The sequence below is a fragment of the Pandoraea anhela genome, assembly GCF_902459655.1.
Classification (GTDB): Bacteria; Pseudomonadota; Gammaproteobacteria; order Burkholderiales; family Burkholderiaceae; genus Pandoraea; species Pandoraea anhela.
Window position 1 is genome coordinate 115,343 of sequence record NZ_CABPSB010000006.1, and the last position, 57,671, is coordinate 173,013.

At 60.2% G+C, this 57,671-nt stretch carries 51 protein-coding genes, 1 tRNA gene and 1 pseudogene (2 of these 53 running past the window's edge); 15 read left to right on the forward strand and 38 right to left on the reverse strand.

Going from position 1 to position 57,671, the window contains the following annotated elements; translation table 11 throughout:
- A protein-coding gene (locus tag PAN31108_RS10785) for an ATP-binding protein (protein WP_150668862.1) crosses the window boundary here: on the forward strand, positions 1–1,479 show its end. It extends 1,857 nt beyond the left edge of the window; 1,479 of the gene's 3,336 nt are visible here — the last part of the coding sequence; its start codon lies off the left edge, out of view; its stop codon occupies positions 1,477–1,479.
- Positions 1,472–2,314 carry a phosphoadenosine phosphosulfate reductase family protein gene (locus tag PAN31108_RS10790; RefSeq protein WP_150668863.1) on the forward strand — a complete coding sequence of 281 codons (843 nt, stop codon included), beginning with the start codon at positions 1,472–1,474 and terminating at the stop codon, positions 2,312–2,314. The genes PAN31108_RS10785 and PAN31108_RS10790 overlap by 8 nt, the downstream gene beginning before the upstream one ends.
- Positions 2,315–2,827: 513 nt before the next feature.
- Here the strand turns inward: PAN31108_RS10790 and PAN31108_RS10795 are convergent.
- The 7 genes from PAN31108_RS10795 to PAN31108_RS10820 form a co-directional block, all read right to left on the reverse strand.
- Positions 2,828–3,910, reverse strand: coding sequence for a hypothetical protein (locus tag PAN31108_RS10795; protein WP_150668864.1), 1,083 nt, complete (start codon positions 3,908–3,910; stop codon positions 2,828–2,830).
- Positions 3,911–3,912: 2 nt separating this feature from the next.
- Positions 3,913–5,676: an ATP-binding protein gene (locus PAN31108_RS10800; RefSeq protein ID WP_174994927.1), complete on the reverse strand. Its 1,764-nt coding sequence runs from the start codon at positions 5,674–5,676 to the stop codon at positions 3,913–3,915.
- A gap of 8 nt (positions 5,677–5,684) precedes the next feature.
- Positions 5,685–7,322 (reverse strand): DEAD/DEAH box helicase, encoded by a 1,638-nt coding sequence (locus tag PAN31108_RS26355; RefSeq protein WP_174994928.1) that lies wholly within the window; start codon positions 7,320–7,322, stop codon positions 5,685–5,687.
- The gene (locus PAN31108_RS10805; RefSeq protein WP_150668866.1) at positions 7,309–12,744 is read right to left on the reverse strand and encodes an FtsK/SpoIIIE domain-containing protein; all 5,436 of its coding nucleotides are present in this window, start codon (positions 12,742–12,744) and stop codon (positions 7,309–7,311) included. Before PAN31108_RS10805 ends, PAN31108_RS26355 begins: the two co-directional genes overlap by 14 nt.
- Positions 12,738–14,291: a hypothetical protein gene (locus PAN31108_RS10810; protein WP_150668867.1), complete on the reverse strand. Its 1,554-nt coding sequence runs from the start codon at positions 14,289–14,291 to the stop codon at positions 12,738–12,740. Before PAN31108_RS10810 ends, PAN31108_RS10805 begins: the two co-directional genes overlap by 7 nt.
- Complete coding sequence (locus PAN31108_RS10815) at positions 14,288–16,195, reverse strand: hypothetical protein (protein WP_150668868.1); 1,908 nt, start codon at positions 16,193–16,195, stop codon at positions 14,288–14,290. The genes PAN31108_RS10810 and PAN31108_RS10815 overlap by 4 nt, the downstream gene beginning before the upstream one ends.
- A gap of 416 nt (positions 16,196–16,611) precedes the next feature.
- Positions 16,612–19,215 carry a DNA phosphorothioation-associated putative methyltransferase gene (locus tag PAN31108_RS10820; protein ID WP_150668869.1) on the reverse strand — a complete coding sequence of 868 codons (2,604 nt, stop codon included), beginning with the start codon at positions 19,213–19,215 and terminating at the stop codon, positions 16,612–16,614.
- 706 nt (positions 19,216–19,921) lie between these two features.
- Between PAN31108_RS10820 and PAN31108_RS10830 the strand changes: the two genes are divergently transcribed.
- From PAN31108_RS10830 to PAN31108_RS10860, 7 genes and pseudogenes are all read left to right on the forward strand, one after another.
- On the forward strand, positions 19,922–20,890 hold the full coding sequence (locus PAN31108_RS10830; RefSeq protein ID WP_150668871.1) for a DUF932 domain-containing protein: 969 nt from the start codon (positions 19,922–19,924) through the stop codon (positions 20,888–20,890).
- Between the two features lie 67 nt (positions 20,891–20,957).
- A complete protein-coding gene (locus PAN31108_RS10835; RefSeq protein ID WP_150669007.1) occupies positions 20,958–21,953 on the forward strand; it encodes a YqaJ viral recombinase family nuclease in 996 nt (331 codons plus the stop codon).
- Between the two features lie 43 nt (positions 21,954–21,996).
- On the forward strand, positions 21,997–22,920 hold the full coding sequence (locus PAN31108_RS10840) for a recombination directionality factor (RefSeq protein ID WP_150668872.1): 924 nt from the start codon (positions 21,997–21,999) through the stop codon (positions 22,918–22,920).
- The gene (locus PAN31108_RS10845; protein WP_150668873.1) at positions 22,917–23,984 is read left to right on the forward strand and encodes a hypothetical protein; all 1,068 of its coding nucleotides are present in this window, start codon (positions 22,917–22,919) and stop codon (positions 23,982–23,984) included. Before PAN31108_RS10840 ends, PAN31108_RS10845 begins: the two co-directional genes overlap by 4 nt.
- A pseudogene (locus PAN31108_RS10850) lies at positions 23,985–24,134 on the forward strand (DUF4942 domain-containing protein); the annotation flags it as partial.
- Positions 24,135–24,245: 111 nt separating this feature from the next.
- Positions 24,246–24,629 carry a hypothetical protein gene (locus tag PAN31108_RS10855; protein ID WP_150668874.1) on the forward strand — a complete coding sequence of 128 codons (384 nt, stop codon included), beginning with the start codon at positions 24,246–24,248 and terminating at the stop codon, positions 24,627–24,629.
- Positions 24,626–24,916, forward strand: coding sequence for a hypothetical protein (locus PAN31108_RS10860; RefSeq protein ID WP_150668875.1), 291 nt, complete (start codon positions 24,626–24,628; stop codon positions 24,914–24,916). The genes PAN31108_RS10855 and PAN31108_RS10860 overlap by 4 nt, the downstream gene beginning before the upstream one ends.
- A 6-nt stretch (positions 24,917–24,922) precedes the next feature.
- Here PAN31108_RS10860 and PAN31108_RS10865 read toward each other — a convergent pair whose 3' ends face one another.
- Complete coding sequence (locus tag PAN31108_RS10865) at positions 24,923–25,270, reverse strand: helix-turn-helix domain-containing protein (protein ID WP_150668876.1); 348 nt, start codon at positions 25,268–25,270, stop codon at positions 24,923–24,925.
- Between the two features lie 142 nt (positions 25,271–25,412).
- Here PAN31108_RS10865 and PAN31108_RS10870 point away from each other — a divergent pair, with 142 nt between their 5' ends.
- Both PAN31108_RS10870 and PAN31108_RS10875 read left to right on the forward strand, forming a co-directional pair.
- Entirely contained in the window at positions 25,413–26,738 is a 1,326-nt protein-coding gene (locus tag PAN31108_RS10870; protein WP_150668877.1) for a hypothetical protein, read from the forward strand.
- Between the two features lie 123 nt (positions 26,739–26,861).
- Complete coding sequence (locus tag PAN31108_RS10875) at positions 26,862–27,731, forward strand: HlyD family secretion protein (protein WP_246183888.1); 870 nt, start codon at positions 26,862–26,864, stop codon at positions 27,729–27,731.
- 181 nt (positions 27,732–27,912) lie between these two features.
- Here PAN31108_RS10875 and PAN31108_RS10880 read toward each other — a convergent pair whose 3' ends face one another.
- A complete protein-coding gene (locus PAN31108_RS10880; protein WP_174994929.1) occupies positions 27,913–29,214 on the reverse strand; it encodes a hypothetical protein in 1,302 nt (433 codons plus the stop codon).
- 27 nt (positions 29,215–29,241) lie between these two features.
- Here PAN31108_RS10880 and PAN31108_RS10885 point away from each other — a divergent pair, with 27 nt between their 5' ends.
- Positions 29,242–29,397 (forward strand): transporter substrate-binding domain-containing protein, encoded by a 156-nt coding sequence (locus tag PAN31108_RS10885; protein ID WP_167626992.1) that lies wholly within the window; start codon positions 29,242–29,244, stop codon positions 29,395–29,397.
- A 256-nt stretch (positions 29,398–29,653) separates the two neighbouring features.
- Here PAN31108_RS10885 and PAN31108_RS10890 read toward each other — a convergent pair whose 3' ends face one another.
- The 24 genes from PAN31108_RS10890 to PAN31108_RS11005 form a co-directional block, all read right to left on the reverse strand.
- Entirely contained in the window at positions 29,654–30,283 is a 630-nt protein-coding gene (locus PAN31108_RS10890; RefSeq protein ID WP_150668879.1) for a hypothetical protein, read from the reverse strand.
- 737 nt (positions 30,284–31,020) lie between these two features.
- The gene (locus PAN31108_RS10895; RefSeq protein WP_150668880.1) at positions 31,021–32,757 is read right to left on the reverse strand and encodes a YfjI family protein; all 1,737 of its coding nucleotides are present in this window, start codon (positions 32,755–32,757) and stop codon (positions 31,021–31,023) included.
- A complete protein-coding gene (locus tag PAN31108_RS10900) occupies positions 32,754–33,128 on the reverse strand; it encodes a hypothetical protein (RefSeq protein ID WP_150668881.1) in 375 nt (124 codons plus the stop codon). Before PAN31108_RS10900 ends, PAN31108_RS10895 begins: the two co-directional genes overlap by 4 nt.
- A complete protein-coding gene (locus PAN31108_RS10905; RefSeq protein WP_150668882.1) occupies positions 33,125–33,499 on the reverse strand; it encodes a hypothetical protein in 375 nt (124 codons plus the stop codon). Before PAN31108_RS10905 ends, PAN31108_RS10900 begins: the two co-directional genes overlap by 4 nt.
- Positions 33,496–33,753: an AlpA family phage regulatory protein gene (locus tag PAN31108_RS27155; RefSeq protein WP_150668883.1), complete on the reverse strand. Its 258-nt coding sequence runs from the start codon at positions 33,751–33,753 to the stop codon at positions 33,496–33,498. The genes PAN31108_RS10905 and PAN31108_RS27155 overlap by 4 nt, the downstream gene beginning before the upstream one ends.
- Entirely contained in the window at positions 33,750–33,998 is a 249-nt protein-coding gene (locus tag PAN31108_RS10915; protein WP_150668884.1) for a hypothetical protein, read from the reverse strand. Before PAN31108_RS10915 ends, PAN31108_RS27155 begins: the two co-directional genes overlap by 4 nt.
- A 138-nt stretch (positions 33,999–34,136) precedes the next feature.
- Positions 34,137–35,093, reverse strand: coding sequence for a hypothetical protein (locus PAN31108_RS10920; RefSeq protein WP_150668885.1), 957 nt, complete (start codon positions 35,091–35,093; stop codon positions 34,137–34,139).
- Positions 35,094–35,255: 162 nt separating this feature from the next.
- Positions 35,256–35,331: transfer RNA gene (locus tag PAN31108_RS10925), tRNA-Ala, on the reverse strand.
- Positions 35,332–35,423: 92 nt separating this feature from the next.
- Positions 35,424–37,133 carry a thiosulfohydrolase SoxB gene (gene soxB / locus PAN31108_RS10930; RefSeq protein WP_150668886.1) on the reverse strand — a complete coding sequence of 570 codons (1,710 nt, stop codon included), beginning with the start codon at positions 37,131–37,133 and terminating at the stop codon, positions 35,424–35,426.
- 147 nt (positions 37,134–37,280) lie between these two features.
- Positions 37,281–37,808, reverse strand: a complete 528-nt coding sequence (locus PAN31108_RS10935) for a TlpA family protein disulfide reductase (RefSeq protein ID WP_370819622.1) — start codon at positions 37,806–37,808, stop codon at positions 37,281–37,283.
- Between the two features lie 79 nt (positions 37,809–37,887).
- On the reverse strand, positions 37,888–38,538 hold the full coding sequence (gene soxX, locus PAN31108_RS10940; protein ID WP_150668887.1) for a sulfur oxidation c-type cytochrome SoxX: 651 nt from the start codon (positions 38,536–38,538) through the stop codon (positions 37,888–37,890).
- A 19-nt stretch (positions 38,539–38,557) separates the two neighbouring features.
- Complete coding sequence (gene soxA / locus PAN31108_RS10945) at positions 38,558–39,364, reverse strand: sulfur oxidation c-type cytochrome SoxA (RefSeq protein ID WP_370819632.1); 807 nt, start codon at positions 39,362–39,364, stop codon at positions 38,558–38,560.
- A 142-nt stretch (positions 39,365–39,506) separates the two neighbouring features.
- A complete protein-coding gene (gene soxZ, locus PAN31108_RS10950) occupies positions 39,507–39,818 on the reverse strand; it encodes a thiosulfate oxidation carrier complex protein SoxZ (RefSeq protein ID WP_044457410.1) in 312 nt (103 codons plus the stop codon).
- 33 nt (positions 39,819–39,851) lie between these two features.
- A complete protein-coding gene (soxY, locus tag PAN31108_RS10955) occupies positions 39,852–40,319 on the reverse strand; it encodes a thiosulfate oxidation carrier protein SoxY (RefSeq protein ID WP_039393898.1) in 468 nt (155 codons plus the stop codon).
- Between the two features lie 117 nt (positions 40,320–40,436).
- Entirely contained in the window at positions 40,437–40,766 is a 330-nt protein-coding gene (locus PAN31108_RS10960) for a c-type cytochrome (RefSeq protein ID WP_150668889.1), read from the reverse strand.
- Positions 40,767–40,850: 84 nt separating this feature from the next.
- Positions 40,851–41,939: a c-type cytochrome gene (locus PAN31108_RS10965; RefSeq protein ID WP_246183898.1), complete on the reverse strand. Its 1,089-nt coding sequence runs from the start codon at positions 41,937–41,939 to the stop codon at positions 40,851–40,853.
- A gap of 118 nt (positions 41,940–42,057) precedes the next feature.
- Positions 42,058–43,416: a sulfite dehydrogenase gene (gene soxC / locus PAN31108_RS10970; protein WP_174994938.1), complete on the reverse strand. Its 1,359-nt coding sequence runs from the start codon at positions 43,414–43,416 to the stop codon at positions 42,058–42,060.
- Positions 43,417–43,605: 189 nt separating this feature from the next.
- The gene (locus PAN31108_RS10975) at positions 43,606–43,953 is read right to left on the reverse strand and encodes an ArsR/SmtB family transcription factor (protein WP_150668891.1); all 348 of its coding nucleotides are present in this window, start codon (positions 43,951–43,953) and stop codon (positions 43,606–43,608) included.
- 455 nt (positions 43,954–44,408) lie between these two features.
- A complete protein-coding gene (locus tag PAN31108_RS10980; protein ID WP_246183889.1) occupies positions 44,409–45,992 on the reverse strand; it encodes a ShlB/FhaC/HecB family hemolysin secretion/activation protein in 1,584 nt (527 codons plus the stop codon).
- 407 nt (positions 45,993–46,399) lie between these two features.
- Entirely contained in the window at positions 46,400–47,704 is a 1,305-nt protein-coding gene (locus PAN31108_RS10985; RefSeq protein WP_150668893.1) for an NAD(P)/FAD-dependent oxidoreductase, read from the reverse strand.
- Between the two features lie 10 nt (positions 47,705–47,714).
- On the reverse strand, positions 47,715–48,191 hold the full coding sequence (locus tag PAN31108_RS10990; protein ID WP_150668894.1) for a c-type cytochrome: 477 nt from the start codon (positions 48,189–48,191) through the stop codon (positions 47,715–47,717).
- 23 nt (positions 48,192–48,214) lie between these two features.
- Entirely contained in the window at positions 48,215–48,997 is a 783-nt protein-coding gene (locus PAN31108_RS10995; RefSeq protein ID WP_150668895.1) for a BON domain-containing protein, read from the reverse strand.
- 120 nt (positions 48,998–49,117) lie between these two features.
- The gene (locus tag PAN31108_RS11000) at positions 49,118–49,705 is read right to left on the reverse strand and encodes a phosphoheptose isomerase (RefSeq protein ID WP_150668896.1); all 588 of its coding nucleotides are present in this window, start codon (positions 49,703–49,705) and stop codon (positions 49,118–49,120) included.
- A 142-nt stretch (positions 49,706–49,847) separates the two neighbouring features.
- A complete protein-coding gene (locus PAN31108_RS11005) occupies positions 49,848–50,240 on the reverse strand; it encodes a YraN family protein (protein ID WP_246183890.1) in 393 nt (130 codons plus the stop codon).
- A gap of 65 nt (positions 50,241–50,305) precedes the next feature.
- On the opposite strand from PAN31108_RS11005, the gene rsmI reads away from it, so the two are divergent.
- Complete coding sequence (rsmI, locus tag PAN31108_RS11010) at positions 50,306–51,190, forward strand: 16S rRNA (cytidine(1402)-2'-O)-methyltransferase (RefSeq protein WP_150668897.1); 885 nt, start codon at positions 50,306–50,308, stop codon at positions 51,188–51,190.
- 470 nt (positions 51,191–51,660) lie between these two features.
- Here rsmI and PAN31108_RS11015 read toward each other — a convergent pair whose 3' ends face one another.
- The 4 genes from PAN31108_RS11015 to PAN31108_RS11030 form a co-directional block, all read right to left on the reverse strand.
- Positions 51,661–52,455 (reverse strand): ABC transporter ATP-binding protein, encoded by a 795-nt coding sequence (locus PAN31108_RS11015; RefSeq protein WP_150668898.1) that lies wholly within the window; start codon positions 52,453–52,455, stop codon positions 51,661–51,663.
- Between the two features lie 2 nt (positions 52,456–52,457).
- Positions 52,458–53,366, reverse strand: a complete 909-nt coding sequence (locus tag PAN31108_RS11020) for an ABC transporter permease (RefSeq protein ID WP_150668899.1) — start codon at positions 53,364–53,366, stop codon at positions 52,458–52,460.
- Positions 53,367–53,628: 262 nt separating this feature from the next.
- Complete coding sequence (locus PAN31108_RS11025; protein ID WP_150668900.1) at positions 53,629–54,615, reverse strand: ABC transporter substrate-binding protein; 987 nt, start codon at positions 54,613–54,615, stop codon at positions 53,629–53,631.
- A gap of 470 nt (positions 54,616–55,085) precedes the next feature.
- A complete protein-coding gene (locus PAN31108_RS11030; RefSeq protein WP_150668901.1) occupies positions 55,086–55,688 on the reverse strand; it encodes a septal ring lytic transglycosylase RlpA family protein in 603 nt (200 codons plus the stop codon).
- A 272-nt stretch (positions 55,689–55,960) separates the two neighbouring features.
- Between PAN31108_RS11030 and PAN31108_RS11035 the strand changes: the two genes are divergently transcribed.
- Together PAN31108_RS11035 and PAN31108_RS11040 are read left to right on the forward strand one after the other, a co-directional pair.
- Complete coding sequence (locus PAN31108_RS11035) at positions 55,961–56,617, forward strand: MBL fold metallo-hydrolase (protein ID WP_150668902.1); 657 nt, start codon at positions 55,961–55,963, stop codon at positions 56,615–56,617.
- Positions 56,614–57,408 (forward strand): 3'-5' exonuclease family protein, encoded by a 795-nt coding sequence (locus PAN31108_RS11040; protein WP_150668903.1) that lies wholly within the window; start codon positions 56,614–56,616, stop codon positions 57,406–57,408. The genes PAN31108_RS11035 and PAN31108_RS11040 overlap by 4 nt, the downstream gene beginning before the upstream one ends.
- A 97-nt stretch (positions 57,409–57,505) precedes the next feature.
- Here the strand turns inward: PAN31108_RS11040 and arsC are convergent, their stop codons facing one another.
- On the reverse strand, positions 57,506–57,671 hold the 3' end of the coding sequence (gene arsC, locus PAN31108_RS11045; RefSeq protein WP_150668904.1) for an arsenate reductase (glutaredoxin). 185 nt of this gene lie beyond the right edge of the window; the window shows 166 of its 351 coding nt (coding positions 186–351); its start codon lies off the right edge, out of view; it ends in the stop codon at positions 57,506–57,508.

A 57,671-nucleotide genomic window follows, 5' to 3' on the forward strand; every position in this document is an offset into this window, starting at 1 on the left:
GACCAGCTCCAAGCCGCCGTGTCGTTGGCGAAGTGGCACGACGGGACGGGCGCCATCGTCGAACCTAGGTCGAAGCTATCGCCGGTGGCGTCTGGGCTCGCCGACGAGCTTTTCAGTGCGCCACCGGAGGTATGGAGCGAACTGGTTAACCGCGATAGCATTTCTAGCAACAGCGTGAAAGCCCGTCGTGATCTGCTGCATGCGATGATCGACTCCGAGGACCGAGAGGCACTCGGCTTCGAGGGCTTCCCCGCCGAACGGGGGCTCTACGAGACACTGCTCAAGAGCACCGGGCTGCATCGCCAAGATACCTCCGGCGCGTGGCGTCTAGTTGCGCCGGGCAATGGATCGGCAAGCAGCTTCGAGCCCCTTTGGGAGGAAACTCGTGCACTCTTCTCGGACGGCGAAACCCGAGTGGGTGCCCACGAGATCTACGCACTGTGGAATGCACCCCCCTTCGGAATGAAGCAGGGAATCCAGCCGGTGATCCTCACGGCATACATGCTTGCGCATAAGGCCAATATCGCCGTCTACAAGGACGGGATGTTTGTGCCTCGACTCACAGATTTCGATATCGACGAATTGTTGCAAGACCCCGACCGCTTCTCATTGCGTTGGGTAGCTATCGACGAGGACAAGAATCGAATCCTTAATGGCATCGCGAAGCTACTGGCAGAGATTGGCGAGAGTGCGGACGCAGCCGATCCGCTTGAAGCTGCTCGCGGCTTGGTAGCCATGGTCTTCAACCTGCCAGAATGGGCTCGAAGGACGCAGCGCCTGGGCGAAACAGCTAAGGCCATGCGCGACATGCTCGTGAAGGCCAGCGATCCGCACAAGGTACTGTTCGTCGACCTGGCATCGTTGCTGAACGCCGCTGACGGCAAGTCCTATGTAAAAGCTCTTCGCACACCACTGCAGGAGCTGGCAAGCGCCTATGGAAAAATGCTCGCTGAAGTTGAGGGGAAGATGCTGGAGGCACTCGACGCGCGCAGGGATGATCTTGAAGCGTTGCGCCAACGTGCTCGTTCCGTCTCTGGCATTTCTGGCGACTTGAGATTGGATGCGTTTGCGACGCGCTTGGCCAACTTCGACGGAGAAAGAGCCTCGCTTGAGGGCATCCTAAGCCTTGCTGCCGAGAAGCCTCCCCGCGATTGGGTGGATCGGCACATCGACGCGGCCATCTTGGAGCTAACAAAGTTCGCCCGACGTTTCCGCGAAGCTGAGGCTTTTGTGGCAGTGCAAGGTCGCGAGGCACACAGCGAAGCCATCGCTGTCGTCATCGGCGCAGGGTCAAATACTGAGACAATTTCGCGCTCGTTTGCAATCTCGGACCGTCATCGTCAGATCGTGGAGTCCAAGGCTGACGAAGTCGCCTCAATGCTTGAACGCCAAGGTTTAGGAACCGATATATTGCTGGCAATACTGGCCAAGGCTGGGATGAAGATAGCGTCTATCGACAAGGAGACTGCAAATGGCTGAGCGTCATGTTCTGGGGATTTCCGGTGGCAAGGATAGTGCCGCGCTGGCGGTCTACATGCGTGACCATCACCCCGAGCTCGATATTGATTACTTCTTTACCGATACCGGCGAGGAACTACCTGAAGTTCACGAATTTCTCGGCAAGCTTGAGGGGTACCTAGGAAAACCTATCGCGCGACTCAATCCGGGTCGTGACTTCCGATTCTGGTTGCGCCAGTACAACCATTTCTTGCCGAACCCTCAAAGCCGTTGGTGCACACGAAAGTTGAAGCTTGCGCCATTCGAAGACTGGGTGAAGCCTTGGCTGGCGTCGGGCGACGTAGTCACTTCGTACGTGGCGATACGGGCGGACGAAGACTATCGTGAAGGCTACGCGGCTAAAGCTGACAATCTGTTTGTGAAGCTGCCCTTCCGCGAAGCCGGCATCGACAAAGCAGCTGTGATCGACATTCTGGAGAATTCTGGTGTCGGTTACCCCAAGTACTATGAATGGCGCTCGCGCAGCGGCTGCACGTTTTGCTTCTTTCAGCAGAAAATCGAGTGGGTCCGCCTAAGGGATAAACACCCGCGAGCGTATGAAGAAGCGAAAGCCCTCGAGAAGGACGCTTTGGAACACGGGGCACCCTTCACTTGGTCAAAGGGCGAATCGCTCGTTGACATGGAGCAGCCGGAACGCGTAGCGGAAATCGAGGCGGAATACGAGATCCGACGCGTTCGCATGCGCAAGAGTATCCCCATTAATCCTTTGCGGCCTGTGAAGGCCTGCCCCGAGGACATCGATGATGTCTACGGCGTGGATGAAGGCAACGGCTCCTGCAACGTCTGTCACAAGTAAATCAAGGGCCGACGGGAAGGATAAGCACCGACAACGACCCGTCCCTCCCCTGCGGCCCCACACCTTTCTGCTCGGAGACTCGTAGTTTCGCTGAACACTTGCTGGAAGTTGATGCGGCTGGGGACTACCTTGAGAAACACAACGCCCTACGTGAGAGAGCATGGTACAGCGACGATTGGGGCCGAGACGATCGGTGATTGGCTCAGCTTAGCCGCTCAATGTGCCGCCGGCTGAGCTTTGTAATCGCGACCGCATCGAGCCATGCTCCGCCGCTTTCAACCTTAAGGCGTGATGCGATGTAGGGGGGGAATGGCGTGCCCGTCGTCCCCTGGTTGGACCTAGGCTCCCTTAGGTACGCACCAACGGTCAGTCGATCTCCGCTACGGTGAATACCGCCGCGCAGTCCCCTTTCGCTTTTTGTGCGTACCACACATAGACACGAGATTACTGAGACTCTTCTGACCGGACGGCCCTTACGAAGCAACGGCCTCTGTGCGATGTCCCCTATGCAGGTCATAACAGGCTCAGATACTTGTCCAGATTGGAGACGGAGATGGACTGAGTCTGACCGGACGTCAAGACGGAAAACTCGTCCAAGCCAATCGTGATCGTCGCCCTCTTGACAGAACACAGAGCTGCCTGGGCTGCGTACTTGACGAACAATTCGACTTGGTAGTCGCCGTGAGGCCACTCATTCGCCTCGTACCCCGGCCTTTGAACTGGGACGAAGAGAACGGACTGTTGTACCGAAGACTGCGGGGTGATCGCGAAATCTCCAAATGGACGCCCAAGCCGTCGTCGCGTAGCGTATTGCTCCTCTGGTTTCTCGGGAACGACGCGCTCGGGGCGGTACCGCATCTCCCGCGTGGCCGACCACACGCGCAGCAGAAACATCTCCACGACGGCTGTGGAGGCTCCGCCGTTGACGACGGTAAGCGGGAGTATCAGCTCAAAAGCCCGGTCTGAAACCACCACTGGCCCTGCAATTTCCAGCACGCTCCACAATACATTGCAGTTCGTAGTCAGGCGTTGGCTGACCGCGTGCGGATAGGAGGCCGTGATTCCGCTCAACAGCCATCCGTCGAACTCCTCACGCGGCATCCGCTTTCCGCGTATCGCCGCCTGTAACAAGCGAGCGACGAGCTCATAGATCAACGACTCGCGCAGGGGCAGTGGAAGCGGCTCGATGGACTTCGCGGTAAGGTAGCGATCTACCTTCGTGATGGCCTGGTCGAGCAGCGCCAGCGTGTCCATCGACGTTGGAGTGGGCACCTCGACGTCATCGAAGGGCGCGTCATCCAAGACGGCAGCTGCGATCGGTCCAGCCAACATCAGCTGGTACTTGTCTGCAGCGTCGGAGTCTTTGAGCTCTTTGCACCATGCGACCACATCGCCTTTGCCGATCTGATTTTTGGAGGACTTGACCTGCTGAGCAAGAGTCGAGCCGTCTGCGTACTCCCAGTAGATGTCCACCTTGTCGTTATCAGAGTCCGGCTCTAGCGTAACAGCCGTCCATTGTCCGATCGCCCAAAGTGAGTCGAGCAAACAGATAAGGGTTTGGACCGCAAACCCGCGGATCGCTTCGCGCCCGCCCACGGCTAGTTCTCGATCTCGAAGAAGTCCATAGCCATTCGCCCCCACTGAACGCGAGTATCCTCAATCGATATTCGCATCTTTTCGCTCGGCGCTTCATCTTCCATACGAGCCCAAGCGGCGATAAGCGACAGAACCTCCCTAGCGTACTGAGCCTCCGGCCCGTCTTCTCCTTGTAGTGCCTCGAAAAGCCGGGAGTGCACCGGATGACGACTGTTCAGGGTAACCAGGATCACACCCCCGGAAGTGGAGACGTCGAAGATGTGCGAACCAGACATATCGGCGTGCTTGAAGCGAAATTTAATTTTCTTGCTGACATAGTCCACTGCGAGTTCTAGAGCCTTCGCCTCCTCCACGCCATCTTGAACGAAGTCGGCGGTCAGCGCGGATGCGCGTTCGTCGGGGGAGGCGTGTTCATCCTTGTCACTCCGACCGGTGTCCCCAACCCGCTCTCTGCGTCTCATCACAGAATCGGTGGCCGCTTTCTCGGCCTTCTTCTCGGCGCGCTCTTTGGTGGACTGCATTCGCTCACCTTCGCGCATCTTGGCCACCTGTGCGCGCATCGAGTTCAACAGCTTCTCGATCTCCCGGCTGATACGGTACATGGCAAGCCGTGGGTCACGATCCTGCTCGAGCGTCTCCTGATAATCTTTCACGCTGAGTGCCTCTTCCAGCGCATCTTCCTCGATGCTCAAGCGTGTGAAACCTGTCGCTGCCTGCTTGTTGTTCGTAACGCCAAAGACGTCATCCAAGCCCGGGTCGAACTGCACCTCGATCCCCCACCATCTCTCGCGCGTGTCATATGAGTTCGTGAAGCTGTGGTTGAGCTCCAGCTCCCGCCCCGATCTCACGACCGAAATGCCCTGATTTTTTTGCGCGTGCTGCCCAATGGGTTTAGTCCCTCCTTCACGCCGCGCCTCCGGCTTACAAATCGACGCCATGATGGTCACAGGGTGATCTGTGCCGCCATGCCCGATATGAAGAACCAGCGGTTGCCCAAACGGCACGAAGGCCGGCTTCTGATCGAAGGGCGCGGGGGCATTGGTGCCGGACATCAAGTAAAGCGGATCGTTTGGCCGCACAAAGCTCTGATAGACCGTCGCCCTGGTCTTGCTCTCATAGGCGGCAAGGCGAATTCGAACCGACTTGTCGTTAATGAAGTGCCGATACACGCGTCCGCTGATGAACTCCGTGTGACGCAACAGTGTCGTACTTTGCTTCCAAGAGATGCGGTCTAACTTGCTCCAGACAACCAAGGTGCCGTGCTCTTCGAGATTGCCTGCAATCAATGACCGCCATTCAGAAGGGATCTCAGAGGGCTTAGGCTCAGGAACCTCTGTCATTTGCCCGTCCTGAATTTCCTGCACGTCCAAGTAAGCATGATGAACCGATCCACCTTGCCACGTCCAGACATCCACCCTCTTGCATTGAGAGATTGAAGAGTTTGGCAATCCCATCCCGAACTTGCCGATACCCGTTTGCTGAGCCTTGTCAAGGCGCGAACCGTTGCCAAATTGTAGGGCTTTCCTGAGCAGGATCGGGCTCATGCCGCTGGCGTTGTCGTAGACTGCTAGGCGGGAAATCTGACGTCGACCTCCGGTCGGGACCTCATCGATACAGATCACCTCGACTTCGGTGCGGGATTGGGTGCCTTCTCCTGCTTGGATCGCGTTGTCAATGAGCTCGGCCAACGCGTGCGCGGTGTCGCGATAGCCCGAGCTTCGCATGGCAGAGATCGACAGGTTTTGGGGAATGATGGGAAAGGACATGTGGCCTCCTAGGTATGCAGCGTGGACCAAGTGCTCAACGACTTCACCCAACCGGCATCGGCTTGTGAGTCGGCAGCCACAATGAGTCTGAGGGGCGGCAGATCGGCCTCTCGGGCCTGAACAAGCCGCCCAATCGTGGATAGGAACGCTGCCCGGGACTTGCTTGGCGACGCCATCACACATACGTAAATTTCAGGAACAGAGTTCCCGGGAAGTAGGAACCCGTGGGCGCACAAGACCTTCTCCTCTCTGGCAACGAATTTTTGCAAGGCAAGGTCACGTGCTGCTGGAGATTCATCCGCGGTTACGGCTCTTGCCTTCACGCCCTCGACCCGCAAAAGGCCGGCGAACAGCCTCGCGTTCTCAGCTGTTGTTGCATAGAATACAACCCGTCCCCGACCCTTGGACTCGTCCTTCAGAATGTCCAAGAGTTGCTCGTTGCGTTCAACGTTGTTGCCCAGCTCGCTCACGTAGGTGTGGTCGAAGTCAAGTGTGTCGTCGGACGGGGCACCTGCGGAGGCACTTGTGGACGACGTGCTCGTGAGATTTACCACGGTACCGTCGATTTCCGTGAAATCTCCAACCTGACGAAGCGACTGCAATCCGTTGTTCGCCGCGATTGTGATGCAAGCGTCTGGAAAGGCTTCCATCAGGGCACTCCGAGCAGGTCCCGGAGGAATGGCGGTGCCGGATGCGGCTAGTATTCCCACCGCGCTGAATCCCCCACCCGCGGACATCTTTCGGACGATCTCGGCTCCGACAGGGTGAACGCGACTTTCCGCATCTGCGAAGACTGCAACCGATGTGACGGATCCGAGCTTTTCAAGAGCCGAGTCCTCCTTGTTGAGTTGGAGAATGTCGATGACCGCTATCGCCCCTCCGAGTTGATCGAGGTCGCGCGCCGGATGGTCACCGTAGAGCTGAAAAATGGTGGTGTCGCGCGAACCCAGCTGACGCCATACCTCTTGCAATTCGATGAAAGCCTCGTCACACATGGCTGCACCTGGCGCTAGCCAGATGACCGACCTATCGTCGGGTTCCGAACGGTAAAGATCGAGCGCTGCCGTCGCGACGAGCCGAAGCTTTCCTGCTCCGAACGGCATATGGACCAAAACGGATACGGGCGGGCGGGCAATGGCTCGACGAAGCTCACGAAAGGCGTTTAGTTGATGCGCATGGAGCTTGTGCGAGGCAACGGTTTTCTGAGATCCCTCGGATGGTTCAAGCGGCTCCTCAAGCTCGTCAGTCTCCACGCCGTACCATCTGTCAAGAAGCTCCAAGTTGCTTGGCGCCGCGTCGAATTCGATGGCGCTCAATGTTCGGAGAGGCGAGATTGCCGGCATCTGAAGCAGATCGCACAATTCGGAGGCCTCCGAATTGTGCAGTTTGGACAGCAAGAGGCTTCGAATTTCCCGCCTTCGCAATGCGCCTCGTTCGCCATGCAAGCTAACGATGAAATAGGCCAGCCCCGTTCGACTGGTCACATCTGTACCCATCTTGCCGAGCAACGCCATGATCGAGGGGCCCAACAAGTTAGTGAGCGCGGTCGCGTCGTTTCTGGCGAGGTGTTCGACGAGTCGCGTCGTCGTGGTTACACGAGACGATCCCGAGGTTGATGAGGCGTCTGGAATGTCAAGCGGTGCCATGCGCTGATTTGGGAGAGTTGTCGTGGGAAATCGCCGTCACTGCTGCTGCGATGTCATCGTCGGACAGAAAGGGGGCTTGCGCGAACACCAGCCCCTGCTCCCCGTTGAGCTTGGCAGCAAGGTGCCCACGACCAAGCAGGAGCTCAGCGCCCGGTCGGTCGAGCGCGATCTTAGAGGTGGCCTCACTGGAAACTTTGAGGATGAGGCGGTTGCCAAGGTTTTCGCGCAATTGCATCGGCATGACGTCCTTGTCGGGGCGCTGTGCTGCGAAGATGAGATGGATGCCCGCAGCGCGGGCCTTGACGCCCAATCGCTGCACTGCAGCGCTCACGGCAGACTTGTACGCGTCGTCGAGCATCCAGTCCGCGAATTCGTCATGCACGAGGAAGACCATGGGCAAACGTTCGTCGGCCGAGACCTTCGCGTTGTAGGTTGGCAGGTCGCGCGCGCGCGCCTTAGCGAAGGCGCGATAACGCTCCTCCATCTCCTGCACCAGCGCCTCGAGGACTTCAGCTGCCTTTTCCTTTGTCGTCACAATCTCACTGCGCATGTGCGGAAGGTCGGCCAGCGGCGCGTAGTCCACGCCCATCTTCGGATCGATCAGGATAATCTGCGCAAGATCCTTCGAGTTGGTCGCGGCGATGTCCAAGAGCAGCGCCTGGATCAGTACCGACTTGCCGCTGCCGGTGGCACCTGCCACCAAGGAATGCGGCTCGTGAGACGAGAGGCCACCGAACTCTGCGCCGAGGTTCAGATACAGCAACGCGCCGTTGATCTCCTGGAGCCCCAAAAGAAATGACGTGTTGATGCCGGCGACGTTGCGATTGAACTCACGACGCGACCACAGCTCCCAAAGCGATACCGCTTGACGCTTGGAGCCCGCGACCGTCACCACAATCTCGCCAGGCTTGGGCTGAACCGTCACTAAATTGATAGCGTGAGTGGTCAGCAATTGGGTGCGCTTGTTCTCGATATCCTCGACGCGCAGCCTGTCTGAGCCTGCCAATCGCACCAGGCAGCCATTCGGCGTCAAACGCACGCCTAGAATTGCAGCCTGCAGACCGTAGCTATTCAGCGCGGACTTAAGCTTCTTTTTCACCTCCTCCGCCCACGCCTCTCGCTCGGCGTCCGCTTGCGCTCCGCCCGCAAATTTGGCGGCTACCAAAGCTGAAAGCGAAGAGCCAAGATCGGTGGGCAATGCTGGGGCTGAGGCCGGCACCGACGCAGCAGCGTTGGTTGAGGCTTCGATTCGTTCTTGCACAGGTACCTCGTGCTCAGCAGCAGCGGGGCCGCTCGATTGAGGCAAGGTGCCTGCATCCGCCACATTGGCTGGCGCTTCGTCGTCGGGGGACTCTGAGGGACCATTGACGAGCTGACCTATGGCCGCAAGCCACGGCACCCGCGCAGCCGGCTTCTTGAAACCGTGTCCAGCCCATGGTTGGTGGGGGCCAAGTCCCGCCCGGGCTTCGGAACCGCCATTCCCATTCGCATAAGCCTCGCCAAGCTTTCGTAGATCATGCCTGTCAAAAACTTCCTGCCAAGCTTGAACGCCTTCAGCGTCGTCGAGCAGCTCTTGGTCGGAAGCAGACGCGGAGCCTGCATCCGAGGTATGAACATAGACCTGCGAGTAGCCGCGGAGCGAAATCTCCACGTCGCCTTCGCGCAGCTTCGCCCTCGCCCGCTCCATGAGACCCGTCATGCCAGGCGGGATCTCGGCGTCGATAAGCATATCCGCCAAGCGAGCGAGCCACACGTCGCGATCGAGGCGACCCGGGTCGCCAAAGAGAGCCTCCCGGAACATGCCCAACGTTGACAGGAGTTGGTCCTTAGAATCACGGCGGGCCTTAGCCAGTCCATCTGCCCCAACATACTTCGACTCTACGATCGAAATAACGATACGGATACCCTCGTCTCGCTCTTCGACATTAAGTGCAAGGATGTCGGCGATGCGGCTTTCAGGTTGTGACAGCCAGCTCGCGTAGTCGTCGAGCAGAAAGTATGCAGTCAGTACTTGACAACCAGCGGCGGAAGCCTTGAACTCCTCTGACAGCAAGTAGCGGCTGAGGACCAAGCCGATCATCTCGCCTGCAGAGACACCGCGCTTAGCCGCGCGAAGCACAATGTCACCGGAAATAGAAAGCGCGTCGCGCTTCGCCTTGGCGGCCGCAGCCTCAAGTTGTTCGGGATCGAGCTGAAGATTCAGCTCTTCCAAACGACGGCGCACAAGCACGCCGAGTAGCCGTAGCTCAGAGGTCGAGCTGACGATCATGTTGCGGCCGTTGGTCGAGCCACGACGGTAGCGTACCACCGTGATGTCGTTGTGTTGGAGCTGACGTTTATCGAGCAGCTCATCGTAGGTCGCCACCCATTCTGCTAGATCGTGCGCGTCCTTGATCATGCCAGCCAAGGCGGCGCTTTGAAGCGAGATACGACGCGCGGGCAGGTATCTCTCGTCGGGCGAAGCATCGGTTTCGCGGTCGACAGCCGCAACGGCGGAGACATAAGCCCAGCCCGACGCGGTCTGCCAAGGGCATGTCAAAAATGTCGTCGATTTGAGTTCGTTCTCGCCCGAGACACTACGATAGGACCATCGCGATGGGGCATGGTCCAAGTTGGGACGGTCGTTGGTCCACGGAACCGGGAGCCATTCCGACTGTGCCGCACGGGCGACCACGTCATGCAAGAAAGCCACGTCGAAGGCTTTAAATCCCTGCTCACTTTCGCCGGGTGTAGCCGAGATCGGAGTCACGGAAATGCGCAACTTCGAGATGAAATTGTCGCTCGTCTCGCTAACCACTGGCAGGTCAGGATCATCGCCAGCCTTGTTCACCAGCTCGCCATAAACGCTTCGAAGCTTGGCCGGATCCGAGTGGCGCACCGACACGCTGCATTGGAGCTTTCCATCGGCTTGAATCGACGAGAGCTCCCGTACAGTCGCAAGGGGCAACTCTGCGGCATCGGCGTTGTAGAGCACTACGCTCAGATTGGAGGCCTCATGCGGCTGCAATCCGACGTAGCGCTCCAAAAGTTCGCGTGCTTGCTTTGCGGCGGCGGCTGGTTCGACATCGGTCATCGCCTCTTCGGTGCCGCGTGTGGGCGACTCCAAAAGACTATAGCCGTTGACCGTGCTGCTTTCCGAGACGAGCGCTGAGGTACTCGTGCGCTTGAGGATAGCGATCTCAGGATAAAACGGGTGTGCAATCTCGTCGGAGAGCTCCCGCATAAAGATTTCTCGGTCGCCATAGAGAATGCTGTCGCTTGACAGCAAGTGAGTGGCGAAACTTGCCACGCGCCGGGACTTCACCGCTAGCGCCTTCATGCGCTCAGGATGCCACGGAGGGATGATCAACGCTGGATTGTCGCCAGCCACGCGCACTGTACCAACCGAGAGGACCTCGGAGACCAAGCGCGAACGGCAAACATCACCGCGTGCATGAGCCATCAAGGACGTCAGCAATGCGCCAAAGGACTCCGCCTGGCGCATAACAGCCTCGCCATGCACGCCCGTGGACACGAAGTCCTCCAACGCCTTGATGTACTGCTCTTCAAACTCGTCCCACGCGCCTCGAATCTCGTCGCGTTGCTGTGGTGTGATTCGGCCATCCTCCGAAAGCTCCTTGATTCGCCCTTTTATATCCTGGCGAAGGCTGCGCAGCTTGTTAGCCGCGGGGACTAGCGAACCGGCATCTGTGGAATAAGTAGCCTCTAGGGTCCCGGTGTCGAGTAGCGAGACGTTTTGGACGCCGCCTTTCTTGCTCACGAGCCTGCGGGAAACCTCAGTGCAACCGACGCCGCCCTTCTCAAGGAGGCGGCGCATGTCGGCAACCATCGACAAGCCTATCGATGTTGACTTGTAGCTCCACAAGAGTTGGGTCTTGGCCAACATCGTTTCTTTGCCGTTCGCGATCTGCACCAACGCGACATCGAACTTGATCTGCAACGCTGCCCGTGAAAGCGAGGCGTTCGGTCGAATCTTGCTCTTCTTGTCGTTGCGCAGTTCCTTTTCCTTGGCGAAAAAGGCTTCGTAGTCAAAGAGCGGGTCGGGCAAATTCGCGTTGCCAAGCCGCTCGACCTTCCAATCCGCCCTTGAACCCATCAGCTCCTTCAAGCCGCGGTACATCGCTGAGAAGTAGGTCCCAGCGTCGTAGTTGAAGCGCTCGCGCCACTCCTTACGCCCTTTGGTGACCGTAAAGCGCAAGATGCGCTCACCCTCTGGATCACGAAGGCCCGCATGTAGGCTATTGACTACACGTGCAAAGCCGTCAAAGAAATCGTTGCACTCGATGGGTTTGCCATACAAGGCCTTTTCCCAACGGGCACAGAGCTTCGCGTCTTGCTCGAGCAATCGGCGATGCTTGACGAAGAACGCCTCGTCTTCCTCATTAAAGTCAGAACGGCGTTCGCGCGATTTCAGGTCATCCAGGAGGGTGCGACTCTCCGCATCGAGGGAGTTCTCCTGATCGCAGTCGTGGTCGAAGAACCGGATTGTAGAGTCTGCCAAACCAAACTGCTTTTCCTTGGGCTTGTCGAAGGCCAAGTAAACGCCGTCACTTTCCCATTCGAATTGCGCCAGTGTCGTGGCCGCCTCTTGATCGCCGGCGGGAGCGGCAGTGAATTCCTCCAAGGCCTGCCGCGCACCATCGGTAATATCCGACTCGTTAGCTTTGATGCGCTCTAAAAGCTCTTCAGCGTCGAGCAACTGGCCGTTCTGCCTTAGCTTCTTGAGCAGTGGCCCGCGCTGTGTGAAAAGTTTGATGAAGGCCTTCTGCCACGGCTTGCGTGTCATCCCGAACGTCTTGGCGTTCGAGAAAAAAGAGCTATCCCTAGGAAGCCCCACTCGAGGCAGGGCGAAACCGACGGCGTCGCGGATCGCCAAGCCGCGGGTAGACATGGCTTCGACAAGGTCGGAACAAAACTCGCCAAGCTGGACAAGCGAAAGTTCGGAGGAGGAAAGCAGTCCGCCAATCGCAGCATGAAATACTGCGCGGTCGTCCGGGACTGGCGAAAGGCCGCCCGCATACAACGCAGCCTCCACCCACGGCTCGGGGTCGGCGCGCATCTCTTTGGCGCCAATTGCCATTACATGGCCCAATGTGTCTGCGAGGTTGTGTTCGTTCCCGTTGGCGGTAAGAATCGCCGCCTTGGAAGTCACTGCGTTGTTGCGCACATACCCCGCGTTGTGAGAGATCAGGATCTCTGCAGGGAGGCCTTGGCTTTCGACCAACGCCTCTGGAATCATAAGCTCCACACGCGCGAACAGTTCGGGATTGGCCAAGACTGCCCGCGCCACTGCGGCAATTTGGCCAGCAGAGAGCTTGTCAAGCCGAAAGAGCGCCGCAGAATCACCGGGCTGGTCAGGATTCGAAATGCGCTTGGCGAGAATATCTGCGCCGACGCGCCCAATGATGCGATCGGTCAGCATTCCGCCTCTCCCTTGAACGCGAACGGATTTTCAACAAACGAGCAGGAATCAGAAAGCCTCCGGACCAAACCCAATCCAACAAGTCTGGCTTCGAGGTTGTCTCGGTTCTCGCTGAGCTCCTCCTGGTCAACCAGCTTGGCATCGACCAAGCGCACACCTTCTGCGTCACCCAACACTAGACCATAGCGCCGCTTGGCTTCAGCAAGAAACTCATCGAATTGCATGCGATCTTCCACGATCGCGACCACAATCGACTTGAGCAACCTGTCATTGGGCGCGTACCGTGTTCGGCGAGATAGCCGTCGTGAACTGAGTCCGATCGCACGCGACCAAGACGCGTGAATCTTCCCGACGTGCTGTTCGTGGCGTGCGAGTGCGAGCTCAACGAGATCTCCAACGAGGACGTCTGGACTCTTTCCGGTGTAGTCCTCGTCGTCGCCGCCATCTAGTGACGGCCACTGGAAGCGTTCGCGCATAAGCTTTACTCGCTCAGCCTCCGGGAATTCACTCGAGGCAGCGTCGTTCCAGAGAGGATCCTGCCGAACTGACTCGACATATGCGCGCACTGCCTTAGCAGGCAACCCTTGGTTGAACTGGTAGCTATCGCCCGAGAGTGCTCTAACCTTCGTGCGCTCCTTGGAAACGATTTCGCAGACGATCTCAACGGGATCGTCGTCACCCGCGATCCGCTTGGCCCGCTCGAGAAAGTAAAGGAGCATATTCAGGCCAGATATGGCAATTAGGTGCTCCAAGGCATCGTAGATCGGCATGTCCCTGCCGAGAATGGATAGCCAGTCTTCACAAATCCGGTCAAACCGAGCGTTGGCAACCTCGGGCAAATAGCCGGAAGACCGCGGGTCGTCGGCTAGCTGAGGTGCACCTTGCAGTGCACGCGCCAGTCGATTCATCGGAGCCTCGCGGTCGAATAGGCGCCTCGCCAAGGTGTCGCCGAGCTCCGCTCCCCGTTTCGCTCGCGCCAGCATTAGATATAGCAGCTCGCCAGTGCGCGCGAAAAAGCGGCGGTCGTTACTCATCTTGCCGCGCGAGTCAATTTCCAAGTCCTCGTAGAGGGCATCGGGACCGAAAGGGAAGACGAATTTCGAACTCCAACGCTTATTGCTACGGGACTCGAATGAGGAGGAGCGCAACAGCTCGATAGCCTTCGCAAAATCGTCGAAGTTTGAGAACGAGTGACGCAGGTAGACCATGTCGTCGTCGCCGTTACCCGTCTTGCCCTGGTCAAACTTCTCAAACCACTGCTTCCATTTCTCTGCGTCTGGCAGGGCGCTTTCGGCAATGGATTCGACGTAAGGGTTGTTGAAGAGTAGGCCGCGCAGCCGGATTTGACGTTGCGGTTGAAATTTGACCGCGCCACCCAAGCCTTCTTGAGGGCGTAGAGGCTTGCCCAGGTTCGAACCGAGCACGCCGAAAAACTCGAGCACAGTCAAATGCGGAAGCTGCTCGTCGTAGAGGCGGTGGCCCCAGATGTTCTCGTCGACGCAAAAGTCGACGTTCTTGATCTCTGGGCGCTTGATGATCTCGCTCATACTGGGGATCTCACAGTTACGGGACGAGCAAAGCCACGGCCTCCCGGTTCGATGTCAATGAAATTCAGCGTGAGCGCGGACGCTTCTCCACCGAGCTCGTCGTCGTCGCCAGCGAGCCTTGCGTTGCGAACAATCTCCGCCTTTCGAAGCAATTTCGCCTTAAAGGCCAACAGATCTTCGAGGCACTCATTGGAGAAGCTCGCTGGCAACGCGCCGGCTGCTACAAGCGACAGGAACTCGTGACGGATAGGAGTGAGATCAAATGCAACGGAATTCCCGGGACCGGGCGAGAGCGAAACATCGAGCTGCGGGCGGCCAGTTCCTTCGTCGAGCTTGATTGCCATGCCAACCCCGCCCTGCCGACGGGATGGCGTCTCATGGTCGCAGAGCACGCTAACGCGGCTTTGCGTGAAGCCTCCGGAGCTGGCAATGAAGATACGATCGACATTTTCCAACAGCAAGCCGGTCATGACGCGATTAAGCCCCTTGGCGATGCGCCCACGGACCGTTTCGCTGACTGGTTTCTTAGACTTCAACGATTCGATCATGTCCAAGTAGTCGCCAGCGAAGTGGAAAGCGGTCATGGACCAGCGGGGGTAGCCGGCCTCAGTGTCCGGCACGGTGAAATAGAGCCGGCGGCGCTGGGCCTCAAGCATTTCCAAGAACTCGGATGAGCCGCCTTCAAGACGAGCACCCTCGTACCCCTCCAAATATGCGTTTTGGGCAGCACGAAAGGTTGGAGTTGCTCCGTAAACTTGGTCGCCACCAACTAGCCGATTAAAGTCGGCCTGAAGCCGAGAATCGTCCTTTCCGTAGACTAAGAGGCCGTCAGCTGCGTTGGTGGTTTCCTCGCCTACGCCGAAGCTGGCCATTGCCTTGAAGACGGGACGATCAGAAGCTCTCCGCTTCGGCAGATTTGCACCGAATGCATTGGCATAGATACTCGCTTTGCCGATGTTGCCGCCATCTACGATCTTGGCCACGTCCGCGCAAGTCATCAGGTTCTCCTTGGCATCTTTAGCATCGGAGTAGCCCAAGACCATGTTCGAGCACAGAGCAAGCAGGTCGCGAACGGGAAGATGAAGTCCGTTGAGCCGCGCGATCTCAATCAAGTCACCTAAACGGCGTGCAAGCTGCCCATCATCGGATTCACCGAGGAGCCTGCGACGGTTTTCATCAATGGGGCAGACCTTACCTGCTGACTTGAGCGAGCAACGCTTGCAATTATCCCACTCGGGGTGACCCGCTACCGCTTTGGCGACTTCTTCCAGCGTCTTTCGACTAGTTGTGCGGCTAAGGTCGAATACAGCGAGCCGATGGGGTGACGGACCCGCTTGCAAAAATCGCTCTTGCAGGGGCTTGCGAAGCGGGTGTATCCGGTCTTGCCGCTTTCCCAAATCACGCAAGCGGTCGAGCAATTGGCCGTGGTTTGCAGCCAGGATAACCACCTCGGAGTCGTCGCTTCCCAATACAGACTTCTCAAGCCGCTGCAACGGCAGATCGCTCTCCTCGCCGTTAAACTCGGAGAGGTCCTTTATAAAAACAGCTAAACGACCGTCTGTAAGTCTGAGCTCCTTGATGTTGCCCTTGCTCGACCACTCTTTCGGATCGCCTCTCAATCTCGTCCACAACGCGCGACAGTGATAGGTTTTGCCGTCGCCTGCAGTACCAGCGATCAAGATGGAACCCGGAATCTTGGAAGCGACATGCTCCTCCATCGCATCCAGCAACGGTGTCGATAAGCCAATGGGCTGTACTTTGGCCCTTGCGAGCGCACCTGCCACGTACTCGTCGAACATCGTTAAGTTGTTTGGTGTCGGGCCATAGCTTCGAAGAAATCGAACCCAAGCTGCTGAAGGCAGTGCGTACGAGCTCGCATCCCCCTGCTGTTCAGAATCAATCATATTGGTCTCCCTCGGGGTTACCCGACGCAACGCCTGATATAGACGCGCCTGTGCGGCCGCGGAGGCATGAGCGCGACGGGGTATAAGTTGTAAATATCGACCGGTGGATGCAAAAGGGCTGCCAATTGGACGTTCACTAACAGAATTTCAGGGGCCCGGAGCTTCTTGCCGCCGCCGAAAAGACGGCGGCGGCAACAAGATCTCCTTATGCATTTTGAATCCCCGCACCAGTAACTTATTATCGGCCGTAAACGGCAATTCTTTCATAGGTTGCCATCCTTGCACAGCGTCGAACGCGCAAATGCTACTCGCTCAGAGCTTTTTCCGGCGACGAGGCTTGATGTTCTAGGGGCACGCAACGGCACAACACCGTCATCAATCGGATTCAGTCCTGCTCCGCCTCGACGGTGGCCCCGTCAAATGCTGAAGCGGCGGCGCTTCGGGACCAACCTGCCCTCCGAAGTCTCGATCATATCGATCACCTGCCGAGCTGGCGTCGGACTATAGCTAATGTGGATGGGCCGCTCGCTACCGTAAAAATACAGACGGTCGAACTTCACGTTTCCGATGATCCATTCGACAACGTCAGCCATATCCTCGTCTTCGACAAGAAAATCACACGCCGCACCGAGACGGTCGCAAATATGTCCGCCACGACGATTTCTTTCGTGAGCGGCGTGTTGATCCAGCTTTGGCGCGATCCGCCCGTTTATCTTAGATGCCAAGGCCGGAGAACAAAAGCCGTACGTCAGTTTAACCATGCCGAAGTACTCGATGACTGGGTCAATTACATGGGAAGCCAGATCGAAGATCGCATTAAAGCTTTCCGGCTCAAGTGGCATATTTTCGATATCTAACGCCTCCTGCGTTTCACCGCACTCAATTAATTCTCGAAACGTTAAATAACGCCCACATTTTTGATCCAATGATGGAATCGATTTAGATCGAATCAGTCTGTAGCCATCTAAAACCAATCGTATTTCATCGATTTTTTTGTTAAACGCCTCAGCACTTGGCCCGTATCCATCAAAGTCGAAGACCCCTAAATCATCCAACGCGGACTCAAACAACACTTGCTCGGCAAAAAAGGGCGACTCCTCGTTAAGGAAGCGAGATTTTCTATATAGATACGGTTCAGGATAGACATTCCCGTAATCGAAAATGGTCAATTCTTGCTTACGCAAATTTATTTTTACTCGTTGAATCATTCGAGGCAACGGTGATCCAAAAAAATCGTCAAATTTCATCATTGTCAACTTTCCAGACGAAATATGGATCTTCAACAGATCTGCGCTCGTGACATCGCCATAGAGAACCGTACCGCAACCAATATAGGCACGCAGGATTGGAGGCAGTCGCTCAACAAGGCTCGTATGGAGCTGAAGAGAAACACCGTCCTCCAGCCATCCTAGACCTTGCTCTGCCGCCTGAGCGCACGCACTAGATATCTGCGCCATATCCGCCAAGCTGAACAGTAGCTCTTTGCCGGCGAAAAGTGCACTCGGATAGCTGCCGAAGAATGCTTTCACGTCAGCCTGGAGTTGAGGCTCGAGCCTGCTGTATGGAGAACGCTTGTCGAATTGCAGTAACGCGAAGTAGACGCGGAGATCATCCGTGCGCGAGGACGCCGCTCGCTCAAGGAGGAGCGTTGCATCATCCTTTGTCTCTTTGAGAAACCTGATGGCGGCAGCTATCGATCCGAACGTGCCAACCTCTTGCCGCAGCTCCTGCAATTCGTTTCTGACCGGATCACGGCCGAGCGTCAGGCAAAGTCGCCAGAGTTCATCGAGAGACTCACGATGGCTTTCATACAGCAGCTCAAGGCGATTTGTCTTGCGCTTAGCAACAGGATTTTCGGCAGGGCGTCGGGCCGCCGGACGGGCCAAAGACGTGGGCGGGACGATTCGCCGCTTACTTTTGACTCGAGCAAAGCGAAAGCGCTGCTCCTGATCCTTATCCTTGAAGACAAAAAATACACCCGGCCCAACCGCTATGGCATCGTTCTCCGTGACGCGATCGATGAAGGCTTTCAATTCCGCTTGCGAGTAGTACTTTTGGAAAGTATTTCTCGAAGTTAGGACGCCGTCACCGTAGGGAACACCGCGGACAGAATCCTGATTGGAAAGCATGGCGGATACGACAAGGATCTCGTTTGACAGAGAGTACGATGTCTTAATAGCGAGTTCACGTTCAGCCGCGTTCTCGATCACATTTATGACAAATCCAAGATTAACGATGGAAGCAGATTTGATCGGCTGCTCATTCGCGTAATGAGGATCCCAGCCTGCTGCGTCAATTCCAAGCCCCTTGAGTCCTCTTATGTCGTCCCCTCGGCCGCAACCGTAATCGAATAGCGTGCGCGTCCCGTCGAGAAATCCAAAGCGCGAAAGCATCTGTATCGGCGCCGAGAAGGTGTAGCGAGACAACGCCGTGCGATGACGTTCGATTAGACCGTTACTGCTTGCGCTCTGCGAGTCCTCTGGTTCGTGGTTCGCAATCGGCACGAGCTCGTGATCCGACAACAGATAGCCCCGCTGCTTGATGAGAGCTTCGAAGTTCTGGCGGAAGCCAATACGAGCTGGATCGTCGAATAGCCCTATCTGTTCAGCCACATCGGTCAACTGCCTGAAGACTTCCCAACGCGGATGATCACGGGCTATGAGCAATTCCTTACGATGCAAGATCGGTGGGTTGATCGACGATTCGTAGCTCCGAAACCGGCACCTCTTCTGATCAAGATCAACAGACCAACTGCGCTGTAGGACGGGGAACGCCTCGTCAAAGAACCCCGGGTAGTCGAGCAAAGACATATTCGACATGGAGAGTCCTACCCGGATAACGTTGAAATCGTTCCCGGCAGTCAGGCTCGCCAGCAAAATACCCTCGTCTATGCTGCGCCGCAACGTGTCTGGAAGACGCTCCAGAAGAGACACATGAAAATATGCGTCGCTCGCAACGACCTTCCCGATCCCAGCATCTAAATGCGTCAAAAAATCTTCCCTGGCGGTTGTCAAACTCATCTCGTAACTCTCGATACTGGAATCGCCGTTCTCGCGCGCCTGCCGCCTCCGTAGGGGACCGGCTAGTTCGACCTCACAACAGGATAACGCGCCTCAAGACGACATAAGTGCTCTACCGACCCGAATTGCAACACTAGAACCGGTAGGCGGAATCAAGCACACGTTAGGCTCCCGGCGCGCACGCAATCCAAACAAATTTCAAACATATATCACCTACCTGAGCACGGCCAACCATGGCCTCTCCGCCTGCGCAATTTCGCGCCGGTGCAACTTCGTTCAGGATCGTTGATGACTACCCCATGCCCACGCTGCCGGTCCCCCCGGATTGAGTCACTCAACCGCGCAACCAAGATCGGCGGTACAGTCGGAGCGATCGCAGGCACTGCCGGCGGCGTTGCCATGACAGTGACCGGCGCGGAAACCGGCGCCGCGGTTGGAATGATCGCTGGTCCCATTGGGGCCGTACTCGGAGGTATCGCAGGCGCGATCCTCGGCGGATTGGTGTGCGGCACAACTGGATGCGCCGCCGGCGCTGCTCTTGGCGAAGCCGTTGATACAAACGTGCTAGACAACCTCCGCTGCCTAGATTGCGGGCATACGTTCGGCAATCCCCGCGCCTGAATCACCCGTCCGTTTCCTTTTCTTGTCTCGTGATAGAGCCCGGCCTACGCCGGGCTCTATCCGTTTACGTCCAAGGAGTTTCATCATGCATCTCGTCCAATCCATGGCTTACGTCGGCGAATCCCCGTGGCATGGTATCGGTAATCAACTTGCACCCAAGCAGCCACTCGAAATGTGGGCGCGGCAGGCCGGTATGAACTGGCGTATTGAGGAAGCCGAGGTGCGCTTCATCTCGGCAACCGCCGGGTCTGGCCTTGGCGCGATTCAAGCTTTCCCGGAGCAGAAAGTGCTCTATCGCTCGGATACGAAAGCGCCGCTGGCCGTCGTCTCCTCGAAATATCAAGTAGTGCAACCGGAAGCCATTCTCGAGTTTTATCGAGACCTTGTAGATGTCGGTGGCTTCGAGCTGGAAACGGCCGGCGTGCTCAAGGAAGGGCGCAAACTATGGGCGCTTGCGAAGACGGGCCAGAGTACCACGCTCAAGGGTCGTGATCGCGTGGATGGCTATCTTCTTCTTGCGACCGCTTGCGACGGTTCGCTCGCAACAACCGCGCAGTTCACGTCGGTTCGTGTCGTGTGCAACAACACGCTCGCAATTGCACTCGGTGACAATACCGGTGCCGTCAAAGTGTCGCATCGCAGCCATTTCGACGGGCAGGCTGTCAAGCGCCAGCTTGGGATCGCGATCTCTTCGTGGGACGGCTTCATGGCACGTGTGAAAGCCCTATCGGAGTGCAAGGTCAACGATGCAGCAGCCGAGACATTCTTCGGTCGCGTGTTGACTTATCCCGCCAGTGGCGCCAGCTCCCCAGTCACGGCGACCAACGACAGTGCGATCAAAGCAGTTCAGGAACTGTTCTCGGGTCGCGGCAAGGGCGCAGACCTGGCGTCGGCGGCAGGTACAGCGTGGGGACTGCTCAACAGCGTAACTGAATTCGTCGACCACCAGCGCCGTGCGCGCAGCGACGATCACCGGCGCGATGCCGCGTGGTTCGGCACCGGCGCAGCCCTCAAGCAGAAAGCATTCGAGGAAGCGATGAAGCTCGTCGCTTGAAACCATGCCTTTTACATCCATGCCCGGCCGGAACTCCCCGCCGGGCATTTCATTTGTGGAGGTTGAAATGGCTTCGCTTGAGCCCGTGGGACATCATCGCAGCCGTTCACCATTGCGGCTTGTGGAGACGAAGAACATGTCGCGCGAAGATTGGCTGGAGGCGAGAAAATCCGGGATCGGTGGATCGGATGCGGCGGCAGCCGTGGGTCTCTCCCCCTACCAAAGTGCTCTCGAATTGTGGCTTGTAAAGACTGGGCGCGACGCAAACCTGCCGAAACCCGATCCGGACGACACGACCGAGCCGGTCTACTGGGGAACATTACTGGAGCCGATTGTCGCGGCGTCTTATACGAAGCAAACCGGCAACCGTGTGCGGCGCGTCAACGCCGTTCTACAGCATCCGTCATTACCCTGGATGCTCGCCAATGTAGATCGTGAAGTCGTCGGAAATCGCGACGTGCAACTGCTCGAATGCAAGACCGCTGGAGAATTCGGCGCACGCTTGTGGCGCGATGGCGTTCCCGAATACGTGCAAATTCAGACTCAGCACCAGCTCATGGTCACAGGCAAGCAGGCGGCCGATGTTGCGGTATTGCTGTGCGGCCAGAAGCTCGATGTGCACCGCATCGAGCGCGACGACGCATTGATCGCACGGCTGGTCGAACTCGAAGCCGCCTTCTGGCGGTATGTGGAAACCGATACGCCGCCGCCCGCCGATGGATCGGAATCGGCGGATCGTGCGCTGCGCTGTCTTTATCCAGGCGCAGGCGGCACGGTCGATTTCACGGATGACCGTCGCCTGTCGTCGACGTTCGCGGATCTGATCGCCGTGCGTGCCGAGATCGAGACCCGCCAGACGCTTGAAGCCAGGTTGAAACAGACCATCATGCAAAGCATGGGCGAAGCGGACCGCGCCCAGTTCGACACGGGTTCCGTGTCGTTCAAGCGCAGCAAGGATAGCTCCGGCGTCGATCTCAAACGGCTGCTTGCCGATCACCCTCAGTTCGCGACGCAATACGCAACCACGAAACCGGGTTCCCGCCGGTTTCTCGTATCGACCTGACCTACCGTTCCATTACTTCTACTACATCTACAGGAGCATTGTCATGCTGAAGGGCCTTGCTATCACCCCACCAGTTGTCGGAAGAATCTCCATCGGCCGTGTTGTCGAGAAGAACGGCAAGCGTCTGCCGGAGAAGGACGATCAGTTCACTTTGACGACCCAAGTCTGGAGCCGGGAGGGCTGGCTTCTGCACCCACTCAACGAAACCCTGCGCAAGGCTAATACGGGCAAGCTGCGCGCCATCCCCGTGCGCTTCCTGTTCAACGATCCCGATCTGAACCTACGTGCTGAGTATTCGTGTTTCGACCGCGACACGGGACGACCAGTGTGCGTCGGCAATGGGGAAACCTGCCGTCGTGCCGGTGATTCAGGTATCGAAGAATTGCCGTGCCCGTCGCCAGATGCCTGTGTGTTCGGTCAGGCCGGAGCTTGCAAGCCCTACGGGCGGCTCAATGTGCTGATTGGCGAGGAAGACGAACTCGGGTCTTTCGTGTTCAGGACCACGAGCTTCAACTCGATCCGCACATTAGCGGCACGGCTGCACTACTTTTCCGCAGTCTCGCGCAACCTGCTCGCCTGCCTGCCGCTCGAACTTAAGTTGAGGGGGAAAAGTACGACTCAAAGCTACCGCTCCGCGATCTACTACGTCGACCTCGGCGTGCGCACGGGTAGCAGGCTCGAAGCGGCAATTACCGAAGCGCGCGAACTCGACGCCCGGCGCAAGGCCGCTGGCTTCGACCAACAGGCACTCGATACCGCCGCGCACGCCGGGCTCAGTAACGGCGCATTCGAGGAGAGTATCGAGGATGGCGGCGCAGCCGTGGACGAGTTCTACCCACAGGAAACGCCGGGCGACGCGCCGCACGAAGCCCCCGCATCCCCCGCAGCGGCAAGCGGGCCGCCGCCGTCAACGCTGCGCGACAAGATGGAACGCAGGGCCGCGCAGCTCGGCGGCAAGGCAGCATGACGCGTCGCACTGCGCTCGCCCTGGGGGTTGTAGCGACGGCAACCGCGCTCAGCCTGTCCGTTCTGGCCGGCTGGCAGCGTGGCGGATCACTGCCGGAGCGAGTCGCCTGGGTGGCGATCGGCCTGGTGCTCGTCACGAGCGCGCACCTGTTACCGGCACTACTTCGGGAATCGTCGTTCCTCATCCGCAGCATAGGTAGCGTGCTATGGGGAGCATCCCTGATCACCGCGTGCATCGGCCATGCGGTTTTCTTCGTGACTGCCCAGCAGCATGCGGGGGAACTGCGGGTGTCGGCTGTCCCCGCACCTCCCGTTCCGGTATCCAGTCGTAGTCTCACGACAGTCATGTCGGAACGGGCGAATGCGACGGCACAACTCGCCACGGCTCATGCCCATTACTGCGTTGGGAACTGCGCGACGCTGGAAGCCCGTCGCACGACGCTCGCGGCCAGGGTGGAGGCGTTGAACGCCGAAGCGGACGACATTCGACGCCAGCAAGCCGACGACGACCGGACCACAGCCCGTCGCGACGCGGTACGCGCCGATCCGGTCACGTCGCGACTCGCTGCGTTACTCGGCATACCCGTCGCAGGCATCGACCTGCTGTCCGGGTCGCTCTTCGCAGCAGTACTGGAGGGCGTCGCCTGCCTGCTGTGGGCGCTGGCACTGCGGCCATCGTCGTTGCCCGTCGTAACAGAAGTCGCGACGGTAACGGGTTCTGCCGACACAACTGTGCCGACGGTCGCGGCAGTCGCAAACGGGACGCCCCCGCCCGATCCAGTCGTCGCGCCGGTCACGGTAAGTCACACCGATGCGGCCGTTAGTCGCAAAACTGCCTCACCCCGTCGCAGCGGCATGAGGAACAGTCGCGTCCAGCGAAACGATCGGCGATTGTCATCATCGACCTCCGAATCCACGGACGTGCACCTGGCGCAACTCGATCGCGACGTTGCAGCCGGGATCGTCCGACCGACCGTCGCTGATATCCGCCGTCATCTGGGTTGCTCCCAGGCGAAGGCGGTCGCCCTGCGTCGCCAGCTCACCGAACCCGACGTAACGGCATAGAAGACCGAAGCCGCGAACCGCTATTTCCATCTGCGCTAGTACAGGAACGGTAACGAGCATCTGACGTTCAGCCGCACCGATCTGGTTGACCAGATGAACCGCATCCTCGCGAAGCACTACCCGAACGCGCTCACCTCCGAGGCGCGGTAGCTCCCGTCACCGAACGCGTCCTGCGCCCGGCTTACTTTTTTCTCACTTTCAGCGACACGCTATCCGGTCGATCCGGAGGCCTGTGCTCGTCCGTCTTCTGGAGAATTCGTCATGAATCAGCCTACCCGACTCAAACCGCTTTTCCGTCCGGGACGCCTGCTCGTCGCGCCGGACGTGCTCACGGCACTCCGTGCGAACGGCATCCCCGTCGTCAGTGTTTTACTCAGGCATGTTGCAGGCGACTGGGGCACGGTGTCCGACGAGGACCACGAGCAGAACGATCTGTCAATCTCGGCTGGCCTGCGCCTGATCTCGCTCTACCGTCTGCCTGACCAAAGTCGAATTCTGGTTATCACCGAGTGGGATCGCTCGAACACGACCATCGAACATCTTGATGACCTCGTGTCCGACGGCGCCGCACGTGAGGAGCGGCCCGCGACTCGTCGCTATCCGGTCTGGCCTTCCGCCAGCTACGGGAAGGAGCTTCGCGCATGAGTCGCTACGCGAATGGGCCTCGCTTTCCGATGGGCCGTCCCGCCATCACGCCAGCAGCCGAAGGAGTACTCGAAGCGGTAGGCATACCGGCAATCTTACTGCTCGCCCGCCATATTCATGGCGATTGGGGCAACCTTCCGGCCGAAGACCAGACTGCGAACGAACTGGCGCTGCTAACGGGCAAACGCCTGCTATCAAGCTACGACCTGCCGGATGGCCGGAAGGTCTGGATCATTACGGAGGCCGACCGCTCGGTAACGACGATTCTGCTGCCCGACGACTACTAATCGGCATTAGCGCTTCGCGAGCCGCCCAGTCAGCCGCTCGACAATCTCCACCACCATCGTCCGGTCACTGTTCCCAAGCTTCGAGAGCAACTGCCCGACGTGCTTGGCCTGGTCGCTGGTGCGGCTACTTGCTTCTGTCAGCAGGTCAGCGGCGTTGCACTCGAACAGTTCTGCCAGTTCCACTAGCCTCGCGACGGTTGGCATCACCAGTCCGCGCTCCATGCGTGAGACAGCCTCGTTTCCGATACCCAGCGCCTCGGCCACCTGCTCCTGCGTGAAGCCGCTTGCCACACGATGTTTCGCAATCGCCCGCCCTATCACTACGGCGAGCTGATCCAGATCGACTTGATTCATACCCTCTCCATTCAACCTGAATGGTTGGGCTACACCCTTAAAAACTTAAGGACCTTACGAGGTGATATTAAACTTTTAAAGTTGAATGCCGTTATATTTCCTGCCACCTATCTTCATCAGCCATCCGGAAAGGAACCACAAAGTGAACAAAAACAAGATCAACGAGAGAATCGCTGGATTCGCGCTTGGCGCATCCCTGTGTGCGGCGCTCGCCGCCTGTGGCGGGGGCGGCAGCAATTCGGGTACGAATAGCGCGGGCGACACGACCCCGACTGTCACCACGAGCGGCACCGCTGCGATTGGCGCGCCGATCGTCGGCGGCTCCGTGTCGCTCAAATGCGTTTCGGGTGCAACGGCGTCGGCCACGACCGCATTCGATGGCACCTATTCCGTTACGCTGAAGTCGGCGGACTACCCGTGTGTCGCGCAGGTCGCCGGCGGCCAGGCGAACGGTGTCGCCCTTGCGTCGGCGCTGCACTCGGTCGCGGCCGCCCCCGGCACGACCAACGTCACGCCACTCACGGATCTGATCGTCGGCGTGCTGGGTAATGGAAACGCGTCGGCACTCGATGGCGCTACGTCGAGCGCCCTGTCAAGCGCGATTACGGCCGACAACCTGGCGAGCGCGCTCACGAAGGTCCAGACTGCGATCGCAACCTTGCCCGGTAAGCTGGCAATTGCGAGCGGCTTCAATCCGCTGAATTCTCAATTCAGCGTGGGCGATGCCAATGACGCACTACTCGACCAGTATGCGGCGGCGCTCGATGCCGCGGGTCTGACGCAAGCCGATGCAGTCACGCACACGCAGGCTGGCACGGCGATGACGAAGACGCCTTACTCGGCGATTGCCTATACGACTCCAGGCATCACGGCGACTCCGATGGGCACCTCGCTCAATCTCGACAACACGTTCGGTATCGCTATCGCCGATCCGAATCGCGGCCTGTACGTTGCCAAAGCGAATCTCGATGCGAGCGGCAATGTCAGTGCGTTCGCGATTCCCGGCAAGTTCACGGCCATCGTAAGCGTTCTTGGCAACCGCGTCGGCGAACTGTGCACTGCCAACGGCGTCGGATCTGTGTCGGCCAGTCAGCCGGGACAGTACGTCTACATATCGAACGATATGGTGGAGGTGACCGATCTGAGCGAGCTGAACGGCAAGACCTTCGACGAATACGAGGACTGCACGCAGTCCGGGACGACGACGTTCGCCGGCAACGGTATCGCCACGTTCACGGGCAATGACGGTCAGACGGACGCTCCGGTCAGCATCGTGCAGGCGCTCACTGCTGCGGGCGCTCCCGACCCGGCAAACCATTCGATCGAGCATGCGAAGGTCTACAAGTACACCGATCCGACGCGTGCCGCACGGTACGCCTACATCACGATCAACAGCACGACGGGCACTGACGATCCGCTCACGTTCGATACCGACACGAAGTACGTGGCGATCGGATTGTCGCGGTAAGCATCCGGCTACTCGTGCCCCAATGTTCCAACCGGGTGCGGCGGCATCTTTCCAAGCGCAGCGGCGGGATGTTCCGGCCGGCTGCGCTTTCTTTATCTGGCGAGCGCGATTTCATCGCGCTATGTGCGTCGCTCCCCACCTACTTTGTTACCGATGAAAACGAATTTCACCACGCTTGCTTCGGCGGCGTTCCTGAGCGCGGCACTGGCCGGCTGCGGCCATTCCGAAATCTACACGGTCAAGGCTGCAACCGTTCCGCAAGACTCGACCCATACCTACGAGACGGCTCTCTCGAATCGGGCCTCATGCGAGAAGGATAGCTGGCACACGTTCAAGGACGACACAAACCGCACGGTCGTGGAATACCGCTGTGATCTGAAGAACGGCGCGGCGCTGCTTGCTGCATTCCGTCAGCAGAAGATCAGCGATACGCAGCACGATTTCCAGGGTTATTACAACGGTCTGGATCAGACCGCCGGGAGCATCCAGAATCCCGAGGCTCTAGAGAAACAGCTTGCCGACACGCAGAGCCAACTCGCGCGGTTGCAGGCCAACGGCACGCCGCCGGCAGATACGCCGGAAGCGCTAAAACGGGGGCTCGTCAATCGCGCAAGCGAAATGGACGCGGCTCAGTCCGCCGTCGAGCGGGCGCAGCGGGAACTAGACGATGCCAGGAGCAACCAGACCGGAGTGCAGCAGGAGCGCGCTCGTTTCGAGCAGCAGGAAAAGGATACGCTCGCGCAGATCGACAAAACATACGGCGGCGTAACCGGGGTGAGCGAAGTGTTCCAGTGGTACGTGCGTGACGATGACGTCGTGCCCGCGTGGTCGGGCGTCGAGCTGGCGAAGCAGGACGGCAGCACCTCGCGTCTTGACCGAAACTGGAACCAGACGATGGGCGATTTGCTCAGCCACCGTGGCAACGATCACGTTCACGCCGCGCTCAACATCCCGGACAACATTGTCCCCGGTCAGCAGCCGTCGGCACCTTGATCAGACCGGCTGAACCAGAACAACGTGCCGCGCCAGTATGGGCGGCATTTTTTTTGGTTCTTCGCGGATTCCCGTGGGGGCAATACCGGCTGGAGTCGGCCAAGAGCGCACTAATCAGCTAGGCTTCATGTCGGCGGCAGTCCGCTCTTCCTGTATATCTTGAAGTGTGAGGCGACGGGGCCTACTCGGCTTGTTGCACTTCGAAGTACAAATTGCCAGTTGTTTGCCGTGGCAGTTCATCTGCTCCGACTCGATAGCCAACCTCGAACGAATGGATATCCGCCTGGGTGCTCATCACAATCGTGAACGATTTGAAAATCTTCCGAAACCCATGTTGAATCTTTCCCACTCGGAAAGCGATGGCTTTATGGTCGTCGCCGATCCGTGGCCCTTCCCTCAAATACGAACTATCGAGCTGCGGGGAGTGTACTGTCGTCGAGCTTATGAATCCATGGGGCGCCAGAGGCGGAGGTTCCGGTAGTTCTGGGCCCTTGGGTAAATCATCGTCTTCGTAGACCAGAACACCGTCCGGGAATGTAACTCCTGCCCACACATCTGTTGCAGGCCGTGTTCCTCGGTTTACAACAGCAAGCTGGATATGCACGGTGCGCTGTAGAAGCAACCTGTGCTCCTTGAGCTTATCGAGGTACTTCTCATAGCTGTTGTAGTACCATTTCACGCGCATGTTGTATCCCTCGAGTTCCTCCTCTGTCCATTCTCTAAATCGCTTAACGCGCGGCCCCCCGAACGGAATAAACGGCCCCGAACGAAGCATTTCAAACGGCGACTCGGGCTCATCCTGTTGAGCCTTTGTTCTCAACGGTGTCTTCACCATGACGTCAGCTAGCGACGGCACATCGGTCAGTTGTACATCTTGCCGAACGACAAAGACGTTCGGGATATCGTCGGCTAGCTCAACCGACAGCGACGGCATTGGATTGCGAATCAACTGGTCTTCTCTCGGCGCTGCCAAATTCGTCCTAAGCGCTGCAACAAGCTGTCCAACAAGACCATTTCGAATCTTTTCGATAGCAGGGTTCTTTTTACTGTCGAGGTGATAGGTGATAGCACCACGCCTGTGCCGCAAGTCGAACGGCAGTTCCTCTGGTTTGCCGCCAAACGCTAGGTTAGCAACGGTGATAACGCGCTGCGGGCCTACTTCACGGATGGCATAGCCCAGCTCAATCATGACATTGGGATTTGGAATCTTCTTCGTCGCCGTATCTTTCTTGACCTCGGCAACCGGAGTGACATCGGCAACAAATATTTGACAGTCGTCTATCTTCCGGAAAATCGTGGCCACGATTTCAACCAGTCCTGCTTCGCCCTTGGTGTCATGGTCTAACTCGAGACGGTCCGCCACCTCTAGCTGAAGCTCCTCGGCAACCTTTTCTATGGCCTGAGCGAGCGCATCCTTGATGAAGTCTTTGGTAGTTGCGGCGGGAAGGTCGCTCTGCCACGACCAAAAAACGGTTCTGCTCATGATTTCACGTTGACGGTTGCGCCACAATTGGACCGAGAATTCTACCAAACACCAACCGAACGAAAGCATCCTCCGGGATCGTTCAAGGACGCATCTGGCCAACTGAACGGCTTCGACATCGATATTGCAAGCGCACTGTGCGCTGAAATGAAGATGACCTGCCAAATCACCGCGCAGGCGTAGGGCGGCATCATTCCTGGCCTACAGGCAATACGCGAGTGCCCGCTCCTCCCAACTTCAGATTTCCGCTTAGGGTCGGATACCGTCCCTTGCCTCGGTTGCGTGGGACCTGATCTGACAGTCACCGTCAGATCGAGCCCCGACCTCTACACATCAAGCGATTCGCTGAAGGTGATGACCGCAAGCAGGTTGCACTACTGCCCGAATGCGTCGACAACTACATCGGGCAGGACAACCCATTCAGGGTCACAGACTCCCCTCAGTCAGCACCGAATCTCCGTCTGCCACTCAACTTGTCGTCCTCGTCTCGATCTACAGGAGCCTGCGTGACCTTGCTCATGTACAGACCGATGACCTTACGCAACGATTCGCGCTTTTCCTCGTCGTCCCGGTGTAGATAGCCCACTGCTACGCCCCATTTGTGCTTGTAGGAATGCGCATAACGATTACCGTTGTCGTAGTCGCCCCAGCCACGAGTAAGCGCTATCCAATACTCCCCTAGCTCATCGCAAGCCGTGACGTGGTCACGACGACTAGCTGAGACGAAAACGACCAGATGTAGGTGATGATTCTCATCGCCGTTACCACCACTCTCCTGTCGCCATATCAGGCCGTGAATGTCATAGAGGATTCCACGAGTTGCATCCTTGATACGCTGAAACAATTTACGACGAAGTATCTGCATCGTTTCGAAGTTTACATCGTCGCGAAGATATTTCTTGACAACCAGCGTGATGAATAGGATCTGATAGCTCTTACGGCGATCAAGCATCTCCAACTCAAAATTCAAGTTCCTGATTCTGCATCTATCGAAGCGTTGCTTCTTGCGTCTCTGGGTATTGGAATCATCGTCTCTATCGAGCCAATATTTTTTCGTTCTATCAGACATGGTTGACCTCGTTGGTAGTTACATCAACTGATCAAGCCATATGGTAGAAAATTATTGATTTAGTTTTTTCCGAATTAATGATACTCGATGTCGCATGTAACATCATTAATTAACTTTTCTCTTGATGGATGGTCTTTTCTTGTAAAGATTTTTGCTGTTGATGAATGCTGCTTGCAGACGGTGTATCGAATATATTTTTTAGTCTGCGGAATTTCTTTTAAAAGCTATTTCCTTTTAAAACCCTATTACATAGGCACTGCAATTTCAGATGAACGGCGACATGGATGCACGAGCAATACTCTTTGCATGGACAACATTCGCATCACCGATAAACAAAGCGATTCAGTCTGATTTTCCACTCCGCCAAATATGCAACAAGTCGAGTGCAAAAAAGAAGGGAGCTGTGTCGCACCGCGCAGCATCAATACCGCCATGCACACCAACTTCCAGGTCGGATAATTTTCGTCGCGAGCAGCAACAGTCAAGGCATTTCCTGAGCAACTTTCGAGGCAACTCTTGGCCTTCAAACAGTGTGATGCATGAGCAAGCGCCTGAAGAAAGCCGTCCGTTCCGCACCCATGCAGGTGGCCCGACAGATAGTCGAGTGCAATGCCGTGACGGGGCGCTCCCGAAAAATTCGAGGCCGCATGGCATAGAAAATCGCCTTTCTTACCCCGGAAAGGCGAAAAAGGCGATGTTTTCGTGCGTTCTGATTTAAAAAAATGATCTTCAATCCGCTACCGGGAGCGGGAACGCAGCCAACGGTTATCTAGATCGAAAAAGAACTCGTACTTGTCGCCGCCCACGCGGTACCTGATTTCGACCGACTCTGGCTTCCTCTTCGGCGGGGCAGACGCCCTGCTTGTCGCGCGGGATTCGGCCTCCCGGACGAGCACATTTCCCCTAGCGTGAAGCCAGTCCAGCACCGGCCTGAAATTCTCGATCTTCTTCAGTCCATATCGCGAACAATTGGCGCGCAGATCTTGCACGGGCACGTCACAAACCATCCTGACATCGCCAGGCAGATCCTCCAGAGGGCCACCATTTACGCTCTCCAGCATGTCCCTGAACTTCGTTAGCACGTACCCGGCCATCTCGCGCATCCGGGTTTCCTGGTTGAACACCCGCCTGAATTCATTGAGATACCATTCCGCTACCTTGAAGGCTGCTTCGACCGTTGACTTCGGAATTGCCAAGCCAGCGCCAGCCGGGTTGTCCATATCACCAGATTCGAAAAAGTGAAAGAGTGCTGACAATCTTGCGACGTGCTCAGCGAAACGATTGGCAAACTCTCGCTCATTTTCAAATTTCCCTTTCGTTGCCATAGCAACTTCAATACCGTTGTACGTCTCCTCCCAGAATTTTTGAGCATCGGGCTCGAAGTACAACGTCTCTCTGTTTTCCGCCCGCTCTTCGATGCTCGCGTGGGAGTGCGAAAGAAGCGCCTGAACCCGCTTATTAAAGCGGTCGATCCACACAGTCGAACGGTCTTCTGGCCTTTTAAAAATGCGCGTTCCATAGGGCGTATCCGGCCTCGATAAAAGCACTCTGGACATCAACCCGATGCCTTTTGCGAGCTCCCCTTTTTGCTCCACGAAGCGGTCAAATACGATTGGCTGCACCATGAGCGATAGGGTTAGCCGCGGGTCATGGACCAAAAAGCTTTCCTGTTTCGTGCGGCCGACGACATCAATCGAGCCGCCATCCCACAGGCGATCTAGGCTCGCCATGTCGGATTCGCCTTTCGAATTGAGAATCCCGGCGGCTTCGTCCGAAAACAGTCCGGCAGCCGGCCAATTCTGCGCTAGGCTCTGTTCAAGCTGGCGTATCGGAATTTTCGAATACAAGACCCGCTGCAATCGCGGCGGACGGCGTTGGATTACTTCCCGGTTGAGTTCGGCAAGCTCCCGCGTCACCTCCTCTGCCTTGTCGCCCGCCTTCTTCGCGAGTCTCTTTGTCTCTGCGTCTTCACTTATGGACAGCGTTTTGGATTTGCGAAGCAGTTGCCCTTCGGCCTTTTCCAGTTCACGGATTTTTCGTTGCGATGCGGCCCGGTCGAGTTCGTAGGCAGTCGTCTCCGCCTCGAACACCGAGCGCCTGATAAGGTCGTATGCCTCAATCGGTTTGACAACCAGTTGGTCCGCGCGGGACTTGCGCGCCCCCGTATCCGCCACGGTCAGGAGGAAAAGCGAACAAACGGATTTGTGGTCGTTCGCTATGCCGCGATTCATCCAAATCAGGTCTTGGCATGCCACCGAAATGGCAGACAACACTGCCTGTGCCGCGATGGGCACCGCCAGTCCGTCATTCTTGCAAATTTCGATAACGGCACCTCTCATGGTCTGCGGCAAGGCTTCCCAAGGATAGGTTTCGTCTTCGGGGTCAAAATCGGGGAACGGCGGTTTATCACAATGCCCGGCAACAGGTTCGGGTGCGAGCAAAAGCGGCACATTGAAGTCGATATTGTCGCTCATGCGCCACCTCCCTGCGGCTTCTGCGGTGGCTGCGCGGAGAACGTTGCAAGAGCTGCTTGCACAAGGCTGTCCGGTTTGCGTTTTTTGGCCTTGCGTATTGCACGCGACGACGGATCCACCCGGCCATCCTCCTGAAAAAATCTACTGACCTCGATGCCCGTGAGCTTCGGACCCCCGTGCTCGAATATCGCTTTAGCGATCTTGTCCCACGAGACCTCCTTCTCACGGGCCTTCTGGACGAAGTTGACGCACGGTGGGAATGCCGCACGCTTTTCGTCATCAGCACTTTTCACGTGCGCGAGCGCGGCCAATGCCGCCTGCTCATCGAACACGATTACTCTTTTCTTATCGCTGTGCATTTTGCCAATCATGACCGCGCCCCCTTTTCAGACCAGCAGCGCACATCGAAATTGGGCTTGGTCTGCACCTCGCTAAGGCCGTTCATGAGCGACTGGCAGTAATCCAATAGATCTCGCGCGAACCAGAAGTGATGAACCTTGCCGCGATATTTGAAAGAACCACCACGCGGGGTAGGGAACTCGGGATCGTAATCCGCGCTTCGCTTGTCAGTGAAGGCTCGAACCTGAGCTTCGTCAACGCCCAAGGAATGTGCAACCACGCCGATTGTGAATACACAGCCCTTGTCCTCACGCACGCATCGTTTCGTCAGAGAAAGCGATTCCAGGTTGATAAGCGCGAGTCGATCATGAGGCGACAAGATTTTTCGAGTACGAACATTCATTCCTGGTCTCCCTTCAGACCAACAATCGCGCGGGTGCGAGGACGATTGGCAATCCACGGATCTACCTCAGCCCCAATCCACAGGTTGCTCACGGAACTGCCCTTTGCGGAAACAGCGGCGGGCAAGGGAAAACTTCTGTCATACGTGGGCTCAGAGGGGTTCATGCAGGCGTACACCGAACTGCGCGACAACCCCGTACGCTGCTGGCCTGGCAGGCAAGGAATAACATTCGGATAGGTAAGCGCGCCGTTCATGCGGTACCGCCTTTGCCGTCGAAGGAAGCGTCATTCGCGGCGATCGCACCATCACGCATGGTCACGATCACGTCAGGCCACAACAAGCGGCCATTGGCAAGCTTGGTGGGTACGACGCCTAGGTACGCGCCATGGATACAGTAGCTCTTGCGAACCGTTTGCGGCTTGACCAGGTTTTTGCTGGCAAAAATCGTGGTGTCAACACCGCGTGCCAGCGACGACGTATTTTGATCTGCAAAGACCATGATGAACTCCGTTCTGAATCGACCAAAGCGTGATCGCTACGCGCCATCTGCATGGAGCCACGTGGCTCTGCGTTGATGACGGAACGGAGTGTGCGGGCGAAAAGTCGGCCCTTCAGAGTTATGGGCTGCTGTGGTGCCTTATGGGGTCTTGTGGGAGGACTTAGCCGCCTTCACCGCGCGCCCGAGGCTTTTCGCGAGGGAGCTTTTTTCGTAAGTATTCGTCGTGCCTTTGCTGTTTCTAAACCGAATCTTTCCATCTGCATTCACGCCGAGAAGGGGATCCAGCTTTCGTTCGGCCAGTTTGATCAACTCCTCCCATACCGAGTGAAAATTTTCCGGTTCAGGGGCTGCATCTATAGCCCTGACAATGGCCGATGACACTTCCCCACGAAACGGGTATTCCATAATCTTATTCTTAGAAATCGTGGAAATATAACCATCGCCTTGGTCGGTGGGATGCAACCTCACTTGGGATTCATCGAAACCGCGCGCATTGTGCGCTTTGCCACAAAGATTGAGCTGTTCCGACAATCGCTCTACCTCTCCACCGGCCACCCGCAACATTTCAAGCCTGACCACGCCATGCGAGCTTGCTGCTGAAGGTTGCGCGAGGACCCAAGCAACCTCCTTGGCGCGACGCTTCATCCGTTCGGCGAACATCGCAGCTTGTTCTGCCTGTGGCTGTTCTTCTTGCCAGTCAACAACGCGCCGCATCACCAATTCGGGGCAGATGTAGCCAACCGGTGTCACCGACTGCTCTATTTTTATCTTCTCTATGTCTGTAGAGGGCAGGGCCGCATACTCGCCGTATTGCAGTCTCGCGCAGAACACTGGCTCAACAGCGTCGATGCTACCCACTTGGCTCTCATGTGGTATGCCGCGATCGCTCACCGGCCATGCATACAGCCCTTCGCGCAAGACGGGGGCGTATAGATCAAGCTTTCTGGCTATCCCCTCGTCAAGCAAATATTCGGATTCGCAGCCGAGGCGCGCAGCGACGTCGGGTAAAGGCAAATATTCACGCTTGGGGTGGTCGTCTTTGAGCAGGGTTTCAAGCCAGAACCCCGTCGGCCCCATCAACTCTGTTTTCGTCATCGCTACCTCGGCCCCATTTAGGGCGTATGTCGGGTTGTAGCTTACCGCGTGACGATGATGGGTGTGGATCTGAGCAGATCAAATCCGGTTACACAGCGGTTACACAGACCGAAGAAACACAAAAGGGTTACAGGCAAATCACCTGTAACCCTTTGATTTTATTGGTGGAGCGGATGAGGATCGAACTCACGACCTTCGCATTGCGAACGCGACGCTCTCCCAGCTGAGCTACCGCCCCACACGAAGCCTTGATTATATCGATTTTTCCCGACGCGGCGAGCAGCCGACAAAATTGCTCGGGAATGCCGCCCGGGACATCGCCCCACGACGTCAAACCGTCCCCAGATTTCCTTTCATCCCCCGGATCGCCGGGACCTTCGGCGCTTTCGCGACAATCGTCTTCTGCGCCTTGAGATAACGCGCAACGACATCCCACACCGGTTCGCCCTGCGCACCTTCGGCCACCGGCGCCCAACCCGCCACCTTGTACGTCTTGTCCGCCTCGATGCGCTTGCCGTTCAGACGCATCTCCGTAATGCGCTGCCCCATCGGTGCCATCGGATCGATGGTGTAATCCATGCCGCCCACGCGCACCATGTCGCCGCCCTGCTGGTAGTAAGGGTCCGGATTGAACAGGTTGTCCGCCACGTCTTCGAGCACCGTCCTGATCGTCTCCCCCGTCATCGGCGTGAGCGTCGTATACGGGTAAGTGACAGCCGTCTGATCGAGCAATTGCTCCATCGTGATCGTTTGCCCCGGCAGTAACGACGTCCCCCAACGAAAGCCCGGCGAAAAACCGATCTCGGCATCTTTCTCGGCCATCACGGCGTCGAGCAACAACTGGTCGAAGGTCCCGTTGAAATTCCCACGGCGGTACAACACGCCCTCCGTCACCGCCAGCGGCTCAGCCAGCTTCGCGGCAAACGGCGCACGCACGCGCTCGATGAGCGCCTGCATCTGTGCATCCGCCGGCAACAGGTTCGCGAACACCGGCAGCAACTTGTAACGGAAGTCCACGGGCTTGCCGCCCTTCACGTCGAAGTCCAGCACCGCGAGGAACTTGCCGTTCGAGCCGGCATTGGTGACGAGCGTCCTGCCGCCCGCGTTCTCCACCACCACCGGCCGGGGCACGCCATCGTGCGTGTGACCACCGAGTATCGCGTCGATGCCGCGCACGCGCGACGCCAGCTTCAGATCGACGTCCATGCCGTTGTGCGAAAGCACGACGACCACCTGCGCCCCCTTGCCGCGCACCTCGTCGACCATCGACTGCAAACGCGCCTCCTGAATGCCGAACGTCCAATCCGGCACGAAGTAACGCGGATTCGCAATCGGCGTGTAAGGAAACGCCTGCCCGATGATCGCGACCGGCACGCCGTTCATCGTCTTCATCGTGTACGGCGCGAAGACCGGATCGCCGAAGTCGTTCGTCTGCACGTTCTGCGCAACGAAGTCGATCTTGCCCTTGAGTTGCTCCTCCACGACGGACTTCACACGATCGGCGCCGTAGGTGAATTCCCAATGCGCCGTCATGACGTCCACGCCCAGCGCCAGCGTGGCATCCACCATGTCCTGCCCCTTCGTCCACATGGCCGTGCCGGAGCCCTGCCACGTATCGCCACCGTCGAGCAGCAGCGCGCCGGGACGCGACGCCTTCATGCGCTTGACCAGTGTCGCAAGGTGAGCGAAGCCCCCGACTTTGCCGTATGTGCGTGCGGCAGCCGCAAAATCGAGGTAGGTGAACGCGTAAGCATCCGGCGTGCCGGGGCGCAGACCATAGGCTTTGAGGAACGCCTCACCCACGAGATGCGGCGGTTTGTTGGCCTGCTCGCCAATTCCCAGATTGACGCTCGGTTCTCGGAAGTACATCGGCAGCAACTGCGCGTGGCAGTCGGTGAAATGCAGCAAATGCACATTGCCGAACTTCGGCAGATCGTAGAACGCCCCGGCCGCCTTCGCCGCCACCGTGTCGTGATGCGACAGCGCCATCCCTCCGGCGGCCGCCACGGCCAGCACCTGCATGAACTCGCGTCGATTCATTTCGTCTCCATGGCGCATACGGCTGCGATGCGCCGACCTTGCCGTTATCCCTTACCGGTACCCTTTACCCGCGATCCGTTACGCGGCGATTGCATCGCACTATTCGCACTATTCGCACTGTTCGCACCGATCACCCGCCGCGTTCGCTCACTTGCCCGCGTAGTCCGCGAGCGCCGCCACGTCCTCCCCGAACATCTCCCCCACTTCCTTGCGCAACACCTTGCCATTGCGTCCGATCACGTACAGCTCGGGCAAGCCGCGACGTTTGCCGAGCGCCGCCCGCCACGCATCCGTCTCCATCCCGGCCGGGAACGTGTAGTTGTGCGCCTTCAGATAATCGAGCGCGTCCTGCGGCGCCTTGTCGATGGACAGCGTGACGATCTGGATCGGCTTGCCGCGCGTTGCGACGTAAAGCTTCTGCAAGTGCGGATTTTGCTGTGCGCAGAACGGACACCACGACGCCCAGTACTCGACGATGACCGTGCGGTCGCGGAACGCGCTCGCGGGCAATGTCTTGCCATCGAGCAGCGTGAGCGACGGCAGCACGACCGTGTCGCCAACGTCCACCGCGAGCGCCGGAGCACTGGTCAGGACGGCAACCGCACTCAGCGTCATGGCGAATACCACCCGCGCACGTGTCCCCACGTGACGCATCGAGCCGATCAGGGATGTCATGAAGAACTCCGGAAACCGGCGGCGGCTCGCGCGCCCATCGCAAGACGGGAGACGCCGCCGCACACCGAAACGACGTGCCTTACTGGTTGACCGGCGAGGCCGGATCGAGCAGCAGCGCCATGACGTCCTTCAACTGCTGTTCCGTGAGGATGCCCGCCGCACCGAAGCGCGGCATGTTCGAGCAGGCCATGTAGCTGTGCGAGTCGTAGACCTTTGCCCACGTGTACTTGAGCACTTCGGGCGAATCGCCGCGCAGCTTGCCGTAGTTGTACAGCGACGGGCCGATGTTGCCGAACGAGATCTCGCTCTTGGTCAACTGGTGGCAGGCGTAGCAGTTGCCGCCGTTGACGGTGTCGGCCTTGTCGGTGAACTGCATGCCGCGTCCGTTCTGCGCCACCTTCTCGCCTTCCTTCCAGTCGCCGAGATACTTGCCGTCGGCGGGCGTCTTGACGTTGGCCAGTTCCGCCTTTTGCAGACGCTCGGCGAGTTTCGCCGGCATCGGCTTCACGGCGTACTGCGTGCACAGCTTCTGCAATTCGCTCTGGTCGATGCGATCGAGTTGCGCGATGCCCGCGCCACGGAACGAGTCGCGCAATTCCTGCACGACGGCCGCGTCGGTGGCGCCGGTGACGAGCTTCACGCCCTCTCCCTGAGCAAAGGCCGCGCCGACGACGAGAGCCCCGGCCGCTGCCAGCGCGACCCCGGTCGCGCGCAATGCGAATGTTTTCATGGGTGTGCCTCGTGGTCGGTCAGCGTTTCAGGCCGGGGGCGTCCATCTTGCCGCCGTTGGCCATCACACCGAGGAAGGTAATCAGATCGATCGACGCCTGCGAACCGTAGTTAAGCTCCGGCATGCGCTGCTGACGGAAGCAGTCGTACATGCGCCACTGGATGGTGCGAAGCGCGCCCTGCGAGACACGATAGCCCGGCCACGTCGCGAAGGCCTGACGTGCCGCCGCCGGCTTGGTCAGGTTCGGCAGGTCCTGAAGACGGATCCGCTTGTCGTCCGCCCCGTGGCACGACGCACACGAGAAATCGTACGGACCGGCACGGTAGTAAAAGATCTTCTGGCCGCGCGCGTAAGCCTCCTTCTCTTCCTTGTGCGACTGCGGCACACGGATCTGCGCGCCGCGCGACTGACCCGCCACGTAAGCCGTGAGCGCTTCGAGATTGGTCGGGTCCTGGCCCTCCCTGGAGAACGGCTGCTTGATGACGTCCGCCCGCTTGAAGCCTTGCAGATTCACCATGCACTCGACGATGCGCGATTCGCCGTCGAGCACGCGCTTCGAATCGGGGAAGTAGCGCGGAAGCTGGGCGTAGGCGTCTTTCAGCACGCCCGCGCCGAGCCCGAGGTCGCACTGGGCGAGCGACACGTTGTTCGGGCCGCGCGGCGTGTTCCAGAGGGCCTCGCCGCGCATTTCGATGAGTTCTGCCGGGTTGCCGTCCGCGAGCATTTCGCGATACTGCGCGATAGCGTCGGCCGTCGAGCTGTCGGCGGCGACTGCGGTGGCTAAGGGAACGCCGGCGCCCGCGACGGCGAGCACGCCGCCGAGCAAGGTACCGAGCACTTTGCGGTGCCGCCATGCGGAACCGCTAACGGTCGCAGGCACGCTCGCCGGTGCGCTATGTTGCGCATCTTTCATCTGGCTCTCCTCTTTGTGGGGTGGGTCGGCGCAGCAACGCCCCCGGCACGCCGACTCAGGCGACCGTCGCCTCGTCGGTGCGCGAATCACCCTTGTTGTCGGTCCACGTCACCGCGACCTTGTCGCCCTTCTTGCCGCCCTTGAACTTGAACGACATGAACGGATCCTTCGACACGGCGGGGCCCCACTCGGCCGTCAGCACCGTCTTGCCGTTGCAAGTGACCGTGACCGTCTGAATGAAGTGTGCGGGGACGATGTTACCGGAAGCGTCCTTGCGCTGACCGGTTTCCATGATGTGGCTCATCAGCGCCTTGACTTCGACGACACCGCCGGCCTCGGTTGCGCGAATGCGCATCGGATTACCCATGTTGTGCTCCTCTAGCCTGATACGATGCGTCGCTCAACCGCCGCAGCCACCCAGCGTGACCTTGATTTCCTTCTCGGCCACGAGGTACTTGTTGTCCGCCTTGACGAGCGCGTAGACCTTCGAGGTCTGTCCCATCTTCACGCGCGTGGTCACCGACGGCTCCGTGCCGTCCGGAATGTCGAACGACGCGGCGAGCGTGTTCGGATTCTTCTCGATCAGGATGGCGATCGATTGCGTGTTGGGGGCCTTGCTCGTGACCGCCACCGGCACGACCGCGCCGTTCTCGGCGATGTCGGGCGCCGTCAGCACGACCAGGTCGCTGGGGCTCGCGCTCGTGCCGCCGAGCGCCTTGACCGTGTCGGCCACGCTCTTGGTGGCAAACGCCGCCTTGTTCCACTCCACCTGTGCCGCGCGGGCCTCCTCGGGCTTGATCAGCCCGGCGGCCACCGCCAGTCCCATGACCGCGGAAAACCGCAGCATGTCGCGTCGCTGTTGGTTCATCTTTGTGTGTTTCCTTCTCTGAAGGCCGCCGGTGCAACGATCATGACGCATGACGTCACAACCTGCCCCGGCCGCCGTTCGCTCGCCCGATGCTGCGGCGAGCCCCCTGCCCCGGCCTTACTTCGCCGGGGCGCCGGCCAGCACCCAATCCACCAGGATCTTGGCGTCGGCTTCCGACATGTTCGGGTGTGCCGGCATCGGGATCGGACCCCAGACGCCCGAGCCGCCACCCTTCACCTTCTTCACCAGCTTGTTCACGGCATCCTTGTCGCCCTTGTACTTGGCGGCGACTTCCTGATACGACGGGCCGACGAGCTTCTTGTCCACGGCGTGGCAACCCATACAGGCGTTGGCCTGGGCGAGTTTGGTGGCGGCGGCGACGTCGACGCCGGCGTGAGCCAGCGAGGTGCCGGCCAGCATGGCCGCAGCGATCAGCATCTTCTTCATTCTTGCTCCTTCGGTTTGTGTAGGGGACGGGCGCCCTGCGGCGGCCTGGCCTGTGGCCGGCCATCCGTCGGACACCCTGCCCGCTCAATGTGCACCACGAAGCATCCAGTCGACCATCGTACGGATATCGGTTTCTGCAACCTGTGATTGCGGCGGCATCGGCATGCTGCCCCAATTACCGGCACCTCCGGCACGTATCTTCGCCACCAGTATTTCAGTCGCATTCGACTGCCCATGGTACTTGGCGGCGACCTCCGAGAAGGCGGGCCCGATCTTCTTGTCGGTAACGCCATGACAGGCCAGACAACCGTTCTTATCCGCAAGCGTTGCTGCCGGTGACGTCGCAGCGGCGGTTTGGGCCGGCGCGTCCGGACTCGCCATACCCAACGTGGCGAGGGCCGCGGTCTTGCGCACCGTCGCATTTTGCGCGGCGGTGCCCGACAGCGGCGGCAGCTTCGTATCGACACCACGCACCGGGCCGATGACCCGGTTCTGCGCGGCCAGATCTCCATGTGCGTCGCGGGCGTACGCAGGGAGTGCGGACGTCACGATACCAGCCCCGGGACAATCCTGCATACACGCCTTGTTATGGGTATCCGGTTTGTCGCCCACGCGCCACATGCCGTGCGCACGCGTCATGCCGTTGCGATTGGGCATGCGTTTTTGCACGTCGCCGATGTTCTTGTCGGACAGCACGAAGTCCGCCGGCACGATCTCGCCGAGGTTCAGGAGGTACGCGGTAACGGCGTACACCTCATCCGGCGTGAGCGAGCGCGGCGCGTTCCACGGCATGGCGCGACGGATGTAATCCCAGATCGTGGAGATCGTGTCGACTTTCATGAGCGTGGTGCGCACCGGCTGATTGTTCGCACGCAGCGACGCCACGTGCCCCGTCTCGATATCGTGCGCCGTGGTGCCGCCCACCAGGGGATTGAAGACCTCGTTGCTCTCACCGAAGGTGCCATGGCAGGACGCGCAGCGCGCATCGAACAGTTTCTGCCCGTCGGCGACCGAGCCCTGCCCGCGCGGCAAGCCCTTGAAATCGGGACGCACGTCGATGTCCCACGCGCTCAGCTCCGCCGGTGTCGCCTCGCGCCCGATGCCGGCCATGCCTGCCGGCGCGCTGAGTGGCGCGGCGCGCACCTCAGACGAGAACCAGGCGGCAATCGTCATGCCGGCGAGCGTGAGCGCGACGGCCCACAGACCGGCCAGGACGACGGACAGCGCCCGGCGGTGCCGCCGTGCAGATGCCGCAGATATCGCAGGCGCTCCCATGGCGCGTCGTGGGCGTTCAGTCGACGTGGACATTGCTCACCTCCCCGTTCTTCGCCACTTGCCAGGTCTGGATCGCGTTGTTGTGATAAATCGATCGGGTACCGCGCACGTCGCGCAGTTGCCGGTAACGCGGTTGCACGAAGCCGGTGTCGTCCACCGCCCGGCTTTGCAGCAGCGCAGGCGAGCCGTCCCACTGCCAGTCGACGTTGAAACGTGTGAGGCACTTGGGCAGCACCGGCGATTCGAGCCGTGCGGCGCGCCACGACTTGCCGCCGTCGGTCGACACGTCCACGCGTTTGATCCGCCCGCGCCCCGACCACGCCAGCCCCGTCACGTTGAAGTAACCGCGATCGAGCAGCGCTTGCCCGCCGGAGGGCGACGTGATGACGGACTTGCACTCCTGAATCGAGGTGTATTGCCGGTGCTGACCGTCCGGCATCAGGTCGACGTAGTGGCTCGTTTCATCCTTGGTATTCCAGGGCGCATCGCCCACCTTGAGGCGGCGCAGCCACTTCACCCACGACACGCCCTGCACGCCCGGCACGACGAGCCGCAAGGGATACCCGTTCTCCGGGCGCAGCATTTCGCCGTTCATGCCCCAGGCGACGAGCACGTCCGAGAGCGCCGCCTCCATCGAGATCGTGCGCGTCATGCCCGAGCCGTCGCCACCCTCGGCGAGCACGAACCGGCCGCGTCGCGTATCGGCGCCCACATCGTCGAGCAGGACGGACAGCGGCACACCGGTGAATTCGCAGCACGAGAGCATGCCGTGCGTGTACTGCACGGTCGGCACGGCGGCGTTGCCCCATTCCATGCCGGTGTTCGCACCGCATTCGATGAAGTGCATGCGGGAGACGGACGGCAGACGCATGAGGTCGTCCATCGTATACACCTTCGCCTCGCGCACCAGACCGTGCACCATCAGGCGATGCTGCGTCGGATCGATCTCCTGCCAGCCCTGGTGATGGCGCTCGAAGTGCAGACCGCTGGGCGTGATGATGCCGAACAGGCCTTGCAGCGGCGTGAAGGCGACGGAGGCCTGCGCCGTCTGCGTGAGGCCCGGCGACTGGCGCCGTTGCAGGTTCGCTTCGAACTTCGACGGCATGCCGTACGCACGCGCGGCGACCGGCTGGCCCAGCGACGTCGCCCACGCACGCGGCTCGAGAATCATCGGATCGCCCGCCGCTTGCGGGGCATCGGCGGCAAACGCCGCTCCGCCCGCGAGCGCCGCGCCGGCGGCAAGAAAGCTGCGTTGCAGGAATCCGCGCCGTGCGGGGTTCATGCCGTTGCGGACGATGTCGTCGGCAAGTGAACCGTCGACGAAATTCTCCGGCGCCCGGCGCAAACGGCCGGCTTGCGATACGCCCTCGCTGATCTTGCTCACCCTGTCTCCTCGCGTTTTGTGGCCTGCGCCAGCGTCGCGAGGACACCGGCGGCTACGAACGCTGGACGGGCACGAATGCCTCGTCTGCGTTTTCTTGTCGCGCTTTACTACGGGTATTGCGGGTATTGCGGGTATTGCGGTGCTGCGGTAATGCGGTCTTGCCTTTCGCCAGGCGGTATTTCAGCTCCCGCGCGGCATGAAGCCGTCGACGGCACGCTCCGGCAGCGCCTCCTCCTCGATTCGGCCGGCGACCTGCACGCACACCGCGCGGCAGATCTCGACCACGCCGGTATCCGCGATCGTGTAATACACCTGATTCCCGTCGCGACGCCGAGAGAGCACCCCCGCCTGATACATCGCGCCCAGATGCCGGGACACGTTTGTCTGCGACGAGCCCACTTCCGTCACCACCTCGCTCACCGAACGCTCGCCTCCGCACAGCGCGTGCAGAATTCGCAGCCGCGTCGGCTCCGAGAGCAGACTGAAGTAGTGCGACACCTTTTCGAATACGCGATCGAGTTCTTCCATGACGGTCAGTGTTCAAAGTCGTGCGAAGGCAAAGAGAAATTCGTATATTCCTACATACGCATATACGGATAATCAAAATAATGGGCGGCGCAGGCAAGCTGCACTGCAACACGTCGCAGGCCGATCCTTCGTCGGCGCGGCACGACGCGACGGCTTCGGAAAATGAATTTCCGTGTATCCCCCCGGATATAGCGCACGATGCCTTGTGCGGTTGCACGACGCACGTTCGTCTCTGCGTCGAAACGCGCCTCGGAGAAGCGGAAGGCACGGGGTGCACGGACATTAGGGAAAAACCTGAGAAGAAAAATGAACGGAGGTGGGCGACGGGGACGTTAAGCGTCACGCGCGGCAAAGCCAACGACGGCAACGAAGGCGACGGAGGTCGCGATGGAGGTGGCGTGGAGATGATGCGGGGGCGGCATCGGAAGGTGCCATCTCCTGATGCCATCGTCGGGTTACTCGAACTGATACGACCAGTTCGCGTTGAACCGCAGCGGACGATTCGGCGAGTTGGTCGGCGCGTCGGCCATCGGCTTGGCGATCGAGAGGTCGAGCGAGTAATACTTGCTGTCGGAGATCCGCACGCCCAGCCCCACCGATGCCAGTTGATTGTGGAATATCGGGCCGTAATTCAGGTAGACGCGCGCGGTGTCGAGCATCAGGTACGGCTGAATCGTCTTCAGGTAGCGGAAATCGGTGCGGAACATCCGATTCAGTTCGATCGACGCGCCCCAGCCCTTGTCTCCGGCGATTTCTCCGGCCGGATAGCCGAGACCGAAGCGCTGTCCACCGAACGTGGCCTGCTCGGACGTCGGCAAGGTGTTGCCACTGTATTGCGCCCCGGCGGAAACGATCACCGCGAACTCCCACGGCAGGACTACGCCCTGCTTGGCGTCGAGGTTGAATCGCCAGAAAGCGAGATCGTATGGTCCAAGAATTTGCTGGATGCCGGCGGGCTGCGTCGTATACGACTGGCTCGCGCCCATCCCGTTGAAGCCCTTGAACACGCCCAGCGTAGCGCTACGCGTTTGCTTTTCCGTGACCTCGTTGTACGCCAGTTGCACCTGGCCGGCGCGCACGTTCGTGCGTGAGTTGATGTTGTTGGGCGAGTTCGGCACCTCGTAGCGATCGCGCGAGTTCACGCCGTACATGCCGCCGCTGACCGTCAGGCTGCGCTGATTGTTGAGCAGGATCGGGTACGAGAGGCTCACCGCAACGCGTTTGGTATCCAGGTGACGCGTGGCGAGCGCCTGATCGTCCGGCTGCCCGCGATAGTGCGACGCATCGAGGCGCGCCTGTAGGCCGTTCGAGCCCAGCGGTTGCACGTACGACGCGGCGTAGAACTCTTCGCTGTTGTGGCCCTTCGGGGCGATGGCCGTGAGCTGGATCTGTTCGCCGAGCGGCGTCAGCGCGTTGCTCGTCACCGTGAAGACGCCACGAATGCCCGGATTGTTATACGAGAGCGACGTGCCCAATGCGATGGGCTGGCGCGACACGTCGAGCGACAGTTCGGTCGCGCCGTCGGTCTGCGTGGGCGGCTGCACGTCGGCCTTGATCTTCATGCCGGGCACGAGCGTGAGCAGGTTCAGATAGCGCTCGAACGTCGCGCGCTTGAGCGGACGCTCCGCTTCGATGTGCGCCGCGATGTCGCGCAGGCGCTGCTCCGACGGCCCGGGCGTACCGCTGATTTTGGTGCTGGAGATATATCCTTCGACAACGGTCACGCGAACGAAGCCGTCGCCGAAATCCTGCGCGGGGACGAAGGCGAAGGACAGCAGATAACCCGCGTCCTGATACATCTTCGTGACCTGATTGGCCGTCTCGACCAGATCGCCGATGGACACTTCCTTGCCCGCCATCGGCGCGAACAGCCCGGCGACCTGCTCGAAAGGCAGCGACTTCACGCCTTCGATCCCGAAACGTTGGGGCGTAAGCTTGCGGGCGAGCAACGCCTTGAGGGCGTCTTCCTGCGTCGGCGGCTGAATGCGAATCGTGGGCGCCGGTGCCTTGGGCGCCTCGATCTTCGGAATGCTTTGCATCGGATCGCCGCGCACCGGACTGGCATCGGCCCATGCCGATTGCGGGCCGAGCAGACTCAGGGAGCCAAGCGATACGGAGACGGAGACTGCGACAACGTTGACGACACTACGATTGCGAACAGACTTGACCGAGCCCCCACGCGCGACGCGTGACGCAAGACGGGACTCTCCCTGGCGATGCGCCATCCCTATGCCCCCCAACGCTTATTTTTTCGTGGGGCCAGTGTAACCGCGAGGGGTGAGGCCCCGTCAACAAGGGAATCCGGCGGTTTGCGGCGCGCAGACAACACGGCGCACGGGCACATCGGAGGGGCGTACGTTCTACGTACACCTTAGCGCTTAGAGACTACCCTCCAAACGCGCTTCGACAGCGATCTGGCGAGTGATCGATGCCGTCGAAATCCGCATCACGCCAGCATGTCGGCCCAGATTCCCTGTGCCCATGCGAGTCCCGAAGCAAATTCGTCCCGTGTGGCGCGTGGCGACGCGCCGCCCGTGCCCGGCACGGGCAGCATGGTGCGCTGCGAAGCGTCGTATCGATGCACACTCGCCACGTGCATCGCTTCGGTGGACGAAACGAACGTATAGCAGGTGTTGCTGTAGAGCGGTTCCGGGTTGACCGGCCGACCGGACAGCGTCGCGACGATGGCCGCAGCACAGACCTTGCCGTGCTGATTGGCCATGTGGCCGGATTTGGGCATTTGCGGCGCGATCTGGATAGCGTCGCCAAGCACATGGATATCCGCCTGCGCCGTGGAGGCGAAGGTCAGAAAGTCGACATCGCACCAGCGGCCGTTGGCCGTCGCCAGGCCGCTCTGGACGGCGATATCGCCCGCGCGCATCGGCGCAATGACGTTCAGCACGTCGGCGCGCACCTCCTCACCCAGTTCGAAGCGCGCCAGATGCTGCCTGCGGTCGACCGCCACCTCGGTGCAGTTGAACTGCGGGTGGTATTCGACGATCCCGGCGAACTGCGTGCGCCAGACGTCCTCGAACTGCTCCGCTTCGGCCAGCACCTGATCGTTGGCGTCGAAGATCAGCACCTTGGCACGGGGATTGTGCTGCTTCAGCCATGCGGCGGCCTGACACGCGCGCTCGTAGGGGGCCGGTGGGCAACGAAACGGGGCTTCGGGAATCGTGATGGCGAAAACACCGCCGTCGGGCATCGCCTTCAGACGCGCGTGCAGCAAAGCGCTCTCGCGGGCGTCCGTCCAGCCCACGGGCAACGCGTCACGGATCGCCGGGTCGGCCAGTCCGGCAATCGCCTCGCGTTGCAGCGAAACGCCGGGGCAGACGATGAGTCTGTCGTAAGACAGGGTCGCGCCGTCGGCCAGCCGTACGTGCTTGCGGGCGGCGTCGATGGCGCTGGCGCGTGTGCGTCGCCACGTGACGCCGTGCCGCGCGACAAGCCCGTCGTACGGCACCGTGAGATCGCTCACTCGCAAGTTGCCGCCCACGACCAGATTCGATAACGGCAAAGAGACGAAGGCCGGATTCGGTTCGACGAGCGTCACGTCGATCGTATGGCCGGAGAGCATGCGCAGCGCCTTCGCGGCGCTCGCGCCGCCAAACCCGCCGCCGATGACGACGACACGGGCGCGCCCCTTGACGGGGGTCGTCCAGCGCGGCGCGGCGACGCCGCTCGAAACCTGCGACATTCCGGCCAGCGCAGCCGTCGAACTCAGCCCCAGAAGGAATTGGCGGCGATCCATGATGTACCGCCTAATCCGGCTTCGCCGCCGGTTGCGCGGCAAAGTACGCGGCGATGCGTTGCAGCTCGTCGTCGCGGTAGCCCTTGAGGAGTTGCGGCATCAGCGTGGCGGGCTGCCGCCCGTCGCGCATCGCTTGAAGCGAGGTCATGATTGCGGTCGCCGAGCGCCCTTCCAGCGCAGGCAACGATGTCTTCCCGACATGCACCGGGGCGGCGGCGTTATGGCAACTCATGCAGGCCATCGCCCAATCGCGGGCTTGCCAGTCGGGCTGAGCGACCGTGCTGGCCGCCGTGGGCAAATACGCCGGCGAGGCGGCCCGCACCTCTGCGGCCGACGCCGCCGTCTCGGCCAGCGCCGCGCCGGGCGCGATGAAACCGGCCCCCACAGTTGCCGAAACGCACACCGCCGCGAGCATCGGCTTCACCCTGAGGTGACGCAAACGCTCGCGGCGGTTCGGTGCCGGGCGACGGCCCATACGGAGGCGCACGGGAGTGTCCGCGGCGCAGAAGATCAGTTACCGGTCTTGCTCGACGGTCCCGGCTTGACCGGGCCTTCACTGATCGGTGCCGGCATCGACAGCGGTCGCGACGTCACCGCGTCGTTGCCGATCGGCACGGCCGTGACCGTCGCGACATTGCTATCGTCCGCCTGCGCCGGGGCCGGGTTCTTCTCCGCTTCGGTCGACAAACGCTGCGCCTCTTCCGGCTTCACGTATTCATAAAGCTTCACGACCTTTTGCACGCCGTCGATGCGGCTCGCCACATTGGCGCCGATCGTGCCTTCCTCCGGAGAGACCAGCCCCATCAAATAAACGTCGCCGCGCTCGGTCACCACCTTGAAAACGTTGGCCGACACTTCCTTGGTGTTGATCAGGTTGGCCTTGACCTTGCTGGTGATCCACGCGTCGTTCGAGCGAGAACCGAACGAGCTCTTCGGCCCGATGGCGATTTCGTCGACGATACCGCGCACGTTGCTGATCTGCCTGACGATGTTCACTGCGGCTTGTTTGCTGGCGTCGCTTGGGACTTCGCCCGTGAGCAGCACCCGGCGGTTGAACACGGTCACGTTCACGTGCACGGCGTCGTCGGTCAGCGTATTGGCGATGTTGGCTTCGGCCTTGACCTGAATTTCACGGTCTTCCGTCTGCGCACCGACCGAACGCCGGTCGGTGGCGACGAGCGCGCCGGTGGCGGCGCCGCCGAGGATGATGGGGGCGCAACCCGCCAGGGTCGCGGCAATCAACACGGCCGCTGCAAGCGGCTTAACAACGCCTTGGACGCGTCGGAAACTCATCGGGCTTTCTCCTTCCTGGATTTTCGAACGGGACGGCCCCCGCCGCGCCGAATCGGCACCGCCCGCCCCCGCGACCCGGTGCCCGTCACTTGATCTTGACGCCTCAAGATGACAATAGGTTCACTCGTCGCCGAGCAGCATCGAGTCGATCAGATCGCACAGGCAGTGGATCGTGAGCAGGTGAACTTCCTGAATTCGGGCGGTGCGCTCGGCCGGCACACAGATATGCACGTCCAGTTCCCAAAGCGCGTCGTTGACCTTGCCACCGCCTTTGCCGGTGAGCGCGATCACGTGCATGCCGCGCTCATGGGCGGCCTCGATGGCCGCGAGCACGTTACCGGAGTTGCCCGATGTCGTAATGGCCAGCAGCACGTCGCCTTCCTGGCCGAGCGCGCGGACCTGCTTGGAGAAGATGACGTCGAAGTTGTAGTCGTTGCCGACGGCCGTCAGGATCGACGAGTCCGTGGTCAGAGCGATGGCCGGCAGCTCCGGGCGTTCGCGCTCGAAACGGCCGACGAGTTCCGCGGCGAAGTGCTGGCAGTCGGCTGCCGAGCCGCCGTTGCCGCAGGCGAGGATCTTGTTGCCGTTGGCCAGCGCTTCGACCATGACGTCCGCTGCGGCGGCGATGGGGTCTACGAGCGCATCGCGCGCGGCCAGCTTGGTCTCGACGCTATCCGTGAAGTGTTTCTGAATTCGTTCGATCGACATGGTCGTTTGCCAGGGTGTCGCAAAAGCTGCCGGCCTTGCGGCGCGCCCCGTGGACGCGTGCGCCGGGTCGGCGTTCACATGCCGTCGGTAAAGAATGGCGGCAATTTCGCAAGTGTAACAGGGCCGGCGGACACGGGTTTCCTCAGAGATCGTCCGCCCGAAAGGCGTCGGGCAGCCAGTTGGCCACGGGTGGACGCCCGTCGAAGGTCACGACATCGAAGCGGCACCGCGCCGCCGGCCGCCGCAGCAAGTAATGGCGCGCGGCCAGCATGAGGCGGCGCCGTTTGGCGTGCGTGATGCTGTGCGCCGCCCCGCCGAAGTCGCTGCGCGCCCGCGCGCGTACCTCAACGAATACCAGCACACCCGCCCGATCCCGCATAATGAGGTCGATTTCGCCACCCCGGCACTGATAATTGCGAGCGACGAACCGCCAGCCGCGCCGCTCCAGCAGCGTCTGCGCGCGGTTCTCGAACGAAACTCCTAGCTGATTCGACATGGTTGTTCCGATGTTTTCCGTCACCGGCGAAGCCGGCATTGCTCAATTCCCGATGGACGCCGCCCACCGCATAGCCACGCCCTCGAACGCAGGAGCCCGATGCGATGGATGAGCGCCTGATGTCGCTGGCCGAGGGCCAGCATTACCCGCCGGGCACGCTGTACGTGGTCGCCACACCGTTGGGCAATACCGCCGACATCACCGTGCGGGCGTTACATATTCTCGGCATGGTCGACGCCATCGCCTGTGAAGATACGCGCAACAGCGCGACGTTGCTGCAGCGGTATGGCATCGATCGCCCGTTGATCGCGGCCCACCAGCACAACGAGAACGAAGCGGCGACGCGTCTGGTGGAACGTCTTCGCGGCGGTGAGCGCATCGCCTATGTTTCAGACGCCGGCACGCCCGGCATTTCGGATCCCGGTGCACGGCTGGTAGACGCGGTGCGCGCGGCGGGCCTGGGCGTGGTGCCGGTGCCGGGCGCGAGCGCGGTCATCACATTGCTGTCGGCGGCCGGGGCATGGGTGCAGACGTTCACGTTCGTGGGCTTTCTGCCCTCGAAGGCGCAGCAGCGTGCGCAGGAGATCGCTGCCCTGTCCGGATCGACGGCGGCACAGGTGTTCTACGAAGCGCCGCACCGGATCGTGGAGACCGTTGCAGCGCTGGCCGAGGGCCTGGGCGGCGAGCGCCGCCTGCTGATCGGACGCGAATTGACCAAACGCTTCGAGGACATACACGAGTGCGCGCTGGCGGACGGCGTAGCGTGGTTGAAGGCGGATGCGAACCGGCAGCGCGGCGAATTCGTGCTTGCCGTCTCCGGCGCGGCGGCAAGCGAGAACGACGACGGCGTGGATGCCGAAGCGCAACGCGTGCTGGCGTTGCTGGTGGCGGAACTGCCGACGAAAAGCGCCGCGAAGCTTGCCGCAGCGATCACCGGCGCACCGAAAAACGCGCTTTACGAGCGTGCACTGGCGTTGAAAAACGGCTGATTGCCCGGCACCCCGCAGCGGGCTGGCATCGAACTTTTGCGGCACCGGAAATCGGAAGTTTCCGGTGAATTTCTCGGCAATTCCCCAAGCTCGCGCGCCGGTAATTCTCCAGCCCGACGATCTTCGATCAGCAATGTCGTGCCCGCTGCACACCAGAACCGGCACACGCTCGATAGCGCCGTACACGGCACGCAGACGAATCCGGTGATGATAGGTGCCGCCGTCGTTCGATCGGGCGCTCAAGCGATACCAGGCGATACCAGGCGATACCAGGCGATACCAGGCGATACCAGGCGATACCAGGCTGTACTGGACCGTAAGTAAACGACGATGCCCCCGGCAAGCCGGGGGCATCGCGTGAAGCGTCACCTGCACATCGACAGCGACCTTGATGGAGCGACCGGCGCGAACGTCTCAAAGACCTTGACCACCTCGCCTGCGTGGCGCGCGTTCAGTGCGTCGGGTGCCGATCAGCTCAACAGCAACGCATCGTCGTCGAGTTGTTCGCCGCGCGTGCGCTCGAACATTTGCAGCAGGTCCGGCACATCCAGTCCGTTGCGCGCCTCGCCGGAGACGTCGAGCACGACCTTGCCCTGATGCAGCATGACCGTACGCGAGCCGTAGTCGAGCGCCTGCCGCATGCTGTGCGTGACCATCATCGCCGTGAGCTTGCTCTCCTCAACGATGCGCGCCGTCAATTCCAGCACGAAGGCGGCCGTCTTCGGATCGAGTGCGGCCGTGTGTTCGTCCAACAGCAGAATACGCGACGGTTGCAACGACGCCATGAGCAGACTGACCGCCTGACGCTGACCGCCCGAGAGCAATCCGATGCGGTCCGACAGACGATTCTCCAGCCCGAGGTTTAGCAGACTCAGCTTCTCGCGAAAACGTTCGCGCAACGCCTTGTTCAACGCGAAACCGAAGCTGCGACGCTCACCGCGTTTGACGGCCAGCGCCATGTTCTCTTCGATGGTCAACGCCTCACACGTGCCTGCCATCGGGTCCTGGAACACCCGCGCCACCTGATTCGCACGCTGCCACGCGGTCTTCTTCGTGACGTCGTTGCCGTCGATGGAGATCGTGCCCGAGTCCACCGAGAGATCGCCGCTGATGGCGTTCAGGAACGTGGACTTGCCCGCGCCGTTCGAGCCGATCACGGTGACGAACTGGCCGGTCGGAATCTCCAGCGACATGCCGCGCAACGCACGGTTTTCGATGGGCGTGCCCGGGTTGAAAGTGATCTTGAGGTCTTTTGCGCTCAACATGGTCAGGCACCTCCGTTCTTGCGGGCGAACAGCTTACGACGCGTGGCGGGCAACACCAGCGCCACGGCCACGAGCAATGCCGTCACCAAATTGAGGTCCTGCGCCTTCAGACCGATGAAATCGCTGTTCAGCGCGAGTGCGATGAAGAAGCGGTACAGCACTGCCCCCACCACCACGGCCAGCGTGGTGAGAATGAGGCGTCGCGCCGGGAGAATCGTCTCCCCGATGATCACCGCGGCCAGACCGATCACGATAGTACCGATCCCCATCGAGATGTCGGCGCCGCCCTGAGACTGCGCGAACAGCGCGCCGGCGAGCGCCACCAGGGCGTTCGACAGCGCCATGCCTGCGAGGATTTCGCGGCCGGTGTTTACGCCCTGCGCACGCGCCATGCGCGGATTCGCACCGGTCGAGCGCATCGCGAGACCCTGCTGCGACGAGAAGAAGTAATCGAGACCGAGCTTCGCCACCACCACCACGACCAGCAGCAGAAGCGGGCGCAATACGTAATCCGGCAGCCAGGCCGGCGCGTTCTCGGGCAGGAGCATCGTGAAGACCGTGGGCGACGTGATCAGCGGCACGTTCGGTGCGCCCATCACCCGCAGGTTCACCGAGTAGAGCGCGATCATCATCAGGATACTGGCGAGCAGATCCATGATTTTCAGACGCACGTTCAGCCAGCCGGTGATGAAACCCGCCACGGCACCGGCCACCATCGCCACGGCAGTCGCCGCGAACGGATCGGTGCCGTTGGCGATCAGGATAGCCGCCGTCGCGCCACCAAGCGCAAAGCTACCGTCAACCGTCAGGTCGGGAAAGTTGAGGATGCGGAAGGAAATCAGCACCCCGAGCGCCACGAGACTGAAGATCAGACCGATCTCCAGTGCGCCCATGAGAGAGAAAAAGGACATTGTCGTAATTCCACTGCGCAAGACAGCCCTTGCCGGGTCTCGGCATCGGCGCCCGCACGGCCGAGTCGGCCAGGTCAGGTCATAGCCGGTCGTTGTGCGACCGCGTTTCGGGGGGAGCCATCTCGCCCATTCGATAGGAAAAGAGCGGCGGGGACAGATCGTGTCCGGGCGCCGCCCTGTCGCGTGCCGGCACGGCGGGTATCAGCCCTTGGCGCCGGCATCCCGCGCGTGACTCGCGCGCGGGTTTCCTGCTTCGTTCCGCTTACTCTTTGATGACCGTCTTGGCTTCCTTCACCAGATCGTCCGACAGCTTCACGCCTTGCTTGGCGGCCGCCGCCGTGTTGACGAACAGTTCCAGATTCGAGCTGGTCTGCGAGGCGATCACGCCCGGCTTCTCGCCCTTGAGGATGCGCCCGACCACCTTGCCCGTCTGACGGCCGAGGTCGTAGTAGTTGATGCCCAGCGCCGCAATCGCACCGCGCTTCACGCTATCCGTGTCCGAAGCGACGAGCGGGATCTTGCGTTCGTTCGCCACCTTCACGAGCGACTCGTATGCCGACACGACGTTGTTGTCCGTGTTGGTATAGATCACGTCGACCTTGCCCACGAGGCTGTTGGCCGCCGAGCTGATGTCGACGGTACGCGGCGCGGCGGCGGTCTTGAGCGTCAGGCCGGCGTTCGGCAGCAGCTTCTCGAGCTCCTTCACCACCACGACCGAGTTGGCTTCGCCCGGGTTGTACACCATGCCCACGGTCTTCGCGTTCGGCACGACACGCTTGATGAGCGCCACCTGCTTGTCCAGCGGGAGCTTGTCCGACACGCCCGTCACGTTCGTGCCCGAGGCATCCCAGCTCTTGACCAGTTGTGCGGCGACCGGATCGGTCACGCCCGAATACACGAGCGGCACCGACTTGGTGGATGCCGCCACGGCTTGCGCCGTCGGCGTGGCGATACCGATGATCGCGTCCGGCTTGTCGCCCACGAACTTGCGGGCGATCTGCGCAGCGGTACCGGTGTTGCCCTGGGCGCTCTGGTATTCCCACTTGAGGTTCTTGCCGACCTCGTAACCTTCCGCCTTGAGTTCGTCTTTCGCGCCGTCGCGAATGGCGTCGAGTGCCGGGTGCTCCACGATCGCCACGACGGCAACCGATTTCGTCTCCGCCGCGAATGCCGCGCCGGTCGTCCCCAACAGCGTTGCGGCCACTGCGCACAGCACGGTGCGCGTGGCGAATTTGCCCATCGTCGACATCACAACTCCTCCAGGAATGCTCTTGATAGTGATAGGTATCGGTGCGCCGGACCCGGGTCTCCGCGGGCCTCTTTCGGATGCACACAAAGCGTGCACCTGCGCGTGGGGCACAGTCTACCCACATCCCCGGCAGCGAACAACGGTTGCCGATGCAACTTCCCGGGAAGCCCGTGGAACATCGGATTGCGCCCAAACGCTGGCAGATTGATGCGGCAATCGGAAAAAAAATAGTCGATTTGGTCTCAGGTGATGAAATCTGCGCATATTCATGCGACGCGTTCAACCCATGAGATGCGCTGAAAACCGCAACAATGCGCAAGAATTCACCCGAAATCAGCGCTTTTTGCACAATAAAAAGGCAGATGACGTCCCACTTTTTGAGACGATTCGTCGCGAATCCGGAATGGCGTTCGGGAATGAAGGTACGGAAACGACGTGGCAGCCGCGCGATGCGCCCACGCGTGCGTACGTCAGGGGGCGTTGTTGCTCTCGTCGAGGCCCAGGGCGGCGACTTCGCTGCGCGACAGGCGGCGGATTTCGACCTTCGCGTGACCGGCCCGGACGAAGTCGAGCTGCTTGGCCGCGCCGTACGACAGGTCGATGATGCGATTGCGGGTGTAAGGCCCCCGGTCGTTGATCTTCACGACGACCGTCTTGTTATTGGCGACGTTGCGCACCAGCGCGAAGCTGCCCAGCGGCAATGTCGGATGCGCGGCGGTCGGCTCGTTCATGTTGAACGCTTCGCCGGTGGCCGTGCGTCGGCCGTGGAAGTTCTTGCCGTACCACGAGGCCATGCCCGTCTGAAAGAAGGTGCCGGCATCGGCACGCAGTCGCGCTTCGCCGTCGCGATCCGGCGCATCGGGGTCGCCGGGATTGAGACCTTCATTGCGATAGGCGCGGCCCGGCCAGTGCAGATCGAAGCTGGAACCCACCGGTGCATTGGCCTCGCGCGCACGGGCGCGCGCGCCCGTCGCCGAAGTGGCGGCGGCCGTCTGACTGGGGGGTTCGAGCGGCGTTGTGCAGGCTGTCAACGTCAGGGCGAGGGCGCAGCAGACCGCGAACCGTGTGAGCATGTCGCGTGTTCGCATAGCCCGCAAGTCTAACACGACGCAAAAATCAACCCATCAGCGAGCGTTCACTTACCGGCTAATACTTGATTACAAAGCGTTACCTCGAAGCGGGCTCCCCCCGCCCATAAGCGCTTTGCGGAAGACCGCATTCCCGCACCGGGTAAGGCCGAGGGGCGGCGCGACGCACACTGCGATCCGTGCCGCGACGAATACTGCGGCGGACGATGGTGCGCCGGGCCGAATACAATAGACAAAAATCGCGTCCCCGATCACTCATGAACGTCACCCTGATTCCCGTTACGCCTTTTCAGCAAAACTGCACCCTGCTCGTTTGCGATGCGACCAAGCGCGCCGCCGTGGTCGACCCCGGCGGCGACATCGACCGCATCGTGGGCGAGATCGAACGTCAGGGTGTGACCCTCGAAAAAATCCTCCTCACGCACGGCCACCTCGATCATTGCGGCGGCTCGGGCGCGCTGGCGGCAAAGTACGATGTCCCGATCGAGGGTCCGCATCCGGACGACGCTTTCTGGATCGACCAGCTTCAGGCGCAAAGCGCGCGCTTCGGCTTCCCGGAACCCGAGTCCTTCACGCCCGATCGCTGGCTGGGCGACGGCGACACCGTCACCTTCGGCGACGTGACGCTCGATGTTTTCCATTGCCCGGGCCATACGCCGGGGCACGTCGTGTTCTTCTCGAAGGACGAGCGGCTGGCGAGCGTGGGTGACGTACTGTTCGCCGGCTCCATCGGCCGCACCGACTTTCCGCGCGGCAACCACGCCGATCTGATCGCATCGATCCGCAACAAGCTCTGGCCGCTGGGCGACGATGTGACGTTCATCCCCGGGCATGGCCCCGTCTCGACCTTCGGGCAGGAGCGCAGGACGAACCCGTACGTCGCCGACGCGGTACTCGCCCGGAGCGCCTCATGAGCGAGGCGATGTCCCGGATCCCGTCGCGCATCATTCCTGTCGACGAGGAGATTTTCGTCAGCACCGACGTGGAGGCCGACGGCCCGATCCCCGGCCCGCACTCGATGCTAAGCTTCGCCTCGGCGGCGTACACCGCCGATAAGGAACTGATCGGCACCTTCAGCGCGAACCTCGAATGCCTGCCCGACGCCAAAGGCCATCCGCTGACGATGAAGTGGTGGAAAACGGAACCCGAGGCGTGGGCGGCATGCCGTGTCGATCCGGAAGATCCGGCCAAAGCGCTCAAGGCGTATGTGAAGTGGGTCGAAAAGCTGCCCGGCAAGCCGGTATTCGTGGCGTACCCGGCGGGATTCGATTTCACGTTCATGTTCTGGTACATGATGCGCTTCGTCGGCCGTTGCCCGTTCTCGTGGTCGGCGCTCGATATCAAGACGCTCGCCTTCGCGATGACCGGCATGCCGTACCGCAAATGCATCAAGCCGCGTCTGCCGCAAGTCTGGCTCGACCCGCTGCCGCACACGCACGTGGCGCTCGACGACGCCCTCGAACAAGGCGCCCTCTTCTGCAACATGCTCGCCGAACTGCGCGAACAGCAAAAGACGCTCGCCGAATTGCCCGGCTGGCGCGGCGCCGGCCTCACCGCCAACGCCGATACGCCGGTGTTCGGCTCGGCCGCCGCGAACGTGGCCGGGGCGGATGGGGTGAAGGGGGTAGCCGAGGCGACTGGAATCCTCGACGACACTGAATCGCCCGACACCGGCCCCGGCAAGGACAGTACCGCGCACCGCTGATTCGGCACCGCCTAAATAAATAAGCGAAGAACGCAAGAAGAAAGGCGCAACGTGTCGCACGTTGCGCCCTTCTCGTTGTCCGATGCCGGCAAGCCGCTTACAGCACGTCGTTCACCCGTTCCGGCGGCCGCGCGATCACGGCCTTCTTGCCGTTCACGACGACGGGGCGCTGCAACAACTTCGGATGCGCCGCCACGGCCGCGAGCAGGTCGTCGTCGCTGAGCCCCGTGTCGGCCAGCCCCAGTTCCGCGAATTCCGTCTCG

Bases quoted from the DNA above. Each gene is read 5' to 3' on its own strand.
- PAN31108_RS10790 (WP_150668863.1), top strand. From the start codon at position 1,472: ATGGCTGAGCGTCATGTTCTGGGGATTTCCGGTGGCAAGGATAGTGCC.
- PAN31108_RS10800 (WP_174994927.1), bottom strand. From the start codon at position 5,676: ATGTCCTTTCCCATCATTCCCCAAAACCTGTCGATCTCTGCCATGCGA.
- PAN31108_RS26355 (WP_174994928.1), bottom strand. From the start codon at position 7,322: ATGGCACCGCTTGACATTCCAGACGCCTCATCAACCTCGGGATCGTCT.
- PAN31108_RS10805 (WP_150668866.1), bottom strand. From the start codon at position 12,744: ATGCTGACCGATCGCATCATTGGGCGCGTCGGCGCAGATATTCTCGCC.
- PAN31108_RS10810 (WP_150668867.1), bottom strand. From the start codon at position 14,291: ATGAGCGAGATCATCAAGCGCCCAGAGATCAAGAACGTCGACTTTTGC.
- PAN31108_RS10815 (WP_150668868.1), bottom strand. From the start codon at position 16,195: ATGATTGATTCTGAACAGCAGGGGGATGCGAGCTCGTACGCACTGCCT.
- PAN31108_RS10820 (WP_150668869.1), bottom strand. From the start codon at position 19,215: ATGAGTTTGACAACCGCCAGGGAAGATTTTTTGACGCATTTAGATGCT.
- PAN31108_RS10830 (WP_150668871.1), top strand. From the start codon at position 19,922: ATGCATCTCGTCCAATCCATGGCTTACGTCGGCGAATCCCCGTGGCAT.
- PAN31108_RS10835 (WP_150669007.1), top strand. From the start codon at position 20,958: ATGGCTTCGCTTGAGCCCGTGGGACATCATCGCAGCCGTTCACCATTG.
- PAN31108_RS10840 (WP_150668872.1), top strand. From the start codon at position 21,997: ATGCTGAAGGGCCTTGCTATCACCCCACCAGTTGTCGGAAGAATCTCC.
- PAN31108_RS10845 (WP_150668873.1), top strand. From the start codon at position 22,917: ATGACGCGTCGCACTGCGCTCGCCCTGGGGGTTGTAGCGACGGCAACC.
- PAN31108_RS10855 (WP_150668874.1), top strand. From the start codon at position 24,246: ATGAATCAGCCTACCCGACTCAAACCGCTTTTCCGTCCGGGACGCCTG.
- PAN31108_RS10860 (WP_150668875.1), top strand. From the start codon at position 24,626: ATGAGTCGCTACGCGAATGGGCCTCGCTTTCCGATGGGCCGTCCCGCC.
- PAN31108_RS10865 (WP_150668876.1), bottom strand. From the start codon at position 25,270: ATGAATCAAGTCGATCTGGATCAGCTCGCCGTAGTGATAGGGCGGGCG.
- PAN31108_RS10880 (WP_174994929.1), bottom strand. From the start codon at position 29,214: ATGAGCAGAACCGTTTTTTGGTCGTGGCAGAGCGACCTTCCCGCCGCA.
- PAN31108_RS10890 (WP_150668879.1), bottom strand. From the start codon at position 30,283: ATGTCTGATAGAACGAAAAAATATTGGCTCGATAGAGACGATGATTCC.
- PAN31108_RS10895 (WP_150668880.1), bottom strand. From the start codon at position 32,757: ATGAGCGACAATATCGACTTCAATGTGCCGCTTTTGCTCGCACCCGAA.
- PAN31108_RS10900 (WP_150668881.1), bottom strand. From the start codon at position 33,128: ATGATTGGCAAAATGCACAGCGATAAGAAAAGAGTAATCGTGTTCGAT.
- PAN31108_RS10905 (WP_150668882.1), bottom strand. From the start codon at position 33,499: ATGAATGTTCGTACTCGAAAAATCTTGTCGCCTCATGATCGACTCGCG.
- PAN31108_RS27155 (WP_150668883.1), bottom strand. From the start codon at position 33,753: ATGAACGGCGCGCTTACCTATCCGAATGTTATTCCTTGCCTGCCAGGC.
- PAN31108_RS10915 (WP_150668884.1), bottom strand. From the start codon at position 33,998: ATGGTCTTTGCAGATCAAAATACGTCGTCGCTGGCACGCGGTGTTGAC.
- PAN31108_RS10920 (WP_150668885.1), bottom strand. From the start codon at position 35,093: ATGACGAAAACAGAGTTGATGGGGCCGACGGGGTTCTGGCTTGAAACC.
- soxB (WP_150668886.1), bottom strand. From the start codon at position 37,133: ATGAATCGACGCGAGTTCATGCAGGTGCTGGCCGTGGCGGCCGCCGGA.
- PAN31108_RS10935 (WP_370819622.1), bottom strand. From the start codon at position 37,808: ATGACATCCCTGATCGGCTCGATGCGTCACGTGGGGACACGTGCGCGG.
- soxX (WP_150668887.1), bottom strand. From the start codon at position 38,538: ATGAAAACATTCGCATTGCGCGCGACCGGGGTCGCGCTGGCAGCGGCC.
- soxZ (WP_044457410.1), bottom strand. From the start codon at position 39,818: ATGGGTAATCCGATGCGCATTCGCGCAACCGAGGCCGGCGGTGTCGTC.
- soxY (WP_039393898.1), bottom strand. From the start codon at position 40,319: ATGAACCAACAGCGACGCGACATGCTGCGGTTTTCCGCGGTCATGGGA.
- PAN31108_RS10960 (WP_150668889.1), bottom strand. From the start codon at position 40,766: ATGAAGAAGATGCTGATCGCTGCGGCCATGCTGGCCGGCACCTCGCTG.
- PAN31108_RS10965 (WP_246183898.1), bottom strand. From the start codon at position 41,939: ATGACGATTGCCGCCTGGTTCTCGTCTGAGGTGCGCGCCGCGCCACTC.
- PAN31108_RS10975 (WP_150668891.1), bottom strand. From the start codon at position 43,953: ATGGAAGAACTCGATCGCGTATTCGAAAAGGTGTCGCACTACTTCAGT.
- PAN31108_RS10980 (WP_246183889.1), bottom strand. From the start codon at position 45,992: ATGCAAAGCATTCCGAAGATCGAGGCGCCCAAGGCACCGGCGCCCACG.
- PAN31108_RS10985 (WP_150668893.1), bottom strand. From the start codon at position 47,704: ATGGATCGCCGCCAATTCCTTCTGGGGCTGAGTTCGACGGCTGCGCTG.
- PAN31108_RS10995 (WP_150668895.1), bottom strand. From the start codon at position 48,997: ATGAGTTTCCGACGCGTCCAAGGCGTTGTTAAGCCGCTTGCAGCGGCC.
- PAN31108_RS11000 (WP_150668896.1), bottom strand. From the start codon at position 49,705: ATGTCGATCGAACGAATTCAGAAACACTTCACGGATAGCGTCGAGACC.
- PAN31108_RS11005 (WP_246183890.1), bottom strand. From the start codon at position 50,240: ATGCCGGCTTCGCCGGTGACGGAAAACATCGGAACAACCATGTCGAAT.
- rsmI (WP_150668897.1), top strand. From the start codon at position 50,306: ATGGATGAGCGCCTGATGTCGCTGGCCGAGGGCCAGCATTACCCGCCG.
- PAN31108_RS11015 (WP_150668898.1), bottom strand. From the start codon at position 52,455: ATGTTGAGCGCAAAAGACCTCAAGATCACTTTCAACCCGGGCACGCCC.
- PAN31108_RS11020 (WP_150668899.1), bottom strand. From the start codon at position 53,366: ATGTCCTTTTTCTCTCTCATGGGCGCACTGGAGATCGGTCTGATCTTC.
- PAN31108_RS11025 (WP_150668900.1), bottom strand. From the start codon at position 54,615: ATGTCGACGATGGGCAAATTCGCCACGCGCACCGTGCTGTGCGCAGTG.
- PAN31108_RS11030 (WP_150668901.1), bottom strand. From the start codon at position 55,688: ATGCTCACACGGTTCGCGGTCTGCTGCGCCCTCGCCCTGACGTTGACA.
- PAN31108_RS11035 (WP_150668902.1), top strand. From the start codon at position 55,961: ATGAACGTCACCCTGATTCCCGTTACGCCTTTTCAGCAAAACTGCACC.
- PAN31108_RS11040 (WP_150668903.1), top strand. From the start codon at position 56,614: ATGAGCGAGGCGATGTCCCGGATCCCGTCGCGCATCATTCCTGTCGAC.